Origin of the sequence: Hassallia byssoidea VB512170 (assembly GCF_000817785.2) — a bacterium.
GTDB classification, from domain to species: Bacteria; Cyanobacteriota; Cyanobacteriia; order Cyanobacteriales; family Nostocaceae; genus Hassallia; species Hassallia carrinoi.
This window is the reverse complement of sequence record NZ_JTCM02000023.1, coordinates 1-57,671: the sequence shown is the minus strand read 5'-3', so window position 1 is coordinate 57,671 and position 57,671 is coordinate 1. Positions and strand designations below refer to the sequence as shown.

At 40.9% G+C, this 57,671-nt stretch carries 54 protein-coding genes and 3 pseudogenes (1 of these 57 running past the window's edge); 27 read left to right on the top strand and 30 right to left on the bottom strand.

Features of this window, described 5'->3' with window-relative positions; genetic code table 11:
• On the top strand, positions 1-631 hold the 3' portion of the coding sequence (locus PI95_RS12995) for a (Fe-S)-binding protein (protein WP_039742889.1). Its footprint begins 737 nt before the window's first position; the window shows 631 of its 1,368 coding nt (coding positions 738-1,368); the start codon falls outside the window, past its left edge; it ends in the stop codon at positions 629-631.
• 169 nt (positions 632-800) lie between these two features.
• Here PI95_RS12995 and PI95_RS12990 read toward each other — a convergent pair whose 3' ends face one another.
• Complete coding sequence (locus PI95_RS12990; RefSeq protein ID WP_163518853.1) at positions 801-2,327, bottom strand: pentapeptide repeat-containing protein; 1,527 nt, start codon at positions 2,325-2,327, stop codon at positions 801-803.
• A gap of 112 nt (positions 2,328-2,439) precedes the next feature.
• Entirely contained in the window at positions 2,440-2,604 is a 165-nt protein-coding gene (locus PI95_RS12985) for a hypothetical protein (RefSeq protein WP_163518852.1), read from the bottom strand.
• Between the two features lie 206 nt (positions 2,605-2,810).
• On the opposite strand from PI95_RS12985, the gene PI95_RS12980 reads away from it, so the two are divergent.
• Positions 2,811-4,109, top strand: a complete 1,299-nt coding sequence (locus PI95_RS12980; protein ID WP_039742892.1) for a cation:proton antiporter — start codon at positions 2,811-2,813, stop codon at positions 4,107-4,109.
• A 190-nt stretch (positions 4,110-4,299) separates the two neighbouring features.
• Here PI95_RS12980 and PI95_RS12975 read toward each other — a convergent pair whose 3' ends face one another.
• The 10 genes and pseudogenes from PI95_RS12975 to PI95_RS12930 form a co-directional block, all read right to left on the bottom strand.
• Positions 4,300-4,689, bottom strand: coding sequence for a hypothetical protein (locus PI95_RS12975; RefSeq protein ID WP_039742896.1), 390 nt, complete (start codon positions 4,687-4,689; stop codon positions 4,300-4,302).
• Between the two features lie 116 nt (positions 4,690-4,805).
• Entirely contained in the window at positions 4,806-5,897 is a 1,092-nt protein-coding gene (locus tag PI95_RS12970) for a saccharopine dehydrogenase family protein (RefSeq protein ID WP_039742898.1), read from the bottom strand.
• 268 nt (positions 5,898-6,165) lie between these two features.
• Positions 6,166-7,860 carry a beta-carotene ketolase CrtO gene (gene crtO / locus PI95_RS12965; RefSeq protein WP_039742899.1) on the bottom strand — a complete coding sequence of 565 codons (1,695 nt, stop codon included), beginning with the start codon at positions 7,858-7,860 and terminating at the stop codon, positions 6,166-6,168.
• A 168-nt stretch (positions 7,861-8,028) separates the two neighbouring features.
• Positions 8,029-8,736 carry a class I SAM-dependent methyltransferase gene (locus PI95_RS12960; protein ID WP_039742902.1) on the bottom strand — a complete coding sequence of 236 codons (708 nt, stop codon included), beginning with the start codon at positions 8,734-8,736 and terminating at the stop codon, positions 8,029-8,031.
• Positions 8,737-9,173: 437 nt separating this feature from the next.
• Positions 9,174-11,105: an Hsp70 family protein gene (locus PI95_RS12955; RefSeq protein ID WP_039742904.1), complete on the bottom strand. Its 1,932-nt coding sequence runs from the start codon at positions 11,103-11,105 to the stop codon at positions 9,174-9,176.
• Between the two features lie 7 nt (positions 11,106-11,112).
• Positions 11,113-12,024, bottom strand: a complete 912-nt coding sequence (locus PI95_RS12950) for a hypothetical protein (protein WP_039742906.1) — start codon at positions 12,022-12,024, stop codon at positions 11,113-11,115.
• A gap of 238 nt (positions 12,025-12,262) precedes the next feature.
• A pseudogene (locus PI95_RS36775) lies at positions 12,263-12,391 on the bottom strand (element excision factor XisH family protein); the annotation flags it as partial.
• Between the two features lie 66 nt (positions 12,392-12,457).
• Positions 12,458-12,793 (bottom strand): XisI protein, encoded by a 336-nt coding sequence (locus PI95_RS12940; RefSeq protein ID WP_039742915.1) that lies wholly within the window; start codon positions 12,791-12,793, stop codon positions 12,458-12,460.
• Between the two features lie 77 nt (positions 12,794-12,870).
• Positions 12,871-13,197, bottom strand: coding sequence for a XisH family protein (locus PI95_RS12935; RefSeq protein WP_336507210.1), 327 nt, complete (start codon positions 13,195-13,197; stop codon positions 12,871-12,873).
• Between the two features lie 51 nt (positions 13,198-13,248).
• Positions 13,249-13,428: a hypothetical protein gene (locus tag PI95_RS12930; RefSeq protein ID WP_039742918.1), complete on the bottom strand. Its 180-nt coding sequence runs from the start codon at positions 13,426-13,428 to the stop codon at positions 13,249-13,251.
• 132 nt (positions 13,429-13,560) lie between these two features.
• On the opposite strand from PI95_RS12930, the gene PI95_RS12925 reads away from it, so the two are divergent.
• The gene (locus PI95_RS12925) at positions 13,561-13,806 is read left to right on the top strand and encodes a ribbon-helix-helix domain-containing protein (protein WP_336507209.1); all 246 of its coding nucleotides are present in this window, start codon (positions 13,561-13,563) and stop codon (positions 13,804-13,806) included.
• A 185-nt stretch (positions 13,807-13,991) separates the two neighbouring features.
• Here PI95_RS12925 and PI95_RS12920 read toward each other — a convergent pair whose 3' ends face one another.
• The 6 genes from PI95_RS12920 to PI95_RS12895 all read right to left on the bottom strand — a co-directional run bounded on the left by PI95_RS12920 (position 13,992) and on the right by PI95_RS12895 (position 20,770).
• Positions 13,992-14,390, bottom strand: coding sequence for a hypothetical protein (locus PI95_RS12920; protein ID WP_163518851.1), 399 nt, complete (start codon positions 14,388-14,390; stop codon positions 13,992-13,994).
• A gap of 132 nt (positions 14,391-14,522) precedes the next feature.
• The gene (locus PI95_RS12915) at positions 14,523-14,861 is read right to left on the bottom strand and encodes a GIY-YIG nuclease family protein (RefSeq protein WP_052324871.1); all 339 of its coding nucleotides are present in this window, start codon (positions 14,859-14,861) and stop codon (positions 14,523-14,525) included.
• A 143-nt stretch (positions 14,862-15,004) separates the two neighbouring features.
• Positions 15,005-16,684, bottom strand: coding sequence for a beta-carotene ketolase CrtO (gene crtO, locus PI95_RS12910; protein ID WP_039742922.1), 1,680 nt, complete (start codon positions 16,682-16,684; stop codon positions 15,005-15,007).
• Between the two features lie 192 nt (positions 16,685-16,876).
• Positions 16,877-17,617 carry an LmeA family phospholipid-binding protein gene (locus PI95_RS12905; RefSeq protein ID WP_039742925.1) on the bottom strand — a complete coding sequence of 247 codons (741 nt, stop codon included), beginning with the start codon at positions 17,615-17,617 and terminating at the stop codon, positions 16,877-16,879.
• 174 nt (positions 17,618-17,791) lie between these two features.
• Entirely contained in the window at positions 17,792-19,123 is a 1,332-nt protein-coding gene (locus tag PI95_RS12900) for a cytochrome P450 (protein ID WP_039742928.1), read from the bottom strand.
• A 270-nt stretch (positions 19,124-19,393) separates the two neighbouring features.
• Positions 19,394-20,770, bottom strand: coding sequence for a cytochrome P450 (locus tag PI95_RS12895; RefSeq protein ID WP_039742931.1), 1,377 nt, complete (start codon positions 20,768-20,770; stop codon positions 19,394-19,396).
• 196 nt (positions 20,771-20,966) lie between these two features.
• Between PI95_RS12895 and PI95_RS12890 the strand changes: the two genes are divergently transcribed.
• From PI95_RS12890 to PI95_RS12860, 7 genes and pseudogenes are all read left to right on the top strand, one after another.
• Complete coding sequence (locus tag PI95_RS12890) at positions 20,967-23,192, top strand: phosphoketolase family protein (RefSeq protein ID WP_039742933.1); 2,226 nt, start codon at positions 20,967-20,969, stop codon at positions 23,190-23,192.
• A gap of 159 nt (positions 23,193-23,351) precedes the next feature.
• On the top strand, positions 23,352-24,206 hold the full coding sequence (locus PI95_RS12885; protein WP_052324872.1) for a pentapeptide repeat-containing protein: 855 nt from the start codon (positions 23,352-23,354) through the stop codon (positions 24,204-24,206).
• A gap of 191 nt (positions 24,207-24,397) precedes the next feature.
• Entirely contained in the window at positions 24,398-24,916 is a 519-nt protein-coding gene (locus tag PI95_RS12880) for a YlcI/YnfO family protein (protein WP_201280427.1), read from the top strand.
• A gap of 153 nt (positions 24,917-25,069) precedes the next feature.
• Positions 25,070-25,660 (top strand): annotated as a pseudogene (locus PI95_RS12875) (Uma2 family endonuclease).
• A gap of 444 nt (positions 25,661-26,104) precedes the next feature.
• Entirely contained in the window at positions 26,105-26,824 is a 720-nt protein-coding gene (locus PI95_RS12870; protein ID WP_039742935.1) for a hypothetical protein, read from the top strand.
• Between the two features lie 200 nt (positions 26,825-27,024).
• Positions 27,025-27,792: a DUF1350 family protein gene (locus tag PI95_RS12865; RefSeq protein WP_039742939.1), complete on the top strand. Its 768-nt coding sequence runs from the start codon at positions 27,025-27,027 to the stop codon at positions 27,790-27,792.
• A 186-nt stretch (positions 27,793-27,978) separates the two neighbouring features.
• On the top strand, positions 27,979-29,115 hold the full coding sequence (locus PI95_RS12860; RefSeq protein ID WP_039742941.1) for a PP2C family protein-serine/threonine phosphatase: 1,137 nt from the start codon (positions 27,979-27,981) through the stop codon (positions 29,113-29,115).
• On the opposite strand, the gene PI95_RS12855 is transcribed toward PI95_RS12860, so the two are convergent.
• Positions 29,116-29,442, bottom strand: a complete 327-nt coding sequence (locus tag PI95_RS12855; protein ID WP_039742943.1) for an STAS domain-containing protein — start codon at positions 29,440-29,442, stop codon at positions 29,116-29,118. It lies immediately after the preceding gene.
• A gap of 535 nt (positions 29,443-29,977) precedes the next feature.
• Complete coding sequence (locus tag PI95_RS12850) at positions 29,978-33,853, bottom strand: PAS domain-containing sensor histidine kinase (RefSeq protein WP_052324873.1); 3,876 nt, start codon at positions 33,851-33,853, stop codon at positions 29,978-29,980.
• A 300-nt stretch (positions 33,854-34,153) separates the two neighbouring features.
• Between PI95_RS12850 and PI95_RS35905 the strand changes: the two genes are divergently transcribed.
• Both PI95_RS35905 and PI95_RS37660 read left to right on the top strand, forming a co-directional pair.
• Entirely contained in the window at positions 34,154-34,468 is a 315-nt protein-coding gene (locus PI95_RS35905) for a transposase (protein WP_236117047.1), read from the top strand.
• A gap of 25 nt (positions 34,469-34,493) precedes the next feature.
• Positions 34,494-34,607 (top strand): annotated as a pseudogene (locus PI95_RS37660) (IS5/IS1182 family transposase); the annotation flags it as partial.
• 260 nt (positions 34,608-34,867) lie between these two features.
• Here the strand turns inward: PI95_RS37660 and PI95_RS12840 are convergent.
• The 4 genes from PI95_RS12840 to PI95_RS12825 form a co-directional block, all read right to left on the bottom strand.
• Positions 34,868-36,073 (bottom strand): ScyD/ScyE family protein, encoded by a 1,206-nt coding sequence (locus tag PI95_RS12840; RefSeq protein WP_039742945.1) that lies wholly within the window; start codon positions 36,071-36,073, stop codon positions 34,868-34,870.
• A 288-nt stretch (positions 36,074-36,361) separates the two neighbouring features.
• Positions 36,362-37,021, bottom strand: a complete 660-nt coding sequence (grpE, locus tag PI95_RS12835) for a nucleotide exchange factor GrpE (RefSeq protein WP_039742948.1) — start codon at positions 37,019-37,021, stop codon at positions 36,362-36,364.
• Positions 37,022-37,097: 76 nt separating this feature from the next.
• On the bottom strand, positions 37,098-37,589 hold the full coding sequence (locus PI95_RS12830; RefSeq protein WP_039742951.1) for a Dps family protein: 492 nt from the start codon (positions 37,587-37,589) through the stop codon (positions 37,098-37,100).
• Positions 37,590-37,696: 107 nt separating this feature from the next.
• Positions 37,697-37,960 carry a ParB N-terminal domain-containing protein gene (locus PI95_RS12825; protein ID WP_039742953.1) on the bottom strand — a complete coding sequence of 88 codons (264 nt, stop codon included), beginning with the start codon at positions 37,958-37,960 and terminating at the stop codon, positions 37,697-37,699.
• 113 nt (positions 37,961-38,073) lie between these two features.
• Between PI95_RS12825 and PI95_RS12820 the strand changes: the two genes are divergently transcribed.
• Entirely contained in the window at positions 38,074-39,747 is a 1,674-nt protein-coding gene (locus PI95_RS12820; protein ID WP_163518850.1) for a SpoIID/LytB domain-containing protein, read from the top strand.
• 274 nt (positions 39,748-40,021) lie between these two features.
• On the opposite strand, the gene PI95_RS12815 is transcribed toward PI95_RS12820, so the two are convergent.
• Complete coding sequence (locus PI95_RS12815; RefSeq protein WP_039742955.1) at positions 40,022-40,324, bottom strand: ferredoxin; 303 nt, start codon at positions 40,322-40,324, stop codon at positions 40,022-40,024.
• A 401-nt stretch (positions 40,325-40,725) separates the two neighbouring features.
• On the opposite strand from PI95_RS12815, the gene PI95_RS12810 reads away from it, so the two are divergent.
• Both PI95_RS12810 and map read left to right on the top strand, forming a co-directional pair.
• Complete coding sequence (locus PI95_RS12810) at positions 40,726-41,730, top strand: Gfo/Idh/MocA family protein (protein ID WP_201280426.1); 1,005 nt, start codon at positions 40,726-40,728, stop codon at positions 41,728-41,730.
• Positions 41,731-41,787: 57 nt separating this feature from the next.
• Positions 41,788-42,561, top strand: coding sequence for a type I methionyl aminopeptidase (map, locus tag PI95_RS12805; protein WP_039742957.1), 774 nt, complete (start codon positions 41,788-41,790; stop codon positions 42,559-42,561).
• A gap of 23 nt (positions 42,562-42,584) precedes the next feature.
• On the opposite strand, the gene PI95_RS12800 is transcribed toward map, so the two are convergent.
• Positions 42,585-43,514, bottom strand: coding sequence for a LysR family transcriptional regulator (locus PI95_RS12800; RefSeq protein ID WP_052324875.1), 930 nt, complete (start codon positions 43,512-43,514; stop codon positions 42,585-42,587).
• Positions 43,515-43,762: 248 nt separating this feature from the next.
• Here PI95_RS12800 and PI95_RS12795 point away from each other — a divergent pair, with 248 nt between their 5' ends.
• Positions 43,763-44,527, top strand: a complete 765-nt coding sequence (locus PI95_RS12795) for a class I SAM-dependent methyltransferase (protein WP_039742958.1) — start codon at positions 43,763-43,765, stop codon at positions 44,525-44,527.
• Positions 44,528-44,539: 12 nt separating this feature from the next.
• Complete coding sequence (locus PI95_RS12790) at positions 44,540-45,292, top strand: TSUP family transporter (RefSeq protein WP_039742960.1); 753 nt, start codon at positions 44,540-44,542, stop codon at positions 45,290-45,292.
• A 209-nt stretch (positions 45,293-45,501) separates the two neighbouring features.
• Here PI95_RS12790 and PI95_RS12785 read toward each other — a convergent pair whose 3' ends face one another.
• Positions 45,502-46,473, bottom strand: a complete 972-nt coding sequence (locus PI95_RS12785) for a protochlorophyllide reductase (protein ID WP_039742962.1) — start codon at positions 46,471-46,473, stop codon at positions 45,502-45,504.
• Positions 46,474-46,714: 241 nt separating this feature from the next.
• On the opposite strand from PI95_RS12785, the gene PI95_RS12780 reads away from it, so the two are divergent.
• Together PI95_RS12780 and PI95_RS36770 are read left to right on the top strand one after the other, a co-directional pair.
• Positions 46,715-47,644 carry a tetratricopeptide repeat protein gene (locus PI95_RS12780; RefSeq protein WP_039742964.1) on the top strand — a complete coding sequence of 310 codons (930 nt, stop codon included), beginning with the start codon at positions 46,715-46,717 and terminating at the stop codon, positions 47,642-47,644.
• 40 nt (positions 47,645-47,684) lie between these two features.
• On the top strand, positions 47,685-47,819 hold the full coding sequence (locus tag PI95_RS36770) for a hypothetical protein (protein ID WP_268896762.1): 135 nt from the start codon (positions 47,685-47,687) through the stop codon (positions 47,817-47,819).
• On the opposite strand, the gene PI95_RS12775 is transcribed toward PI95_RS36770, so the two are convergent.
• The gene (locus PI95_RS12775) at positions 47,805-48,542 is read right to left on the bottom strand and encodes a Nif3-like dinuclear metal center hexameric protein (protein WP_336507208.1); all 738 of its coding nucleotides are present in this window, start codon (positions 48,540-48,542) and stop codon (positions 47,805-47,807) included. The genes PI95_RS36770 and PI95_RS12775 overlap by 15 nt on opposite strands.
• Positions 48,543-48,608: 66 nt before the next feature.
• On the opposite strand from PI95_RS12775, the gene PI95_RS12770 reads away from it, so the two are divergent.
• The 8 genes from PI95_RS12770 (at position 48,609) to PI95_RS12735 (ending at position 55,412) form a co-directional block, all read left to right on the top strand.
• Positions 48,609-49,532 (top strand): helix-turn-helix domain-containing protein, encoded by a 924-nt coding sequence (locus tag PI95_RS12770; RefSeq protein ID WP_039742970.1) that lies wholly within the window; start codon positions 48,609-48,611, stop codon positions 49,530-49,532.
• Positions 49,533-49,613: 81 nt separating this feature from the next.
• Positions 49,614-49,832, top strand: a complete 219-nt coding sequence (locus PI95_RS12765) for a hypothetical protein (RefSeq protein ID WP_039742972.1) — start codon at positions 49,614-49,616, stop codon at positions 49,830-49,832.
• Between the two features lie 130 nt (positions 49,833-49,962).
• The gene (locus tag PI95_RS12760; RefSeq protein WP_163518849.1) at positions 49,963-51,759 is read left to right on the top strand and encodes an alpha/beta hydrolase; all 1,797 of its coding nucleotides are present in this window, start codon (positions 49,963-49,965) and stop codon (positions 51,757-51,759) included.
• A 71-nt stretch (positions 51,760-51,830) separates the two neighbouring features.
• Entirely contained in the window at positions 51,831-52,778 is a 948-nt protein-coding gene (locus PI95_RS12755; RefSeq protein WP_039742975.1) for a zinc-binding dehydrogenase, read from the top strand.
• 84 nt (positions 52,779-52,862) lie between these two features.
• Entirely contained in the window at positions 52,863-53,615 is a 753-nt protein-coding gene (locus tag PI95_RS12750) for an SDR family oxidoreductase (RefSeq protein ID WP_039742976.1), read from the top strand.
• 71 nt (positions 53,616-53,686) lie between these two features.
• Entirely contained in the window at positions 53,687-53,968 is a 282-nt protein-coding gene (locus tag PI95_RS37490) for a zinc-binding dehydrogenase (protein ID WP_163518855.1), read from the top strand.
• 30 nt (positions 53,969-53,998) lie between these two features.
• Complete coding sequence (locus PI95_RS12740; RefSeq protein WP_039742978.1) at positions 53,999-54,991, top strand: NADPH:quinone oxidoreductase family protein; 993 nt, start codon at positions 53,999-54,001, stop codon at positions 54,989-54,991.
• Positions 54,992-55,121: 130 nt separating this feature from the next.
• Complete coding sequence (locus tag PI95_RS12735; RefSeq protein WP_039742980.1) at positions 55,122-55,412, top strand: muconolactone Delta-isomerase family protein; 291 nt, start codon at positions 55,122-55,124, stop codon at positions 55,410-55,412.
• A gap of 230 nt (positions 55,413-55,642) precedes the next feature.
• Here PI95_RS12735 and PI95_RS12730 read toward each other — a convergent pair whose 3' ends face one another.
• Both PI95_RS12730 and PI95_RS12725 read right to left on the bottom strand, forming a co-directional pair.
• Positions 55,643-56,590 (bottom strand): tyrosinase family protein, encoded by a 948-nt coding sequence (locus PI95_RS12730; RefSeq protein WP_039742983.1) that lies wholly within the window; start codon positions 56,588-56,590, stop codon positions 55,643-55,645.
• A gap of 63 nt (positions 56,591-56,653) precedes the next feature.
• Positions 56,654-57,055 carry a hypothetical protein gene (locus PI95_RS12725; protein WP_039742986.1) on the bottom strand — a complete coding sequence of 134 codons (402 nt, stop codon included), beginning with the start codon at positions 57,053-57,055 and terminating at the stop codon, positions 56,654-56,656.
• Positions 57,056-57,671 lie beyond the last annotated feature (616 nt).

Below are 57,671 nucleotides of genomic sequence, written 5' to 3'. Positions count from 1 at the left end.
TTGTGCAGCGCTTCCGGAACATCAAGGACAAACTGAACAAGCGAAGGCTTTAGCGAGACAGATGATTGATAGTTTTGCTGACACTAATGTGGATGCGGTAATTATCAATGCGGCTGGTTGCGGTCATACTTTAAAAGAATACGGTCATATATTAGAAGATGACCCAGAATATCGCGAAAAGGCAAAGGAATTTGCTAGTAAGGTAAAGGATGCACAAGAGTTTTTGGCAACAATTGGTTTAACGGCGAAACTATTACCAATTGCTGAGAAACCATTGAATTTAGTTTATCAAGATGCTTGTCATTTATTGCACGGACAAAAGATTAGCGTGCAACCGCGTCAGTTATTACGGCAAATTCCAGGAGTGAAGTTAAGGGAACCAATAGACGCGGCTTTGTGTTGTGGTAGTGCGGGAGTTTACAATATGCTGCAACCGGATGTTGCTGATGAATTGGGCAAGCAAAAGGTGCAGAATTTATTGAATACTAATGCTGATTTAATTACTTCTGCAAATCCTGGTTGTACGTTGCAAATTACTAAGCATTTAAAGTTGCAGGGTAAGGAGATTTCGGTGATACATCCGATGGAATTGTTGGATTATTCGATAAGGGGTGAGAAGTTGCGGTTTTAATATCAAAAGCCCGCCTATGCGGGCTTATTTTTACGAAAATAAGAAAATTCGGCGTTGCTGAATCCGGGTATGAAAATTATTTTACACAATACCAAAATCCTTGTAGAGACGTTCCAGTGGAACGTCTCTACATCCGGATTCATGCATCAATTCAGCAATGCCAAAAATTCTATTCGTCAGTTTTGCCATCGGGCATGATAGCACCACTAAGCTTTGTTTCTTGAAAATTTACACCAGTTAAGTCAGCATCTTTGAGGTTAGCTTTTTCTAAGTTAGCTCTATACAAATTGGCTCCACGCAAATTAGCTGAAGTAAAGTTTGCCTCGCTTAAGTTTATGCTACTTATGTTTGCGCCACAGAGGTTGGCTTCAGTAAAATTAGCTCCACTGAATTCTCCACTCAAGCTAACACCAAGTAAATTAACTTTAGTCAGGTTAGCATCTGTAAAATTTGGCTGGGAATTCAATTGGGCATTTTTCAAATTGGCTTCACTCAAATCTGCTCCTCTTAAGTTTGCATTACTTAAGTCTGCTTGCATTAAATTTGCTTTCTTGAGGCTGGCAGCTGCTAACTTTACACTACCAAGTTTTGCTTTATTCAAGTTAACTTCATTTAAATTAGCCCCAGTTAAATCTGCCCAATGAAGTTTTGCTTCAAACAAATTAGCTTTACTCAAATTTGCTTCAAGAAGCTTTGCATGGTTCAAATCTGCTTGAGATAAATTTGCTTGACTCAAGTTGGCTTCACTTAAGTTTGCACTTACTAAATTAGTTAAGCTCAAGTCTGCTCCTTGCAAGTCAGCCCCAGCTAAGTTAACGTTATTCAGATTAGCCCCTGCCAAATTAGCATTTTGCAGTGACACACCTGGAGCAATTAAATAGGCTCCTGCTTCAGCAGCATTAAAATTTGTAGGAAAGACAGTTGCTATGTCGTAATAAGCGTGTTGCAGGTTTACTCCTTCAAGGTTTGCGCTTTCGAGATTTGCTTCAATTAGCTTTACCTTGCTGAGATTCGCATTACTTAAGTCTGCTTTCATCAGCTTTGCTCCTCTCAAGTTAGCACCACTCAAATTAGCTCTTGTTAAATTTGCACCACTTAGGTTGATTGACTCCCAAGCGACATCACAGAGATTTGCACCACTCAAGTTGGCTCTGCTCAAATTGACATTAGTACCTAAGGAACTCTTACTTAAATTGACTTTTATTAAGTTAATCCCTGTAAAATCTCTTTCACCTGCGTTACGACGCTTCCAAAACTCCTCAGCACTAACAGCTTTACCTAACTTCTCTTCCTCTTTCGCATAAGTTATATCTACCAACCATATCATTCTCTCTAGTTTGAATTCCTCATCACTTAAAGCTGTAACTATTCTCTCTTCTTGCGCTTTTGTATCAATATCTTGTTCAAAAATCGGTGTCGCTATTTCTGCATTATCAAGAATCATTTCTGTAGTTGCTGTATCCACAACATCAGTCACAGTCTCTGAATCCTGCAACTGCCTTTGTAAAGCGGAAACTTGCGACTGCAAAACTTGCAAAGAGTCAATTTCTGAATGCTGATGAAGTTGTTGTTTTAAATCTTCTAACTGGCTTTTAAAGCCTACAAAATATTTATGTAGAGCTTTATAATTTTGTTCTAACTGTTCCATTTTGGAAATTAGGGAATTTACATCTAGTTGAGAATCTGAGTAATTCATCTATCGTTAACTGTGGTGTACTTAGTAATACTGAGTTTATTTGTATGCAACTCTGTATTTAAGTTGCCCTAAATCATGCCCAAAGTAACAATATTTACTCTTTACAACTTTGTTATTTTGTGCAGTATATATTAAATACAATTACACCCCCACAGGCAACTTTACATGGGTGCGATCGCACGAGTGCCACTACAGTTTTACCCTCATAAAGTGCGATCGCACCACGACGCACTAATTTGACGAGTTGATTATCGGCAGCAACAGAGGATATCTGCACTCTTATAAATCCGGGTTATCTCTGCGTTCATAAATCTCAATGTAGAGGAGATTGTCGTTTATGATTTCACGCACCCAAATTTAATGTTCTACCAGAGGTAAAAATAAGATTTATATACTTGTCAGAAATCTACCACAAGGTATTTATAACTAAAAGCGATCGCCTCTAAACTTACAAGACGAAGCTTATTTTTTATACAAATCGTTATGGTAGATATTTATATTCTCAAACTACTTTTCATTGGTCTACTTTTGCTATTGGTGACGCTAGGTTCAGGCTTCATTTCCCGCTTACCTCTTTCCTTTGCCCTCATCTATCTAGTGGTAGGTATTTTAGTGGGACCTTATGGTTTAGGGCTAATTAAATTGCGTCAAGAGGGAGCATTTAATGCTGAGATACTAGAAAAAATAACCGAATTTGTGGTGATTGTTTCCGTATTTGGCTGCGGCTTAAAAATCGTTCGTCCGCTACGTTTAAAAGCTTGGGATATAACGACGCGGTTGATTGTATTTTTGATGCCAATTTCCATTTTTGCGCTAGCTGTGGTGGGCAAATTCTTTTTAGGTATGAATTGGGGAGAGGCAATTTTATTAGGAGCAATTTTAGCACCAACTGACCCTGTTTTAGCATCAGAAGTACAACTGACAGATACAAATGACCAAGATGAGTTGCGCTTCGGTTTAACTTCTGAAGGTGGTTTAAATGATGCTCTAGCTTTTCCCTTTGTTTATTTTGGCATTCATTCGTTAAAAGATGATAATTGGAACAACTGGTTGAAACAATGGGTTGCAGTTGATTTAATTTGGGCGATCGCTGCTGGTATCGTTATGGGAATTATCGTTGCCAAAGTAGTAGTTTGGTTCGATAAAAAAGTTCAAAAACGCCGTCGTGTTGATGAGACGATGGAAGATTTTGTAGCCATCAGCACGATTTTGCTAACTTATTCATTGACAGAAATTGTTAATGGCTATGGATTTTTGGCAGTCTTTGTTGCTGGACTAGTTGTAGAGCGTAGTTACAGAAATCCGGAAAAACCATTGCAAGAATTAAAATTTGTAGAGCGAATTGAAAAGCTATCGGAAGTCGGAACAATTTTAATATTGGGGTCGATATTATTATTTAAGCCGATGCTTGATTATGCTGGTCAATCTTTGTTAGTGATAGTAGTTTTGTTCTTTGTGATTCGACCTGTGGGAGCTTGGATTAGTACAATTGGTAAGCGATCGCCAGAGTCGCGTCACCGGAAAATGGACTCACGAACTCGCTGGCTATTTGGTTGGTTTGGTATTCGCGGTGTTGGCTCTTTATATTATTTGGCTTACGCATTTGGTAATGGTTTAAAAGACAAACTTGGCGAGCAAATTGGCTGGATTACCTACACAACTATTGTTGTTTCAGTAATTGTACATGGAATTAGTTCAACTCCATTAATGAATTGGTACGAGCGCAGAATTGCCAACCACGAAAATGCAACTCCCCCCGCTACAGTTGATGAATTTGAGTGAGGGGGAGGGGGAGAGGGGGGGATGGGGAGAGGGGGGAGACAAGGGAGACAAGGGAGAGGGGGGAGACAAGGAAGACAAGGGAGATGGGGGAGACAAGGGAGAGGGGGGAGACAAGGAAGACGAAAAGACAAACTCCCCCTTGTCCCCCCTGTCCCCCTTGTCCCCCCTGTCCCCCTTCTCCCTTACACCTCTACTTCCCTGTCACCTTTTCAATCACTTCTTTAGCTTTTTCACCGAAACTCTCTGGGGGATTTTGTGCTTTTTCAGCTTTTACATTTCTTTCGTAAGCCTTCTCCATTGTATTAAGGCTTTTACCGTCTTTTATTGCTTGTTCGTAAGCCTCTTCTCGCTGTTCTTCGCGAAAACCTGCGGCTTCGTTGCGTTCGTAAGCGCGGTCAATCTTTTCTTGTGGCGTTGGTTTATACTCTGGAGGTATCAGCTTCAATTCTTCAAGTGTGGTTGCATAACTAGGCTGCTGAACCACCATGAATAAACCGGACAGGCTAATAAAAATCATCAAACCAAAAACTAAAATGCTTGAAAGTAGTGCTTGCTTTAAAGTTAATAAAATTCTTCGCATGAAAAAACCCTCCTAATTTTCTGTTTTGAGCCTTTGTTTTGCGTAAATAAGGCTCACAGGCATCCTAAATGTTTCATGACAATTCTTCTTCTATCGGAGGATACATTAATTTTTGGCTATAACCAATTGTGATATATCTTAATTCCTCGGCTTTGCACTATATATTCAAATAAATCTGTTGGTAGTGCTTCTTCTACAGGAAAAACGCCTGGTTTATTAAGTTTGCCTTCTAATAATAATTGAGCAATACTACCTGTCCCAGAACCCGAAGCCATTGCCGTATTTTGATGCAATAAGTCTGAGCAAAAAATACTTGTCTCACCGTTTTTTTGCCCTGTAACTTCTGCGCGAACTGCTACCCCAATACCAGTAAAGTTATTAGTCACATCCGTCAGAAAATGACTTACATGAGCCAAAAATTCGATAGTTCCACGCTTGTGCATCAACCATTTAGGAAACACATGAGCAGTGATCCAAGTCATGTGATTGTAAAAATCGGGAACTGAGCCAAACTTAGTTATTACAGTTTTGATTGATGGGAAAGCGTGGGGTAATGTGAAGGTTTCTGGCATATCAAACCAGTAAACTCCAGTGCGTCCGTAGGGGGGGAGAAAGTTAACAGCTTCCCGTTGGCTATAAGGCTTAACTGTTTGCCATTTGCCGTCTATCCAAGCATCAAAAGGATGTTGCAACCCTAGAAATGTTGTCCGCATCACAGTGACACCAGCACCACCAGAACCAGATACTAAATAACTCAAATGTATTTTTTCGGCTGTATCGAATTGCTCGACACCTTGACGTACCATGCTGTTAGAAATGCCGGGAAAAATACCAGTATTAACAATTGCCGTGACACCAGCGGCAGCGGCTTGTTCATGATATTTTAAAGCCTTGCTGGTATATGAACGGTGATCGCTAACATCTACATAGTTGACACCTTGTTCGATGCAAATTTTCAGAACATTAGCATCGCGGTAGTGAAATGGACCGGCACAGTGGACGACTAAATCGGCAGAGGCGATCGCACTTTGCAATTTGTCAACCTCCGCTAAGTCTAAAACCAGAAATTTCCATCGCGGATCGCTAATTTGAATCTCAGGCGATCGCCCGGTAATGGTAATTTCCGCCTGCGTGTGGGTGGCTAAATCCTGGGCAACACTACTGCCGATCCGCCCCCGTCCTCCAAGAATTAAAACCCTTTGTGTCATCGATCTAGCATTGGCAACACTGTTTTTATTACATCAATTTTCACTTATCTTTGTCATCAGCAACAAGTATGGATATCGCCTACTCAAGAAGGAAGATATTTAAATCTCACACCAAGACACCAAAATACTAAATCTTTCTTTGCTACGAGTGCGACGGACACATTCCTCAAGTCGAGCCAGCGCCTTGCGGGGGTTCCCCCCGTTGTGGCGACTGGCGTGGCAGAGCCGCCCACGGAAGTGTCCTCGTCTTGGCGTGAGATTTAAAAAATTATCCCCGCCCCAAGACAGATGCAACAGTAGACTTGAGAGAATCTCCTGCATCTTTGAGAGACTGTGACACAGGTTGGCGATCGTGCAAAAACATCCGCGCACAGTTGCGTCCCGGTAAACCAGAAATCGAACCCCCTGGATGAGTTCCCGCACCAGTCAGATATAAATTATCAATCGGTGTTTTATAATTAGCTATTTCCGGCAGCGGACGGAAGCACAGCATCTGTTCTAAAGTCATGTCGATGTGGTAATAGTTTCCTCCGTAAGTCCCCAGACGTTGCGCCAATTCAGCAGGGCTTTCCACATGACGGGCAATAATTGAATGTTTCAAATTGGGCGAATACTGCGCCAGTTTATCCAACACTTTGTCTGCAACTTTGTTTTTCAATTCATCCGTCCAACCGGTACCCTTTAATCCCGTCCCTTCTGCACCGGCGATTTGATAAGGGGCAAAAAACTCAATCCACAGCGTATGTTTGCCTTCAGGTGCCATTGAAGGGTCGAGTCCTGTAGGCATCACCACATACATCGATGGATCTTCATCGGGAATTTTGCCCAGAGTAATCTCGCTATGTGCCTGTTCCACATGGTTAACCGAATCTGCAATCAAAATCGAACCAATCAGGTATTCATCTTTGTGTTGGTGATGTTCAAAGTGCAGCGGTTCAGATAAAGCACAATCAATTTTCAGGATGGTTTCATTGTTGTTGACAATGCGACGGTCTAATCTTTCTCGCAGATTTGCATCAGCAGTATCCACATCACCTGGATCAATGTGTTGCAAAAATAACCGCTTGGCATCAAGACTGGAAATTACACCTTTGTTAGCGCGATATTCCTTGCCACCAGCAACCCTTACACCGACAGCTTTACCGTTATCTACTAAGACTTTTTCCACCTTTTGGTCGGTAAGAATAACGCCGCCTTTACTTGTCACGCATTTAACCAAAGCTTTCGTGAGTGCGCCCGTACCGCCGCGAGGACGTGCCATACCTGGGTTATGACGCAACGCCATCATCATCGCCCCGAAAGACATGGCTTTTTGCGAGGGAGGGGAACTTAGTTCTGCGGATAGTCTAGCAAGGGGTGCTTTGACAAACTCAGAATCAAAGTATTCGTTGATATTATCTATCGGACTGCCGAGAAGCGTGCGAATTAAATCTAGGGTGGTGTTAGTACCGCCAAGAATTGAAAACAAATCTGGCAAATTTTTCAGACCGTAGCTACCAACAATGTCTACAATTGATTTGGGTGCTGCACTGAAAAACGGTCTAACCGCTTTTATAAATCTTTGCCAAAATTCAGTGTATTCTGCATATTTTTGAGCATCTCTCTCGCTATAACGGGCAATTTCTGCACAAGTCTTTTCTACAGATTTATGTGCTAAGAAATACTTGCCATCGGGATGAGGACAAAATGCCACCGGATCGCATTCCAAATATTCCAATCCGTATTTGTGCAATTCTAATTCTTGAATTACTGGTCCTAGGAAAATAAATAGGTGATTAATCGCGCAGGGGTTAAATTTAAAACCAGGCGCTTCTTGAGGCATAAGTTCTTCAGTTGTCGCACCACCACCGGGAATTGAACGAGATTCCAGTAGCAAAACGCTGTATCCTTCTTGAAGTAGATATGCGGCGCAAACTAAACCGTTATGTCCGGCACCAATAATTACAACATCATACGCTTCCATAATTGCAACTTGGGGAATAGGGTATATTCCCCGATATTAGAAAGCGGTTAAGAAATCTTAATCTTTCGCTAGTTATAATCACAGCTTAGACATTTTTTTAATTTAACTTTTTTTAGCTATCAGTCTGTAGGAGGATGCCACCCGCTGTTTGACGGCTGTTGATAACTTTTAACTCAGTGGTGTTCGTTTAGCATACCAGGCATGAATGAGAAGGGTCTGTAAGAACAATACAGGCGTATAAAAGCCGCTTGATGCAATGATTGACTCGACTTCAAGCGGCGGTAGCACAGCAGCATCCCGACCATAAGAAGCATGAAATTTTTCGACTTCCTCAGCGGGTATATCAGATTGCCTCAGCATTCGTAGCCAAACGTCAAGAAGACTTTGGTAAGCAGCAGTGGACATATCGGAAGCCAGATCAGCACTGACCAAATATCCATCAGGGCGAAGTCGTGAAGCGATTTCACGGAAAAAGTTACGCCGCGCTTCTAGCTGCATAAAAAAGTGAGAAACCAAAAGGCAAGTCGCTGCATCGAAAGGATCTGATGCGGGCAGTGAATCGAGATAACCTTCATGAAAAGTGCAGCGTGAGGCGATGCCACACTCTTCGGTGCGCTGTCGGCAAATGTCGAGCATAGGCTTGGCAGGCTCGACTGCGGTGAACTGCCACTGCGGAAATGCTTGGGCGAGGTCAATCAACTCCGAACCGGTTCCCACACCGACACAGAGGATGCGTGCCTCGGCAGGAAGCTCAGAAAGTATCACGCGGATGAGCAGATGAAGCGCGTCACGCATGGGAGCCAATTTAGCGAATCTTTTATCGTAGGAAGAAGCGCGTTCTTTATCAAAAACAATGGATGATTTTTGATTTTGCATAATTAAAGCGATTGAGGTTGCAACAATTATTTTACACGATTCAATGTTGTGCCGCTGTTAAAGCTGTGCGTAGCCGCAGAACTATTTATTATGTAGAAGCAGCGACAGAATATTCGCCATTAACTCTTTTAGTAGATGGTAGATCAAATCCTGTTTTAAGAGTAACAAACTCTTTCAAGAAGATTTAGTTGAGATTTATCATTAAACTATTATTTACCAAAATCTAACTCATTCTTTGCACCTTGTTTTGGCAACGCGCTCATATTTATTGTCACCGCTTCTATTATTCCACTCATCCCTAACTAAACTTTTAAATAAAGACAGAGAAATAACCGTTATATTTATCAAAATTTGAGCTTTTGTAAAATCGCCCCTTATTTATCTTCCGCATTTACTCTACACCTTGTAACAAGTTCGCTAGAGGTGAGGTATGACCGCTATTGAATCAGAATTATTGCCTCTTCAACCTTCGTGGAAAGAGCTTTTTGCAGTCCTTGCCCAACTTTCTCAATCAGTTGGTCAAAAGCCTCTTGATTAGCTGTCAGTTGTTCTCGAAAAACCTTCTCTAATTCAGGCTTTATTGAAACGCACATATCGTCAATTTTCCTGTCGCTCAAAAAAGTAGAACGCATCCAACTGGGGACATCAATATTTGTCTTAATTGCCTCTTTGACACTTTTGCGATTTAGCTCCATTCCTGCTGCCATTACTGAAGCTCCATACACCAGTGCAATAGGCAAAGTCAAGTGTCCGGTTAGTATTAGAGTGATGATGCTAGCGATAGTGCCTCCACCAATTACTACATTAACGATAAACGCCACTGTGTCGGCAAGGATAGCATCTCCAATTCGTAATTCTGGGTTGACAAAAGTTGGATCAATACTATCTTCAAATCTTAAACTGCTTCTAGGTATCTGATATTTTCGACATATTGGGTCGGTTTCTGCGGCTAAGTCGGGTTGGATTTTATTGTTAAACCAAGAAGTGCATTGATTGTTAATTATCTGCTGAACGCGATCGCTTATTAACCACTGCTCTGCCCGACTCTTCATAGATATTTCCAAATCGGCTAAAGTTCGTATTTTGTTTTTCTGCCAGTCTTTTAAATTTTGTTTAACTGCGTTTTCAATCAAATCATCTGCTAACGGTTTAGTTAACGATTGAATTAACTCCGGGATATGTTTCTCAATCAGATTTTTGAGCAAGTTTTCGTCAAATAATTTGTTGACTTCTTGTTTGAAAGCAGTGGCACGCAGATCCCATCGTCCTACTCGCGCTAAACCCAGCGCAATACACCGTTCTGGTTCCGGATCGGGTCGAAGAAGCGTTTCTGGTTCGCTAAACATTTCTTGACAAATTTGGTGCGTAAACTTCATGCGAGATGCACCCCCAGTCATCAGCACAAGTTTCGGCACGATGTCTTGTTTGTCCAGCTTTTCTTTTGCCTCGGTGACAGCTTCTTTAAATGATTGAATCCAACTTTTTTCCCTTAATTGGGGTAAAGGTTGGTTCAATATTTCCTCCATAATCAATTTATTAACTTGGGGAATAAAATAAATTTGTTCGTTAATAGATTCAAAGCCACGCGCAAAAGATTCAGGATCGCTGTATAGCTGTTCATTAGAAAAGTAATCTTCCTTAGCTTTGCGGCAAGCAAGTTCACAACGAGCTTGGTGATGTGGATATTGGGCAAATACTTTTTCTAGTAAGGATGATTGCTCGTGTTTGGCAACAGTGCGGGCAAAAATAGCCTTGTCAATTAAAGATGCTCCCAAAGCGTTACTTCCGAAATCTATCGGGACTTCATGTAAGCTCTTAACCAGGGTAAAATCTGTGGTCGAAGAGCCAATATCGACAATTAGTACTGATGATTTGAGTTTGTCATACTCCAGCTTACCGGCTTCCTTGGCTTGCATGAAAGCAGCCCGCGATTCGGGTACAACATTCAGATGGGGAATGCCAGCTTCTTGAAGTAACTTTTGGTATTCTTCTCGTTCGCTAACAGACCATCCGGAAGGGCAACCAACGTAAAAATAGTTACTTTCTCCACCTTCAATTTGTTTGCTTTCTTTCAAAAGGTGGTAGTAGGTTGCTAAAAAAGTGGTAATTGTTTCTCGATATTTTGGATCGTTGTTTGGTTTTTGCTTGAAAGAAATTTTCAAGCTTGTAACACCAGCTTGAATTAATGCTTGTTCTCCAACAAGATAACCGAGTTGGGGATGCCAACCAAGAGCGGTAATTTGGTTCTTCTTATTATTAATCTCAAGCATCTCTGGGGGTTCGATGCTTTCCACTATAGCTTTAGCTACAGCTGTTTCACCGTGTCCCAAATCAAAACCGATTATTTCTAATGTTTTTAAAATAGACATACTCTTATTATTTGTTATTCTCGGTTATTGGCGTGGACGCTGGCTCAATTACCCGTCCGCGTCTGAGCAAGCGATCGCCTTTCAATAAAGCGGGAGTTATAGTCACGTAATCTTTGCTGTCAGGGTCGATACTTGGCTCGAAGTCAAAATACTCGCGATCGCTATCGGGTTCGTTTGGTCGGTAAATCTGAGCAAAAATTCCCTGCTCCATTAAAATTTGTGGCAGAAGTTTCGTTAGTGCGATCGTCATTTCTGGTTTATCAAGTTTTGATGCACCCATTAGCCTTTGAATAAAATTCAATAACTCTGGCAGTTCTTCTATGCTGCGATCGTCTTCATTTTTGTTTTCTTCTTTAACTCTAGCGACTGCTAGGTCAATCGTGTTGAGAGCATCGGCAAGGTTATCTAGAAGGACTTTGCTATCAACCCGTAGAATAGGTTGGGGTAATTTTAATAGCTCAGATGAATTATTTTCCTGGTTGTCTTTGTCGAGTTGAAGCACAACTTCCAGCCCTAGAAGCACAGAGGTTAGCAAGATAGCCATCCATGCAAAAGGGCTAATTTTAGTTAAGGAAAACAACGAACCTAAAATGCCTATATAAATTAGTCCCTTTAGCAGTTTTAGGATTAACCTGTTAGGGGAAAACTTAGTAGTTTGGTTAATAATTTGCTTTTGCTCTGTGGGAGCAACTTGAGGAAAGTTAGCCGCAGCAAGAGTGGCAATGGACTGCCGCAGCGTATCCAAAAAAAAGGAAGCCAAACGTACTTGAGCGACATTTAACTCGCTGATGTAAATTCTTTCAAAATTATCGAGTCGGTTCTGAACCAGCTTAACTACCTGCTCGACACTGATTATTTTGTCAATATCTGTCTGGAGTTGGTTGCGTTCTTCGCTAAAAAGTGTTAGTAGTGTTTTCATCGCATCAAGACTTTAAAGTTACTAATAAGTAGAATAATTTAAAGCATCCGCACTTAAAATGATTTTGTAATATCAAGTCAGGTTAATCACTTATAAAACATTCTTGCTCACACAACGAGCGTAGAGCGATCGCATGTTGCAAGCGTTGCGCGGCAATCTCCGAAGTTGATATAATTTATTCCAAGTCGTCAATATTAAAACGATCAACCAAACTTTTAATTTAAACTGCTATTTTGGGTTATGCATTTTCAGCAGCTATGAGTTGCTCTGCTTGCAGGTCAACATATAAATTTTTTTTGCCTAACTCAAGTTTAAATGGGTCGTGGGTAATCGTACATCTATCCTTGAGTAGGGCATTTTTAAAAGTATTGTGGTAAACAAAAAGGCAGTAGCCCTATTTAAAAGTATTCCCATATCAAGATCGAAAGTACCCTTATGCCACAGCGTATCCTGTATACTGCCTAAGTTCAGGTTCTCTAAAACCTAATACAATGTGGTCTTTAGGAATTCCAGCTTTTGTCAAGTCATCGGCTATACCATGTTCAGTTCCATCGCGCTGAATCCAGATTTTGCCATTGATGATGTCAATATGAACTATACAACCATGAACCCTGCGTTCTCCATCCCATCCCACATTTATCAGTAAATAACGGTTATTTGTACTATCAAAAACAACTTCACTTTTAATGTCACCGTATGCATAGGGAATAGCAGCATACTCAGCTAGTATCTTCTCGATAATTTGCCGATAACTTTCTAGGGTATCCATTTGAGAATAACCTCTGTGTGAGGGTCAAATACAATTAACTTGACACGACCTTTATTTAATAATAGTTTACCAATCGGTTATTCAAACAGATCGGTGTAAACTGAATTGCGGATAGCAAGGTATAACACTCGTTCTGGCTCTCTTTCTGAGAGAATATCATAATAAAGAATGTACTGTCCCAGTGCTTTTTCTAAGTCATCGATATCAGAACGACCAACAAAACTTTTGATTTCGACTGCTATCTTGCGTTCTGCGTTTTCGGCAGCGATGAGTTGCTCTGCACCCAAGTCTACATATAAATCTTTTTTGCCCCACTCAAGTCTTAGAGGATCGTGAGTAATCGTCCATCCATCCTTGAGTAGAGCATTTTTGACAGTGTTGTGGTAAATATCGCGTGAAGGCATTTAAATTTCTCTTATTAAGATAATTTTATCCCATGCGATCGCTTTTCCACCTTAAGCATCCTCTGTCACATCAAACACGACTTTTAACTGTATATCGGGCATGGTGCGACGAAGAAACAGAAGATGTCCGTCTGCATCAGACCGAATGCGGAATCTGGCAATAATAACCCATTGATTACTGTCCAATAGACGAGCGATCGCCCAGTTGTTCAAGCGCTTTCTGTAAGACATAATTTAGTTGTCTCCATTTTTAGTGGAGCCAGAGCCAGCACACCGGAGCCTGAGAAACTTGGAGTGCTGGCTTTGACTTTTTGGTGGTTTTTATAAAATAACACTAATATGACACTAATATGATACTAATATGTGACTAATGATAACCAAAAAGGCACACAAATGTACGATAGAATCGACCATAATGCACAAGAAACCGTGAGCAAACGACTTAATCTAACCTTGCCTGATGCAGTTTTTTATGCATTAGAGCGCTGGGCAGATGCTGAAGGAAGACCTACCGCTAACTTGGCTGCGTTTATTGTGGAGACAGGAGTTAAACAAGCCGAGGCAGAAAACAAAATCCCCCCAGCGCCAAAAAAAGCTGAGGGGAAGTGAGAAATAATGGTGCGTTAACGAAGTGTAACGCACCCTACTGGACTGTTTCAGCTAATTTGGTGCATTAGGTTTTCGGTTTTTTAGCGCTATGAAGTGCAACTACGAACTTTCTCTATTGCCCTATTTTAGCTGAAACAGTCCACTACTTTACTGATGTCTATCTCACATATAAATATATATATGCTTTACGGTAAATCCATTGTTGCTGGACCCCATTCATTGGGAATACCTAGTTCCTTTATTTTAAAGTATGCTTGTAATATAATTGTCTTAGGTATTTTATTTAATGGTGAGCCAAATGGCAATCGATACCCTTCTTTGGCAATGAGTAATTCTTCTTGCGAAGAGACTATTATTTTAGCATATTCTAGGCAATCTATTATAGATTTTACAGAATAAGATTCGTTAGGATAATTATTTAAATAAGTTTTATTTTTTTTAGCAACCCATACTAGCCTATCACCCGGATATATATCAATAATTTCAGTTAAAGAACGATTTTTCTCTAAAATATTTAAACCGAAATCAACCAAATTTTCATAGTTAATTAAATCATCATAATCATCAAACTTGCTTTTTATCATCAGCCGATCACCTTCTCTACATTGCCATACATTAACACTGGGTATTTCATTACAAAAAATTGATAATAAATTTTTATGCCTAAAACGAAGAATATAATCATTATTCTGACATGCCCATCTAAGTAACATATTTTAATTTAATCTATGTATATATTTATTAATTTTCCTTTGAGGATATATTTTACCCTGAGTTACTTCTTGAACTTTTAATATTGCCTCTTGAAGAGGTAATTTAAAAAATTCTCGTCTTTTATTATGACGATATTCATCAATATTTTTGTGTATAATTTTTTCACAGAAATGACAATCAAAAACATATTCGTAATACTCTACAATAAATCTTTCTGGCAAACCAGTGCCTGATAATTCTTTTGCTCTTTCTTCTGGAGTTCTTGTTGTCTTCCCAATTTTTAACTCATTGGGAAAAGCCGGATTGGAAAAAATATATATAAAGCCTTTGCGTCCAATCATTTTTAAATCATTGTTTATTTATTATTTAAATAATAAGATTTTAAATATAAAGTTGGCAATTATTTTGTATCAATCAATGTAAAGAAATGAAAAAGCAGCCCATAATTTTTTAGGGCTGCTTAGTGCCAAATTTTAGCGAAATCCTAATTAATCTTAAACGTTGACAGAATCGAATCCCGCGCATCCTTCAAAGTCTGAGTAATTGGATGCTTTGCCTGCAAAAATACCCGCGCACAATTGCGTCCCGGCATCCCAGAAATTGAACCACCTGGATGAGTTCCCGCACCAGTCAAAAAGAGATTATCAATTGGCGTTTTGTAATTCGCTATTTCTGGCAAGGGACGGAAAAATATCATTTGATCTAGGGTCATATCAACGTGGTAATAATTCCCTTTGTACGCGCCCAATCTTTCACCTAATTCGGCTGGACTTTCGACGCGACGGGCGATAATTGAATTTTTCACATTAGGTGAATACTGCGCCAATTTGTCAACTACTTTATCTGCGACTTTGTTTTTCAATTCATCAGTCCAACCGGTACCTTTCAAACCTGTGCCTTCTGCGCCGGCGATTTGATAGGGTGCGAAAAACTCAATCCATACTGTATGTTTGCCCGGTGGTGCTAATGATGGATCTAACGCGCTAGGCATTACTACATACATCGATGGGTCAGAATCGGGAATCTCTCCCAAGGTACATTTACTATGAGCTTGTTCAACGTGTCTCACGGAATCTGCAATTAAGATAGAACCAATCAAATATTCATCTTTGTGTTCATGGTGTTCAAAACGTAGCGGTTCATCTAAAGCCAAATCTATCTTCAGGATAGTTTCATTATTATTAACAATACGACGTTCTAATCTTTCCCATAAATCTGGATCGACTGCATCAATATCGCTTTTATCGGTCATTTGTAAAAATAACCGTTTGGCATCGATGTTAGAAATTACGCCGTGTTTAGCGCGATATTCTTTGCCACCGGCAACCCGTACACCAACAGCTTTTTTATCATCAATCATCACTTTATCAACGTGCTGATCTGTGAGGATAACGCCGCCTTTGCTGGTAACTAAATTAACCAAAGCTTGCACGAGTGCGCCAGTACCACCGCGAGGTCTAGCCATACCTGGGTCGTGACGCATTGCCATCATAATTGCACCAATGGCGATCGTTTTTTGTGATGGTGGGGCACCGAGTTCTGCCGCAAGTCTTGCTAGGGGTGCTTTGAGAAATTCTGAATCAAACCACTCGTTGAGGATATCCTCAGCGCTGGTTAGCATGGTGCGAACAAAGTCCAGCGTTTTCGATGGGGAACCAATGACAGAAAATAAATCTTTCAACTTGGCGATATCATAGTTGCCCAGAATATCTAAAACTGACTTTGGTGGTGCATTGAACATGGGAATCATTGCCCCTAGCGCGTGCTGCCAGTATTTTGTATATTCTGCGTACTTTTTGGCATCTCTTTCACTATAACGGGCAATTTCTGCACAAGTCTTTTCTAAAGACTTATGTCCTAAGAAATACTTGCCATCGGGATGGGGACAAAATGTAACTGGATCGCATTCTAAATATTCCAAGCCATATTTTTCTAATTCTAATTCTTGAACAACCGGACCGAGGTGAATAAATTCGTGATCGATCGCGCAGAGATTAAATTTAAAACCCGGTGCTTCTGGTATACATTCTTCAGTTGTCGCTGCACCACCAGGAACAGAACGCTTTTCTAGTAGCAATACGCTATAACCAGCTTTTAACAGATAAGCTGCACAAACCAGCCCATTATGTCCTGCACCGATAATAACTACATCATAAGTTTCCATAATTGCAATATTGAGTTAAGTAACTCTTTTAATATTACAAAAGGTAAAAAAAAATTACATCAATCGGCAGTTATATAAATCACATTTTATTGTAAACAAAAACAAAGTATCAATATAAAAGCATAAAAAAACGCAGAAGTAAATGTATAATACATTCTTCTGCGTTCAGTCTATGCGGATTAAGTCTCTATTTCACATTTTCGGTATTTGCTTGATATAAGTTTCTACCAAAGTTTTTATGCTTTCCTTTTGCACTTCCATATTTTTGATTTGGAACGCCATACCATCAAATTGAATATATGGTAAATTCACAAGTTCTTTTACCTTCTGCATTAATGCCGTAACTATTTCCAGTGAAATGCCATCTCCTTCAGTGCAAGTGAAACTTTCCAGCATTATTGGTTGCGTCTGCGTGCGTGGGCGAATCAACGCCGTGAAACTTAACTGATTTGTATTACCTTTTTCGTGTATTGATACCGTTCCATTAAATTTAATTTTGCCATCGCCAGGTAAAAATATTTGTATTTCTTGCGGCTTCAAACTGACAATTTCGCCATCTACATTCAAATCAAAAGTTGGGATTTTGCTGCGAATGTAGTTTGATGTCAAGGCGCGATTAATATCTGCTTCTTTTAATACAACGCGAGCTATACTTTTTACTGGTTGGTTCAGTTCAACTTCGCCAAAAATAGCACTGAAGAGATTGATATCAACTTTATCTGTTTGCAGTACTAATTCTTCTAGACGGACATCTTTTTGCACCACGAGTCCTTTACCTGAAAAAGAAACTCCATCCGCTTGTCCTTGAAGTAGTTTCCACAGATCGCTTTGCACATCTACTTCTATTTTATCTGCTTGATCCAATTGGCTAGACATCTGCATTTCTGCTGCTTTGCTAACCGCTTGTTCTTCCAAGCGTTGCTCTTGGTGCATGGCTTGCCAATCTCCTTGTATGCTGTTACTCGTTAATCTAGACGTTGGCGAGCTAAAAGCGTATCTGTAATAGGGAATATTCAACTTGGCGGATGGGGGGAGATGAGAAAGTGGGGGAGATGAGGGAGATGAGGGAGTAGTTATTCCTAACTCCTAACTCCTAACTCCTAACTCCTAATTCCTAACTTTTAACTTGTCTTTAACAACCATCCGCACACCACCACTAGGGACTATGGTAATACCTCGGCGTGTTGGATGTACCGGACGATTATTAGTGAGTGCTAGCTGAAAATTTGACAAGATTGTAGCTACTATTAACTTCATTTCATACATGGAAAATGCTGCACCTATGCAACCGCGATAACCACCGCCAAAAGGTAGATATTCATAAGCTGAAAATTTAGAATTGAGAAATCTTTCGGGTTGAAATTTCTCTGGTTCTGGGTAAGTATCACTGCGGCGATGTGCTAAATAAATGCAGGGTACTAAAATTGTTCCGGATGTATATTTTTCCCCGGCAATTTCGACTTTATCTTTTACCATTCGCGGTGTACATATTAAGGCAATAGGAAAAATTCGCAGTGTTTCTTGACAAACAGCAGTCAGGTAAGGAAGTTGCGCTAAAACTTCTGGATTTCCTGCATCAGCTACATCTAATTCCTGGATTAACTTATCTTTTACTTCTGGGTGCGCGTGAATCAAATAAAATACCCAAGCCAACACTGCTGCTGTTGTTTCATAACCTAATAGCAACAATGAAACTAATTGATCGCGTAATTCTTCATCTGTCATCTGCTGCCCGTTTTCGTCACGCGCTGACATTAGCAAACTGAGAATATCTGTACGCGAAGCATCATTTTCGATGCGTCTTTCCGAAATTTCTGCATATATGAGTTTGTCTATTTCTTCTCGCCTTCTGATATAATTTCCCCAAGGACTCCACGCGCCTAAATTATTTTGCAATGGCGGAAAGAAAAATAAGCTAGAATATAAAGGTTTCGTGACATCTTCTAATAAAGAAGTCAGTTGTTCTTTTAATTGTTGATAACGTACACCCGGACTAATACCAAATACTACTTGTAAGATAATTTGCAAGGTAATATCTGGCATAACTTTCTGCATAGATATCACTTCACCAAAAGTCCAATTTTTGATAACTTCTTCAGTAATTTGACAAATTAATTCACCGTAAGATTTTAGGCGATCGCCATGAAAAGGCGGCATCAATAACTGTCTTTGACGATTGTGCGATCGCGTCTCCTGCAAAACAATCGATTTTTCCCCAAACAGCGGCTTAAAAACATGAGTCGCTTTCTGAAAATCCAACTCCTTCGCCGGCACCGCAAAACATTCAGAAATTGCATCCGGATGACTAAAAAACACCACCGGCGGCGAATTTATCCCCAAAACCCTGACACTAAAAACATCCCCATACTTAACAGCACACTGATCCAAAAACCGCGTCGGATTAGCAATTAATTGCAGCGTTTGTAACAAAAACCTCATAATAAAACTTTACTCTCTCTTCTCTTACCTCTGTGCCCTCTGCGCCTCTGCGGTTCGTTTTCTAGAAATTCCCCTTCGTGTCCTTTGCGTCTTCGTGGTTAAATAATATATTTAAACCGCGTTCGCCCTTGGCGTCTCCGAAGGAGAAGACACGAAGAGCGCAAAGAAAGAAAAACCTTATTTTACGCTGTTAGTTTAACAGGGCTATGCAGGCACAGCCCACCCCAACAAAGCCTTAAAAATATATCAAAAATCCCCTCAACTAAAAACTCAACCAGAGATAGATGTCAAAGCAGGATATTGAACCTCACGCTTACCCTTAACAACCATTTGAATCGGGCGATCAAGACCAGTCACCAAACCACGGCGCTTAGGTCGCACATCACCATCATCAATTAGCGCCAAATCCAAATTAGAAAGAATCTTCGCCAATACCACCTTCATTTCAAACTGAGCAAAAGCCATACCAATACAGCGCCTAGCACCACCCCCAAAAGGCAGATATTCATAAGCCGAAAATTGCCTTTCCAAAAACCGCTCTGGCTTAAACTGCTTCGGTTCTGGGTACAAATCCTCGCGCTGGTGCGTCAAATAAATTGAACCCCTCACCGATGTACCAGGTTCAAGTTCCTGCCCGCACAAAGAGACGGGTGTTTTTACCTCTCGAGGAAAAGTGAATATTGCCACGGGGTAAATCCGCAAAGTTTCGCAGCAAACAGCGTTAAGATATGGTAACTTAATAATTGCATTAGTGTCCGGATTTTCACCCAAGCTATCCAGTTCTGCCAGCAATTTTTCCCGCACTGCTGGTAGCTTGTGAATCCAATACAGCGCCCAAGTTAAAGCGGTCGCCGTTGTTTCGTGACCGGCTACCAACAGCGTCATCAACTCATCGCGTAACTCTTCATTGGTCATGGGTTGTCCCGCCTCGTCCCGTGCCGCCATCAGCAAGCTAAGAACATCTGTACGCGAAGTATCTGGTTGTTCTCGCCGTTCGTTGATTTCGGCATAGAGTAGTTGGTTAACAAGCAAACGATCGCGGAGAAATTTTCCCCAATGACTAAAAGGACCCAAATCGCGTTGCAAAAACGGGAAAATCAGAAAAGCAGCATTTAGGGGGGAACTTCCTCCCGCTTCCAAAATTAAACCGAGAAGTCTTTCTACTTCGGCGGCGCGATCGCCTTCATACAATCCAAATACAGCTTGCATTATAATCCGCATGGTAATCGTTTGCATCGCCTCCCGCACACAGAAGGCTTTGCCTACTTCTTGCTGACTCATTACCTCATCAGTGATTTTACTGATGATATTGGCATAAACTCGCATTCTATCACCGTGAAACGGCGGCATCAATAATTGACGTTGACGACGGTGTGCATCACCGCTTGCCATAATTACAGAATGCTTGCCCATCAATGGTTCAAAAGGCTTGTTTCCCGTCGATGGGGCTGTAAAATCTTTTGTATCGCCAGTCAATATCTGCTGTATTGCTTGGGGATTGCTAACAATAACTACGGGAGTATTCAACCGCAATGTAAAGATATCTCCGTAGCGTTTAGCACAGGTTTCCATAAACGACATAGGATTGAGAATGAACTTAAGCGTCTGTAAAAACTTTGGGCTTTGTGGACCTTTTGGTAGTTTCATTTATTTTGTTTGCTGCTTTTATTCTGTTCTGCCACTCTAACAAACTGGAATAATTAATTTTGTTTAAGTTTATATTGAATCTGATTATATTTGTGTTGCGAAATAGCAATAAACTGTGACAACACGAAAGTTGTAAAATTCTTGTTAACTTGGACGTGGATTTACAGCGTCTCCTTTTATTTATAGGGTACTCAGCATGACTGCAACAACACCAAAGGCAACTTCAGCGTCTCCAGATTTTTGCGAGGGAATTCAATATTTTGGGGAAGCGTTGCCAGATTTTGAAACTTATGGGGGAACACCTGCTGTAGAGTCTGGTAAAGTAGCGATCGCCAATCCTGAAGATGCAGCAGCAGTATATCAAACTTTGCTTGCAGCTGATGCCTTACGTTATTTAACGTTACAAATTACTGGTTCTAAAGCTTCCGGACACCCAGGTGGATTTGCTTCGCAAGCGGAAGCTTATGCAGCGTTGGTCATGCTGGGTCATAAGAACATTATCACGGAAGTGGGACACCACGCCCCTGGATTTTATAGTGCCATGTTCTTGGATCGGTCGTTAGAGGACATGGGGATTTATACGGTGCAGGAATTGCGCGATCGCTTCCGCGAAAAGCACGGACTCTTAGGACATCTTTCCGGCTACATTCCCGGTATTCTCGCACCCGCCGGTCCTTTGGGACAAGGACAACACTTTGCCATGTCAGCTGCAAAGCTGCATCAAGATAAGCTGTTTCCCTTCACTGTTGGTGACGGTGGATTGGGTGAACCCTACATCATCAGTTCGATGGGACACTTCAATACTGCTTTTCCCAGCGTCACCAACTTCTTGCCAGTGTTGGTATGGAACGGTTACAGCCAGGAGCATCATAGCATGGTTTCCCTGAAAACCAACGAACAGATGATCGCATACTGGCAAGGTAACGGTTTTGCCGAAGTTGTATTAGTCGATGCCAAAGACTTTGACGACCAAAATCAAACAGGCGATTATGTTGATAGTACCGCCTTTTCCTTTGAACAAAGATTAGCTTTTACCAAAGCCGTATTAACTGGTATAGATAAAGCTGCTAAATCTGCACTTGGCGGAAAACTTACCGTGTTTATTATTAAACAATTGAAAGGTGCAGGAGTTCACGCTAGAGGTGCAAAATCACACAATTTATATCCTAAAGATACGCTAGACGCTCCTCATATTATAAGTGCATTGCAAGGGCGTGCATTATCAGCAGAAGCTTGGCAATTAGTGCGAACAAATGCGGAACGCGCAGGTGGTGGACCCGCTGCGAAAACAGTTGTCACAGAATTTGAATTAGAATTGCCAGAATTAGGCGAATTGCCTTTAGAAGAATATGCAGTAGGTGGCGAATCAAAAATTTCCACAACTGCGATGGGAAGATTAGTAGGAATAGTTGGACAGAAAGATAAAAATTTCCTCGTCACCAACGCAGATGGAAATGAAGCATCAGGAATTGCCAACATAAATCAAGCATTAAAGATTATCCACCCGACAACAGATGACTTATACAACCAAGCACCAAACGGACAAGTTTATGAACCTTTAAGTGAAGATGCTTGTGCAGGTTTAGCGGTTGGTTTATCGTTGATGGGTGCGAGAACTTTGTGGTGTTCTTATGAATCTTTTGCCATCAACGGATTACCAATTTTCCAAACAGTAACTCAAGCAATGGCAGAATTGCGCCGTCCTACTCCCTCAACAATTACTTTATATACAGCAGGTGCTTTAGAGCAAGGACGCAACGGTTGGACTCACCAACGTCCAGAAATTGAAGCTTATTTTGCTTCGATGATGCGAAATGGCAATGTATTCCCAGTTTTTCCACCCGATGCTAACAGTATCCAAGTTTGTTATGACTGGGCATTGAAAACGAAAAATAAGGGAATTGTAATTACTGCAAGTAAGTCACCTTTACCAATTAGAACCACATTTGAACAAACTCACAAAGGGTTACGCGATGGTGCGGTAGTGTTGCATGAAGTTGAATCTAATCAAGGTGGAAGTAAGAAAATTGTCTTTGCTGTGATTGGTGATATGACATTAATGCCAGTATTTGAAGCCGCTGCTTTCTTAGAAACTGAAGGTCTTGGTGTGAAGATAATTTCTGTTATTAACCCCCGTCGTTTATATCGTCCTGATGATACAGCTTGGGATACTTGTTCTGAAGCTGATGGTGGGTTTTTGGATGATGAAAAATTTGCGGAATTATTTGCAGGTGATGCGTTAATTGGTGTTACTGGTGGTGCGAGTGCGATGCTGGAACCAATTATGTTAAGAAGTACCTGCAAGCGCGATACTTTCGCATGGAAGCGTGGGGAAACTACTGCGAGTGCTGGTGAGTTGATGGCGTTTAATGGATTGACAGCGCAAGCTTTAGCGAAGCGGGGAATTGAGTTAGTGCATTAAAGCTAAAATTATTTCTGCATTTTATTGCATTTATACGTATACAAACGCTAAAAAATTGCGTTGATGTCCGTACATTTGCGTTTGACGCAGATACACGCAATTAGTTAGATTTGAAACTTGTGTATCTGCGTTTTTTATGTCATTTTCAGTAGGATAAATATGAATGTTGAAGAACTTTTAAAACGGTATGCTGCTGGCGAGAGGGATTTTAACGGTCTTAAAGATGACGTTGACCTGAGTAGAGCTAACTTGCAAGGAGTTGACCTAAGTTGCGTTAACTTAAGTTGCGTTAACTTAAGTGGTGCTAATTTGTCCCAAGTAAATCTGAGTCAATGTGATTTGAGTGATACTGACTTTACGGGTGCTAATCTTTTTGCCGCAAATCTTTTTGCGGCAAATCTTAATAATGCTTATTGCGATGAGGCTAATTTAAACTCAGCAAATCTTAGTCAAGCTAACTTAGAATATGCCCAATTGACAGGAGCTAATCTCTATCAAGCAAATTTACGTAATGCTAACTTGTCTAGTGCTTATTTAGAGTCAGCCGATTTCCGAAATGCGGACTTACGAGGAGCTAACTTAGAATATGCTCATTATAACAGTTCTACTATTTGGACTGAAGATTTTGATCCTGAATTCTATATGGGTTTTTGGTATGACGATCAAACTTTTGTTAGGTGTGACCATATTCAATATCTAAAAATAGCAAGGAGTTTTGATTCATTTTGTGATGCTATCATTGATATTGGTTATGAGTCGTTTTATGATGCTCTCAAATGTAGCGATGATGAAGATGAAGATAAATATTATAGTCAGGGAGACTCTTATCGATTCCACGAGTTTAAAATTAGTTTATCAGATTTAACTGGCTTAGACTGGGACTACCTTGAAATGAAAAGTTCCGTCATCAATTTAAAGTTAAGGCTTAGATGCGATATTATTAATATTCTCAATCGATTAAAAGATGCTATTTACGATGACAAAGTAAACCTTTTATTATTTTTATATACTTGAAATATTCAGTATTACAATAATGTCGGTACGTTACTTCGTTAACTCATTTTACAAATTTATACAAAACTTCTACCCCTCAGACTGGAAGTCTGGGGCTACACAAATTTATGATTTAACGAAGCGCGATCGCCCTAAATATTGCCGCGCCTGCGAACTATAATGTATTTAATATTTTAGATAAAGATGGAACCATGAATGAAGCTGAAGATATGGTTCGCTTAAACTTAGATTTGTCACCTGAACTTAACGAGATATTAGAAGAACTAGCGAATAAGATTGGCGGAAGTAAAAGCGATGTTCTGCGTCAAGCTATAACCTTAATGCAAGTCATGGTGATAGCTAAAGAGCAAACTAAGAAATTAGGGATTGCTGAAGCAGATCAATTGATTGCAAATGAAATAATAATGCCTTCTGAAGCATCACCAAAAATACATCCTCTGGAAACATTGATAGAAAAATTTGGCACTTGGGAAGACAAACGCACTACAGAAAATATCATCAAAGATATATATGACAGCCGTAGTATTGCAAACTCCCAGTCACAAGAAGATGTAGTGCTTGAGCGAAAGCTGCGGGAACTCAAGTCTAAACAGGAACTAAGAAAAGATTGGATTTTATTTATTTTAAGGGATGTAGTAATCTTTTCTGCCGCTTCCGTTTTTATTTTTGCTGTCGGTGGCTATTCTCTATTCACCCTGATTAAGAGGTAGTTCATCTGAAGTTGCGCTATTCGCTATTTTAGGCGATCGCTTTAATCACGTCAAAGCTGTGGATGCAGCAGAAACTATAAATCAGTTGCTTTATCAGGCACAATAAAAACAGTAGCAATAGAAAGTGCATAGTTTACCGCCGCAGGCATCGCTATGACTCCACAACTCGCAGATAAAGCCACCACACTCAAAGAACAGCAGTTTCTCCTACCTGGTTATTATACTTGGCAAGAACTTGAGAAAATAGAAGCCTTAATGACATCGCCTAGTTTAAGCATAACTTACGTGGATGGATATATACAGTTTATGACTTTGGGTGAAGAACATGAAATGCTGAAAACCATTATTGGTTTTTTGCTAGAACTCTATTTGTGCGAAATGGGTATAAATTTTATCCCTGTAGGTAGCGCTATTCGTCGTTCTCAAGAAAAAGGTGCTTCATTTGAACCTGATGAATCTTATTATTTAGGACAAAAGAAAGAAAATCCCGATTTAGCAATTGAAATTAATATTACCAGTGGCAGCATAGATAAACTAGAAAAATACAAACGCTTTCAAATCACCGAAGTTTGGTTTTGGGAAAATAACCAGTTATCTTTCTATCGACTCCGCGATGATAATTATGAACAGATTTCCGGTAGTTAATTGCTACCAGAATTAAATGTAAATTTATTCGCAACTTGTGTTTTAATGCCCTCAATACTTGAAGCAAGAACTGAGTTTATTAAAGAAATTCGTCAGTAGTACTAACTCAGCTTCTCTATCAACCCAGACGTGTCAATTAAATATCTAACAGCGTAGCTCTTGCTTCATAAGTCTGGCTACAATAGTAACGAGTTAATCTGGAGGACTTGTCTAGTCATGCTTCTAAGCTAAGAAAATGGGCAATAAAGTAAGTCTATTTAACGAAATCTCATATTTTTGTCTATTTTTTCACGGCGCAGCCTTTAAAGCTATATGACATCACACTAGTTAGGTATACTTTTTACCATTATCTCTTCAATCAGATAAGCTGTTTGTCCAAACAAGAATATTTCCTGTTTCATTTTATTACAAAATGAATGTATACTAATTGACATAAAATAAGTTTTATTGATAAAGCTTGACAAAATGCAAAATTAGCGGATTTTACATAATGACGATTGTTATATAATACTAAACAACTCTTTTCGCGAGGATAGGAAAGCTGTGAGGGATGATTTACAAGGCTTGGAGATTAGCCAAAAGCAACTACAAAAATTAACAAATCTACCTGTGAAAGACGAACTAAGGATAATTGTTAACCCTATCAAAAGATTGGGAGAGATATTTATAGAAAAAATCAAAGGTTCTGAAGGTGCTACTGTAGTATTTATTGGATTTTCTATATTTGTTTTTAGCTATCTGATATTGGATGTAATGCTTAAGGTATTTGCTACATGGGTAACAATTCCCTCATGGATATTGTTAATAATATTAAGTTTAATTGGAGGTGGGATAACGCAAAGTATATTATACTTTTGGTGGAAAAGACAAATTAAAATCCTCAAAAAACATATTACACCATCTTTGGAAATTCTTTTAAATGATGTTGAAAGATATAATGCTGTAATTAAAGCAATAGATATCAACGATCAAATAGAAGAAGCTGGCAATCCGGGAGTAACTTTAAAGGAAAGAGAAAAAGTACTTGACGCACTTAAATTAACAAAAAATGATTTAATTCGCGCTTTGAAAACAGAAAGAATTTTAAGAGAGAATAAAAATTTTATTATCAAAAATACAGATTTATTTGCAAACAATTTACCGACTCTATCGGCAATGCAAGTTAGCGAACAAGCTACTGAACATGGAAGGTTACTAAATGAAGCATTGGAAATTGCGTTAGACGTGCAGCTTGAAATGAGAAGGTTGCAGAGTCAGGGGTAAGATTAGGAGACAAGGGGCAGGGGGCAGGGGGCAGGGGGCAGGGGGCAGGGGAGTTTGTCTTTTCGTCTTCCTTGTCTCCCTTGTCTTCCTTGTCCCCCCATCCCCCCCTCTCCCCATCTCCCCATCCCCCCCTCTCCCCCACTCCAGTCGCGCACAGTCTAATATAAAGAAACATTAAATTAGAGCGATCGCTCATCGGTATGGACTGGAAAGAAATTCAAGGCAATTGGGTGTTAATTCCCCGAAATCCCATCGGTATCATCCATTTCCTGGGTGGTGCATTCGTCGCTACAGCACCTCACCTGACTTACCGTTGGTTGTTAGAACAGCTGGCGGAAAAAGGCTATGTTATCATTGCCACGCCATTTGTCAACACGCTGGATCATATAGCGATCGCTAAATCTGTACAGTTAAACTTCGATCGCGTTATCGAACGTCTACACGATTCCTCAGCATTACGCAAGCGCTACCTCCCCATCTACGGATTGGGACACAGCATGGGTTGCAAACTCCACTTACTCATCGGCAGTACCTTGAGTGTAGAACGCGCAGGTAATATTCTTATATCCTTTAACAACTACGCTGCACGGGATGCTATCCCTTTAGTCGAACAATTTAACACAACCTTTGCGATCGAGTTTACTCCTTCACCGTTGGAAACTAACAAACTTGTGCAAGAGCGCTACAACGTCCGTCGCAACTTGTTAATAAAATTTAGTAACGACACTCTTGACCAATCAGCAGCTTTAAAGGAAATATTACAACAACGCTTTCCGGAGATGGTGACAGCACAAACCCTGCCTGGAAGTCATGTTACACCCTTGGGTCAAGATGTTAAATGGCAACCTGGAGCATCATTCACTCCCATTGATGCTTTGGGACAGTGGTTTAAACAAGAAGTTTACCGCGACTTAAATCAACTAAAACGCGCAATGCTCTTGTGGCTGAATCCCCTTTCACCGCCATAATGTTTTATGACTGGAAAAAATTGGGAATTGGGAATTGGGAATTGAGAATTGGTAATTGGTAATTGGTGATTGACGAAAACTAATTCCCCATTACCCATTCTCCATTACCCCATTCCCCATTCCCCATTCCCCATTACCACATTTTATTTTACAAAAATTATTATTTATTCTTACCCGTCATTTCCCATGTTTCAAATCGTAGTAATTGATGATGACCGTTCAGTACAAATCCTGCTGAAAAGGATGTTGGAAAAACAGGGTTATGAGGTAATCGCTGCCAGCAATGGTTCTGAAGGAATCGCAAAAGTACTTGCTTGCCAGCCGGCATTAATTATTTGTGATTGGATTATGCCAGGATTAAATGGGCTGGAAGTCTGCCATTACATCAAGACAGATCCGAATTTATCGACAACATTCTTTATTTTATTAACATCTTTAGATTCCGTAGCCGATCGCGTCAAGGGATTAGATGCAGGTGCTGATGATTTTATCACCAAACCCATCGAGCAGAATGAATTGCAAGCGCGAGTAAGAGCAGGATTGCGTCTGCATCAATTAAGTCGAGATTTGCAATCTCAAAAGCTACTTTTAGAAGCGGAAATGGCAGAAGCTGCCGAATATGTGCGTTCTCTTTTGCCTCAGCCGATGTCAGAACTCCTCACCATCAATTCTCGCTTTATTCCCTCACGACAACTCGGCGGCGATTGTTTCGATTACTACTGGCTCGATCCTGATTATATGGCAATTTATCTACTTGATACCGCCGGACATGGACTTAAAGCCACTCTTCCCTCTATATCTGTGCTGAATTTGCTTCGTTCCCGCGCTCTCAAAAGTCTCAATTACTATCAACCTAGTGAGGTACTTAGAGCGTTAAACGACACTTTTCAGATGAATTATCAAAATGACAAATATTTCACAATCTGGTATGGAGTTTACAACCGCATCAAGCGTCAGTTAATTTACTCTAGTGCTGGTCATCCTCCAGCAATCTTAATAACGAGCAAATCTCTTAACGTTACCGAAGTCAAACAATTAAGAACTCCCGGAATGCCAGTTGGAATGTTTCCGGAAGCAAAATATGTTGATGGATTTTGCAATATTGAAGAGTGCAGCACTCTTTATATCTTTAGTGATGGCGTTTACGAAATCACTAAATCAGATGGAACACTTTGGAGTTTAGACGCTTTCATTCAGATGCTGATCGAGTTAGAACATGCCGGTGAAAGGCAACTCGACGAGGTACTAAATTACCTAACCGATTTAAACTCCAAAGAGGCTTTTGATGATGATTTATCTATCCTCCAGATAAAATTTGACTAATTAAATTATCGAGAGTACATTCTGATTAAATTCTTCTTGGCTGGGAAATATTTCAAATACCTTATCCATACCAGTCAGTTCAAATAATATCCTGACTTGTTCATTAATCGAGCAGATAACAAGTTTAATGTCCGCAGCTCGTAAAGCTTTGAAAGCTAACACTAAAGCCCCCAGTCCGGAACTATCCATAAAAGTCACATTTTGAAAATCAACTAAGACAATTTTCGCACCGCTGTCTGCAATTTCAGTAATTTCTTGGCGAAATTCTTGGGATTCACTGGCGTCTAAAATTCCACTGGGTTGAAAAACTTTGATTAAAGGACTCATAATATCTCAGGCAGTTGTTGGTATAAATGATACAGCTTTTGGATCGGCATGTATGTACCAATCATAATTCATTTGAAGAAATGTTGCCAAATAAAAATAATTAATGATTAATTAACGGAAAGGAATTTTAGATAATAAATAATCAAGTTGCCCTCGTGAAGTGCGTTTTCTCAGCACGCATGAAAATCTCATTTTTCCGAGCTGTTATTTTGAAGTCAGGTTGGATGACTTAATAATAGGCAATAGAAAACAACTCAACTCTAAGCCTAAATATTTCATTACATTCATCTAATTAAAAATGAGAAAATATTAACTGATAACTACTACCTGCTAGGTATGATATTTTTAATTTCAAGTCCTACATTGAAATTTCTTAACATAGCTTGACATATTAGCGCCGACTTACTTAACTTGCTAGGTATGATATTTTTAATTTAAAGTTATGTCACGGTTAAGGAACTTCATAGAGAAGCTTGATGTTATTAGCGCAATGTTATCTTCAGATTAAGTAATTTGGCAAGATAATGGTAATAATTTATCGTTGGCATAAAGGAATTGCGATCGCGAACTCAGCACCGGCTCGTGGCTGTGAAATACATTCCAAAGAGCCGCCGTGCCGATCGCTGATAATTTGGTAGCTAATCGAAAGCCCCATACCAGTGCCTTTACCAATCGCTTTGGTGGTAAAGAAAGGGTCAAATAATCGCGGTTTTATGGCTGATGATATTCCCAATCCATTATCGGCAATGCTAATTTTGACGCGATCGCCGGAAATAAGTTCCGTACAAATACGAATCTGCGGAGTTGTCAATTTTTCCGACTCATTTACTAATGACTCTTCCAAAGCATCGATCGCATTCGCCAAAATATTCATAAATACTTGGTTGAGTTGTCCGGCATAACATTCCACCAAAGGCAAGTTACCATATTCTTTGATCACTTCAATAGCTATACGGTCAGGTTTAGCTTTGATGCGATGTTCTAAAATCATCAGCGTGCTATCAAGACCTTCATGGATATCTACTTCTTTCATCTCCGCTTCATCCATGCGGGAAAAGGTGCGTAGAGATAAGACAATTTCCCGAATGCGCTCTGCACCAACTTTCATTGATTTGAGAAGTTTGCGTAAGTCATCTATCAAGAAATTTAAGTCTATATCTTCAGCTAATTCTTGAATTGACAAAACCGGATCGGGATAATGTTGCTCATATAACTGTACTAATCTTAATAAATCTTCGATGTAGTCGTTAGCATAAGTAAGGTTGCCGTAAATAAAATTTACAGGGTTATTGATTTCGTGAGCAACACCTGCTACAAGTTGACCTAAACCAGACATTTTCTCGCTCTGAATAAGTTGCATTTGTGTGCGTTGGAGTTCAGTGAGAGTTTTTTCTAAATCTTCTGCTTGTTGCTTTAACTGAGTTTCTGCTAGTTTGCGCTCGGTGATATCAAAGACTGTTCCCACCAATCGGTAAATTCTACCTTCGCTATTTTTTAAGGGATTGACTGTTACTAGCGACCAAAATTGTTTACCTAAAAAAGTGTGACATTCTTCAGAGGTATAAGGTGCATTTGCTTGCAAACATTTTAGGTATTGCTGACGAGCTTGTACACCTTGAACTTCACCAAGCGATTCTTCTGGAGTTTTACCGACTATTTCTGCACTCAACAAACCAGTGTTACGCTCTGTAGCTGCATTCCAACCAGCATAGCGGAAATCACCGTCAAAGAGAACATCCACTACAAACAGGGAATTTTCCGACCCATCATAGACGCAGCGAAGAAATTGCTCTTGCTCTAGTAAAGTTGCTTCGGCTCGTTTGCGATCGCTTATATTTAATGTTGTCCCCACCAATCGGTAAATTCTCCCTTCACTGTCTTGAAGGGGATTAATCGTAGTCAACCAAAAAGTTTCTTCACCCTGAAGAGTCAAGCATTCTTCATAGCTTATTGGTATACCTGCTTTTAAGCAATTTGTATATCGCTGACGCACTGCTGCACCTTCAATTGCACCATGTACATACTCAGGTGTTTTACCAATTACAAGAGCGCTACTTAGACCAGTCACACGTTCTGTAGCTGTGTTCCAACCAACATAGCGGAAGTCACCGTCAAAGAGAACGTCTATCACAAATATGGGATTTTCCGATCCCTGGAAGACACTGCGGAGGAATTGCTCTTGCTCTAATAAAGTTGCTTCGGCTCGTTTGCGCTCGCTTATATTAAATGTTGTCCCCACCAATCGGTAAATTTTACCTTCGCTGTGTTGAAGCGGATTAATCGTAGTCAACCACCAAGTTTCTTCACCGTAGAAAGTCAAGCATTCTTCGTAGGTAATAGACTTACGTGTTTCTTGGCAGCTTGCGAAATTCCGACGCACTGCTGCACCTGGAACTGCACCATGCAATTGTTCTGGAGTTTTACCGATTACTTCTGCACTGCTCAAACCCGTGGCACGCTCTGCGGCGCTATTATAAGCTACATGGCAAAATTCACCGTCTTCTTGAACATCCACTACAAATATAGGATTTTCCGAGCCATCGAAGACTGTGCGAAGGAATTCTTCTTGCTGTTGCAGTTGAGTTTCTGCTCTTTTGCGATCGCTTATATTAAATGTTGTCCCCACCAATCGGTAAATTCTCCCTTCGCTATCTTGAAGGGGATTAATCGTAGTCAACCACCAAGTTTCTTTACCTTCAAAAGTTAGGCATTCTTCATAGCTAATTGACACCTTGATTTCCAGACATTTAGTATAGCGCTGGCGCACTTTTGCACCTTCAACTGCACCATGTACATACTCTAGTGTTTTACCGGCTATTTCTGCACTGCTCATACCCGTGACGTTTTCTGCGGCTGTGTTCCAACCTGCATAATAGAAGTCATTATTTTCCAGAACGTCAACTAAAAAAATTACATGTTCAACGCCATCATACATACTACGCAAAAACTGTTCTTGCTCTCGTAGGGCTGATAAAGCTCGTTTGCGCTCTGTAATGTCGGTAATAGCGCCAACGAAACCGATGTTTTTGCCTGTAAAATCTTTAATCGGATATGACTTTAACAAAGTCTGCATCATCCGACCACTAACAGATTTTTGCTGAACCTCACCAATCCAAGATTCACCAGAAATGATGGTTTGCTGTATCTCCTCAACAATTTTTGGATCTGTAATTACACTCGGAATGCCACCAAATTCAATGAATGCTTGCGGTGTTTCGCATTCGTAAAGTTTGCTAAATGCCGGATTCTGGTAAATATGATTGCCATTTGCATCCGCTATACCAATAGCATCATAAGAGCTTTCTACTGCTTGCTTGTAAAGCATCAAGGCTGCTTCTATTTGTTGGCGATCGGCAATTTCTGCTTGTAGCGCTTGGTTGCTTTGTACTAATTCTTGAGTTCGCTCTTCTACACGTCTTTCCAGTTCTGCATAAGCTTGCTGAAGTGCCTCTTCTGTCTGTTTAATATGGGTAACATCCATCACCAAGCCATCCCAGATAATTGATCGATCCGCTTGCAATTCGGGACGGGATGCAGCTTGTAGCCATTTTACTTGTCCTCTGGGCATGACAATTTGTCCTTCCCAGTGCCAAGGTTGCAAAGTCTGAGCAGAAACGGTGATAGATTGCTCATACTTCTCACGTTGAATTAAATCGAACAGAGACAATATTCTGTTTGGATCTGCTTGAATTTCTTCTGGTGTCAACCCGTACACTTGATAAGAACCAGAACTAATAAAAGGAAAAGAAAAAGAGCCATCAGGATCTAGCATAAATTGATACAACATTCCGGGAACATTTGCTGATAGCTTTTGCAATTTAGCTTCACTTTGGCGTAAAGCTTCCTCAATTTGTTTGCGCTCGCTGATGTCTTCGGCAGTACCAAGGATACCTACCACATTACCGTCAGCATCCCGCAGAGGAATTTTATTAGTATCTACCCAAGTCTGCTTGCCATCAGCCGTCTTTTGTGGCTCAATGATATGTAATTCTGGGATGTCAGATTCCATAACACGCCCATCGCACTCTCGAAACCACTCAGTTTCTTCTTTTTTCCAAGGCAAATCATAGTCAGTCTTGCCAATAATATTTTCTGGCAAACCTACACCCGCTTTTCTGGCAAATTTCTGGTTGCAGCCAAGATATACAGAATTTCTGTCTTTCCAAAAAATTAACTGGGGGATGCTATCGATGACCAACTGCAAAAACTGTTCTGACGATCGCAGTTTATTTTCTATCTCGATGCGTTTCTTAACTTCTTCCTGCAACTGAACAACCACGCGGTTGAGTTCGGCAGTGCGTTCTTCTACTCTGGCTTCTAATTCCTCATTTAATTGTTGTCTCGGTGGACAATTATCGCTGAGTACCTCTAGTTGAGACACAGACTCATTTCTGTTGTTGTCCTTTTGCATACCCGAAGTCCCTTGTGTTAGCGTTTCATCCACCGATAGAAGAAAATTAGATACACCATTGTTGTAACGATGACAAGGCGATCGCCTTTACATTTTTTAGTATTCCCAATATTTTCGATTTATCAACATTGTGGGAGCGTTGTTGGTGGGAGCGTTGTTGGTGGGAGCGTTGTTAGTTGATGGTTGTTAGTTGATGGTTGTTAGTTGATGGTTGTGAGAGGATGTTTTAAAAGTGGGGGTCTATTGTAAGAAAGCCCACAAAGCTGATGCTGAAATTTGTTGAAACCAGCATGTGGGCAAATGACTAAAACATATCCTCGCAACTTGACGTGGGAGCAGTGGGAACTGATGGCGGAACTCTTTCTTGAAGCAAAAACTGGTGGACGCCCCCGTACTGTAGTGATGTATGCCGTTATTAACGCAATTATGTATGTATTATGCTTTGGGTGTACGTGGCGGGCATTGCCAGGGGATTTTCCAGCTTGGTCTACAGTTTATGGTTATTTCCGTAGATGGCGTAAAGATGGCACTTGGTTGAAGGTACACGATAAGCTTTACCAATGGGTTCTTTGTTGCTGCTCGGCGAGACCTAAGTCCGTCGGAAGCCGCAGTTGACAGCCAATTAGTTGAGACGCCAACGATGATTTCGATTGATGTTGGTTACGATGCTCTTAAGCAAACGCACGGGCGTAAACGTTTTATGACCGTGGACTTGTTAGGACTAGTTTTACGTGTTTTTGTGACTGCTGCAAGTGTACCAGAGCGTGCCGGTGCTAAACAAGTACTTAAACGGGTTCACCGTATGAAAAATAAGGTTCGGCGCCTACATACGATGCTATTGATTGAGGTGAAAAACGAAGTTTATGCTCATTTGACCGCTCTTTCACCTTTACAGCAGCGTATTCTTGTTCTACTTGGCTTTCCCTCCACTATTTATACTCAACTTGGTGGTTAGTCTTTGACTCCTGAGTAGCCTTTCTTTTAACTCCTGAAAAAATGAGCGAACCGGGAGAATTAAGGCATCTTAGCTTTACCCTGACGCAACAAAATGACGCTCACAGTGCCAAGCACTAATAAGCTGAAAGTAGAAGTAGATTCAGGAACAGACTTGGGATTCTCAATTTTAATAACTTGTCCAAGTCCAGGGCGATCGCCTCGATTTGTCACGTAGATAGCACCATCAGCACCAATAGTCAAAGCAGTAGGCGACTCTAATCCATTACCACTGAGGATAGTTGTGCGAGTGCCATCAGGTGCTATTTTAATTACCGAACCATCTAGATTACCTTTCCAGAGTGACTGATTAGCGTACTGCAAAGCATACAAATTACCCTCAGTATCAAAAGCTAAGTCAGTAAGTTGGGTAAAGCCATCGGCATAGACTGTTGGTTGACCATCAGAACCAACTCGATAGATTTTTGCTTCACCTTCGGGAAAAGGAAAACCAGTTAATTGGCTGATATAGTAAGCACCATCCAGTCCTAATGCAACATTTGTAGGTACTGCTTGGATTTCAAATGGTGATGACGATATACCAGAGGGGAAGACTGGATTAGTTAATGTCTGGCGCTTAATTGTGGCGATCGCGTTTAAATTACTTCCATCAGTACCTGCGCTGAGTAACTCATTCGCACCCGCATCAACTACAACAATTTTATTTCCTTCTACGAGCAGAGAAAAAGGATTGCTGATTACATCACCTTTGTCTGGATTATTTGCAAGTTCATAATTAGCTAAATCAGCTACACTAGTCCACGAATTTGTATTGAAATTAGCGGTGATAATTTTTCCTAAGTCAGTGTTACCCAATGTGGTGCGAAATGTGGGATTAGAACCATACCCAACTGCAATATAAGGTTTGCCACTGGCATCAAATTTGATATCTTGAGGCCCAGATGTATCAGTACCATCTGGTAATGCTAAAGAAGGGAGTCCTGTAAGTATACGCTCCTGCGTACCATTTCCGATTTTTGTCACAGCACCAGTTGTGCCATAACATAAAGATTGCCCTTGGGCACTCGGTGAAGGAACGCAAGCTCCACTTCCCCCCGTTCCTGCTTCTGTAACGTAGAGGCTGCCGTCAGGACTAAAAGTTAGACCCCGTGCATTATCAAGACCATCGGCAATTACCGAAAACGATGCCGCCTCTGCTGCTTTCGTTCCTGTAAAAGCAGCAATACAAACACTCAAAAATGTAATACCAAATTGCTTTAGTTTCATCAAACCTGTCCAAAAATTAAATTTAATCTTTGCAACACATGAATCAGATGCAAGTGTACCAGAGCGTGCCGATGCTAAACAAGTACTTAAACGGGTTCACCGTATGAAAAATATGCTCAAGAACAGCCCCCCCTGCCCTAAGTCCGATGCTGGACAAAAATGGCACTCATAGTTCGTTTACTAGATCCTCAACACCCCACGACATTTTCGGATGTTCGCGCTAGCGTCTCCGAAGGAGAAGGCTGTCCATTTTTGTCAATTGTTTGTGAAACCCCCCCTCCCCCTCTCTCAAACTGGGCTGACTTTCGCTCGATAAAGCAGCTTATCACCTTGACGGTAGCCTGTATAACGTATCTTGACTTTTTCGCCGATTTGTGCTGTGCCTTCGATCAATTGATGTATCTGCGGATCGTAGGATAATTCAGCTCCCACGGGTGCGATCGCTTCCACTTTCCATTGTTGTAATAATTTTTCTAAAGGTTTTTGTACTAAAGGCAATATTTTTACCGCTGCAAGCTGCGGATTCTCTTGCGCTTTCTGTGCTGCGGTGGGAAATTGCAATAACAAAGACTCTAGCAATTGCAAACTTGTTTGCTGAAACTCTTGCTGCAATACTTCGCGCTGTTGTTCTAATTGCAGAAGCGATCGCTGATACTCTGTTTTTAAATTCGTTATTTGTTGTAACAATTCTTGATTTGATGCATTCTCTTTCACCAACTCCACCTGAGAAAAAGTTGCGATCAATTCACTCAACGGCATCTGTAACACTTGCGATAGTTTGAGCAGTACATCTACTCGCATCTGCTGAACTTCTCCCCGTCGCAACCGCAAAATTTGCCGCTCTGAAACACCAGCAGCTTGACTCAAAGCTTTAAAACTAGAAACACCCACACGTTGCATTAAGTTTTGCAACGCATGGGTGAAGTTTAACGAAAATGCCTCATTCATGGTTCGTAGTAAGCGCTACCCTACGGGAAAGCTCCGCTAACAGCGCTTAATATTAACCCATTCCCCATTACCATTCTTACTCTTCCAGCAAACTTCTCAACATCCAAGCAGTCTTTTCATGTACTTGCATCCGCTGAGTCAATAAATCCGCTGTAGGTTCATCATTCACTTCTTCCACCACAGGAAAAATAGAACGTGCAGTTCGCACTACAGCTTCTTGTCCTTCCACTAACAACTGAATCATGTCGGTAGCTTTAGGAACTCCGGGAGTTTCTGCGATCGAACTCAGTTTGGCATATTCGCTATAAGTTCCTGGTGCAGGATAACCCAGCGCTCTAATGCGTTCGGCAATTAAATCTACTGCTAGAGCTAACTCTGTATACTGTGTCTCAAACATGATATGCAAAGTTTGAAACATCGGCCCTTTGACATTCCAATGGAAATTGTGAGTTTTCAAATACAGCGTATAAGTGTCAGCTAATAGGTGCGATAATCCATCAGCAATTTTAGCCCGACTGGTATCATCAATGCCGATATTTACGTTTTTGGCTGTTTCTTGCGTTTGCATAAAATTCTCCGGATTATTAGTTGGTTGTTAGGGGTTAGTAGGGGTGGGGTTTCCCCGTCGGTACTAATTGAAATGTGTCTTTTTTGACAAGCATTAATTGACAAACTTTATGCCAAATGCATCTTCAAAACACTCTTGGGTGCTTTGCGGACTCTAGCTAAGACTGTTTCTTTGCCTAAGCGCTGGCAAGCTTCGTAACGATGGCAACCTGAAAAGCCATAATACTGTCCATCTACTTCTAGGACATCTATCGGTTCTTGCTGCCCGATCGCACCAATTGATTCCATTAAGGCTTGCACTTTTTGCGGATCGTTGGCACGGGGTAAAGGACGTTTTATCTGATTTAGTGGAATTTCTTGTACCCTAACCATAAGGGATATCCTTGTCTAGTTCTTTTTTTGTGTTTCTACATAAATCATAATCGTTATGACTTCGTTTTGCAAGTTTTTCATGCAAAACAAGCAATGATATCATTAGGTAGCTCATGCGACAAAACCACTACGCTGTAAAGCAAATCGATCATCCATCCCAAAGTCAGACTGGGGGCACAATCAAGTCAGTAACGATGAAAATCAGCTTATGGCGTTTTTCTTACGCAGTACTGACGACATTTTGCTTATTGGGGCTGACCGGCGCATCAAGTCCTGGGAGCAAAGCAAAAGATGTAGAACTAAGAATTGGGATTGTGCAGCGATTTGGGGATAAACCCACAGAGCAGCTGCAACTAGAGCCGACAAAAGGCGATCGCTTAAAACTGAAATTTACGACAAACAAAACAGAGCAAACTCTAGTTACCACTAACCCGGTAAAACTGGAAACAGTTATGCAACCTTTACCTCAACCGATAGTTGAGGAGAAAGTAGTTTTAGGCACTTTCCGTACCTTTGAAACTGCGGAAGACAACGCCCAAAGCTGGCGTAAAAAGGGAATACAAGTGGAAATAGCCCAGCCAGAACGCTGGCAAGTTTGGGCGAAACGTGATGTATACAAGACTCCGTTATTGCGGCGCTTGCTATTGCAAAGCGTACAAAAAAATACAAAGACAACAACTGTATTTATTGACACCCAAATTATCAAACAAGTGCCGCGAGTGAGTTGGGTAGTAAATGGCAACCGCTACAGTCCAACTAAGCTGGAAATTAGCACTGAGAAAAACTTGATTCGGGTGAATGAAGGTAAAAAACCAGACAATGCTCGTCTTTATCCAGGTCGGTTGGAGTTACAGTCAAACGCCTATGGTACTTACACTTTAGTCAATGAAGTGCCTTTAGAAACTTATTTGCGCGGGGTTGTGCCTTATGAAATTGGCAATTCGGCGCCTGTAGCCTCGCTAGAAGCACAAGCGATTTTGGCGCGGACTTACGTTTTGCGGAATGTACGCAGATTTGAAGTAGATGGGTATCAATTATGTGCGGACACTCACTGCCAAGTTTATTATGGGCTGAATGACGTTTCTCCCGCCACAGATAAAGCGATCGCTTCCACAAGGGGGATGGTACTAACTTATAATAATCAGCTAGTGGATGCATTATATTCTTCCACCACAGGCGGTGTGACAGCTTCGTTTAGCGATGTTTGGAATGGTGACGATCGCCCATATTTACGACCGGTGCTGGATGCGGCAGTTAATTTTTGGAGTTTATCGGATGAGAGTTTAGCTTCAGAAGAGAACTTTCAGCGGTTTATCAATCGCAAAGAAGGATTTAACGAAAGCGATCGCGAACTGTTTCGCTGGCGTAAAGAAAGCAGCCTCCAAGACATTACCAAAGGCTTGCAGAAATTTCTCACAGTGAAAAAGAGTCCCTTTGCCAAGTTTAAAACCATTAAAGAGATGACGGTAGTAGAGCGCAGTAAAAGCGGACGCATACTCAAACTAAACGTCAAAACAGATATTGGCACTTTTAGTTTATATAAAGATGAAGTTCGCAGCGCCTTTGCCGCACCCAGAAGTACACTTTTTTATCTGCAACCCTTGAGTAAAGGCGAATCTAAACTGTGGGGATATGCTTTTATTGGCGGTGGTTTAGGACATGGAGTTGGTTTGAGTCAAACTGGCGCTCAAAGTTTAGCTAAACTCGGTTGGGCAAGTGCAAAAATTCTCCAGTTCTACTATCCCGACACGCAAATTCAAATTCTGAGCAACAACATTAAGCCGTAAGTTCGAGTTTGCGTCAGCGCAGAGAGCGCTCTCTACGCTGACTACGCAAAAAAAGCAGACACAATAGAGGAATTATTTTTCCTCTAATGTGTCTGCTTCTTTTATTTACCAGTCTTTACAGCGTGTGCGATCGATGAATGTTTTTATCTAGGACTTACGCACTCATGTCGTCGTCAAAGCTTGAATTTACGTAGGGGCAATTCATGAATTGCCCCTACAAGACTTTAGTGGGTGCGTAAGTCCTATTATCGTTGATTACTGAAGCGCCAAACTCTTAGTAAAGGTCTTCTTCTTTGTGGGTTTGGATTGTGCAGTCTCCGGTTGGGTAAGCCACACAAGTCAAAATATATCCAGCTTCAATTTGCTCGTCGTCTAAGAAAGACTGGTCAGACTGGTCTGGAGCTGAACCTGATGTCAGTTGACCTGCACAGGTAGAACAAGCACCAGCGCGACAAGAATAAGGTAGGTCAAGACCAGCTTCTTCAGCAGCGTCTAGAATATAGGTATCATCATCAACGTCGATGGTTTGGTTAAGACCTTCAGCTTCGCTGACTAGTGTCACTTTATAAGTTGGCATTTTTTAATCCTCTCTTTTGCAGACCGTATAAGTTATCCTAAAGCAAATTATCGGCTGAACTAATAAGTTCAGCCGTTTATTCAAATTTGCTTCAATTCTGATACTACGAGAAAAACTAAACGATGTAACTGGAATTTGAACGCGATTAGTAATGAAATTTAGTTAGTTAATCCTGATGAGTTTTACTTATATATATTTATCCTTATATGGATGCTACCAGAAAGGACTATAATCTGGAAAAATCCGGAATTTATGAACAAATCACTTTGGTTTTGTGCAAATTCCCATTCGCGGTTCAGCCTAGCTGGAGGTTTACAAGTTCACTAAAGCGTTATAAACGGCTGAAGCAATTAACTCAGTCCTATAGAGAAAGATAAACAGAATTGGTGAGGATATGTACGATGAGAGCGGCTTTTGTGGAAAAAGCAAGTGTGGGCGTGGGTTTGATTGGTACTGGGTATGTGGCAAAATTAAGGGCTGAGACATTTCTTCATGACGAGCGATCGCACTTACTTGCGATTGTCGGTAACACCCCAGAAAAAACAGCATCTTTAGCTTCAAACTACCAAGCAGAAGCGATGAGTTCTTGGCAACAGCTAATAGAGCGCGATGATATAGATTTGGTGGTAATTTGTAATGTAAATCGAGATCATGGAGCGATCGCACGAAAAGCACTGCAAGCTGGCAAACACGTAATTGTCGAATATCCCCTTTCTTTAGATGTAGTCGAAGCAGAAGAACTTGTTGCCTTAGCCAAAGCACAAAATAAACTTCTCCATGTCGAACATATCGAACTTTTAGGCGGTTTGCATTTAGCTTTAAAGCAATACTTACCGCAGCTTGGGGGATTGTTTTATGTGCGCTACAGCACCATAAAGCCGGAACACCCCGCACCGCGTAAATGGACTTTTAACCATAATTTATTCGGTTTTCCCTTAATGGGTGCGTTGTCTAGATTACATCGATTAACCGATTTGTTTGGTGAAGTGAACTTAGTTAACTGCCATCAACGATTTTGGGAAATAGAAACAGAATATTACCAAAGCTGTTTTTGCATTAGTCAACTGTCGTTCAACAGCGGACTTTTAGCGCAAGTAGTTTATGGCAAAGGTGAAACTCTATGGCAAGCAGAACGCAAGTTTGAAGTTCACGGTGAAAATGGCGGATTAATTTTTGAGGGCGATAAAGGAGTTTTAATAGAGAAGGGGAAAACAACGCCGATAGAGGTTGGTACGAAGCGGGGTTTATTTGCCAAAGACACAAACATGGTCTTAGATCGTCTTTTTAACGGCACTCCTTTGTACCTTCGTCCAGAGGCAAGCTTGTACAGTTTAAAGGTTGCTGATGCCGCAAGGCAAGCAGCCGAGACTGGTTTAACTATGTATATGGGAGATAAAAATCTCTAATCCCCACTCCCCACTCCCCACTCCCCACTCCCCACTCCCCAGTTAGATTAAATTTATATGAAAAGCGAAACCATCGTTCTTTTATCTCACAGAGAAATAGACAAAATGCGTCAAGCCGGACGTTTGGCAGCTGAATTACTACACCATCTTGAACCAATGGTCAAGCCGGGAGTTAGCACTTTGCAACTCAATGATGAAGCGGAACGTTGGACGCAGGCACATAAAGCAAAAAGCGCACCTTTGGGTTACAGAGGTTTTCCCAAGTCAATTTGCACCAGTGTAAATGAAGTAGTTTGTCACGGCATACCTAACGCCAAACAAATCCTCAAAGAAGGCGACATTATTAATATTGATGTCACACCACTAGTAGAAGGCTACCACGGCGATACATCGAAAACATTCTTTGTCGGTAGACCATCACCAAAAGCGAAAAAGCTGGTTGAGGTAACACAAGAGTGCCTGAGACTAGGTATTGCTGAGGTTAAGCCAGGGGCACGAGTTGGCGATATTGGTGCGGCAATTCAAGAATATGCGGAAGCGCAAGGCTTTTCTGTAGTGCGAGATTTTGCCGGACATGGTGTAAGTAATGTTTTCCACACTGCACCGGAAATTCTTCATTATGGCACGCGGGGCAAAGGCAAGCGTCTTAGAGCGGGAATGGTTTTTACTATCGAGCCAATGATTAACGAAGGCACTTGGGAAGTTGAGGTTCTCAGCGATAAATGGACAGCTGTCACACGCGATCGCAAACTATCCGCTCAATTTGAGCATACCCTAGCTGTGACTGAAGACGGCGTAGAAATCCTCACTCTACGCGAAGGCGAAACCTAATCTTTCTAACCGTAGTGAGGACTTCAGTCCTCCTCTGGACACAAAAGGACTGAAGTCCTTACTACAAACTCTAAGGTAACTGCAAGTCTAGCTATCTCCAAAAACTTTTGCACTGTGGCAGATGTATCGTTTTGTCGCCAAATTATGGCGATCGCTGTTTTCAAAGTCGCTTCTTGCACAGCTTTATATACTACCCCAGTTCGTTGCAAATTTTGCAGAGATTCTGGGACAATCGCAATACCCAAACCACCTGCGACTAAGCTGACAATTGTTTGCATTTGAATCGCTTCTTGAGTGACGTTGGGACTAAAACCCGCTTGCTGACAAAGACTGATAATTAAATCGTAGAGTCCAGGTGCTAACAAACGCGGAAATAAAATGAAAGGTTCATTTTTAACCGATCGCAAACAAACATTACTATGATTTGCTAACTCATGTGTATCAGGTAATGCTATTATCAACGACTCTTGAAAAATTATTTCAAAGTTCAATGTGTCATCTTCTATAGGTGGACGCACAAACCCCACATCAATTCGACTTTCCCGCAACCATCGTAACTGTTCATTTGTCGTTAATTCGTGCAACTCTAGCCTCACTTCTGGAACGCTGCTACGAAATGTCCGTAAAATATTTGGTAATATATTATACGGTGCAGAGCTAACAAAGCCAATAACCAGTTGTCCCATTTCCCCCCTACTGGTTTGCCTTCCAACTTGAATTGCCTGTTCTAATTGCTTGAATATTTGCTGCACTTCGTCAAGAAAAACTTGTCCAGCTTCAGTTAACTGCACTTTTCGTTTGCTGCGGTGAAATAGTTCAAAGCCTAACTCTGTCTCAAGCTGGCGAATTTGTTGGCTTAAAGGTGGTTGGGCAATATGCAACCTTTCTGCTGCGCGTCCAAAGTGGAGTTCTTCCGCTAAAGTCATAAAGTACCGTAGATGCCGTAGTTCCATTGCACACCATAACTCATATCTTTTAAATATTAATTAAAGCTTAAAAATATATTGGACATAATTAAAAATTTTTTCTATCGTAATGATTAAGCTGTCATCAACCTAGTCAGGACTTAGGCAAAAACTCTCTCAAACTCTCTCAAACTCGGCGTACTCTGCGGTAGCCTTCGGCAACGCCAAGGGCGAACGTTTTTTCCTCATTGTGCGTAGCATACTCTGTAATTTCACTACTTAAAAAGTATCTTTTGATGATAAAAAATAATTGGAATGCTGCCCTTTATGAAGATAAACACGCATTTGTGTGGCAGTATGGCGAAGACTTGCTGCAACTATTAAATCCCAAGCAAAAAGAACGCATTTTAGATTTAGGTTGTGGTACTGGGCAATTAACAGAAAAAATTGCTACATCTGGCTCTGTTGTTATGGGAATTGATAATGCGCCGGCGATGATTTCAAAGGCAAAACAAAACTATCCCCATCTGAGATTTGATGTTGCTGATGCAAGAAACTTTCAAGTAGAACAGCCTTTGGATGCAGTTTTTTCTAACGCAGCGCTGCACTGGATTAAAGAACCAGATGCGGTAATTCGTAGTGTTCATCAAGCCCTGAAACCGGGGGGACGTTTTGTAGCTGAATTTGGTGGTAAGGGAAATGTGCAAGCAATTACCACAGCTTTAGAAACTGCTTTACAAGAGATAGGAATTTCCCAACCTCAAGCACTGAATCCTTGGTATTATCCTAGTATTGGTGAGTATGCGACTCGCTTAGAAAAGCATGGTTTTGATGTCAATTATGCTGTTTTATTTGCGCGTCCTACACCTTTAGCAGATGCAGACGCAGGGATGGCGAATTGGATACAAATGTTTGCAACTGCCTACTTTACAGAACTTTCTCATCAACAACAAATGCAAGTAATTAGTAAAGTTGAAGAAAGCTTAAAATCAACACTTTATCAAGATAAAACTTGGATGGCAGATTACCGCAGAATTCGCATTGTTGCTTTTAAACTTTAGGCTTTGTAACTTGTGGAAATATTATTTTTGTGTACTGCGGCTTTACTCGCTGGAGTTATGAATGGTGTTGCCGGCGGAGGTGGTTTAATCGTCTTTCCGGCACTTTTGTTAGTTGGAGTAGAACCCATTCATGCAAACGCGACAAGTACAGCCGCACTCTGGTTTGGAACAGTTGCAAGTAGCATAGCTTATCGTCGCGAACTTTCAACTAAACGCCAAGAATTATTTTTACTCAGTAGCACCAGCGTTGTTGGCGGAATTTTAGGCTCATATTTATTGTTACATACATCTAGTAAGAATTTTACCGCTTTAATTCCATATTTAATGTTAGTTGCAACACTGTTGTTTGCAGTCAATCGACCAGTGATGAAGTGGTTAAAAGGTAGCAGCAATTTAAAAAGTATTCGCTTGCCAATAATTGTAATTATGTTGTTGCAGTTGGTTATAGCAACTTATGGCGGTTATTTCGGGGGTGGTGCCGGTATTTTGATGTTAGCAGTTTTAAATATTATGGGTATTGAAAATATCCATAAAATGAATGCCTTTAAAAGTTGGTTAGCGACTTGTATAAATGCTGTAGCGATCGCTTATTTTATTTTCGCTGATAAAATTGTTTGGTTTGAGGCGATTCTGATGGCAATTGCGGCTGTAATTGGTGGTTATGCAAGTGCTGATATTGCCCGCAAACTTCCTCCCTCTTTAGTGCAGTATTTTATTACTGGTGTAGGTTTGAGTATGACTGTGTACTTTTTTATGAATAAATAAAACTCGGCAAATTTGAGATAAATTACATAAATATTTATTTGATATTATCTCTGTTGAATTAATAGTAATAAAAACATTAAAATAGTCGTAGAGACGTGACGCCGGAACGTCTCTACAATATGTGAATATTATTCTCTCGTTACTGGGCAAAGCAATGATTTTCTCCATTACCCATTACCCATTACCAATTACCAATTACCAACTATATATTATGCAATTCCAACTAACTTTGCGCTTAAATCCCACAGCTTTTTAGCTTTGTTATCATCGCTAGCTTCGTTAGAAACTTCTTGCACAAAAGATTTACGACCTTCTTTCTGTCTATTTCCCCAACTCCAATACATACCGGATTTATTGTATTCCGGATTGGCGACAACTTCGGCAACGCGATCGCCTGCCAACTCTTCAGACACAAATCCCCCAGTAATATTCTTCTGAAAGAGTGGAAAGATTTTCTGAAACAGCGGATAGTGATTGCGAAACAAAGCCGTAGTTGCCACACACCCCGGATACAAAGAACTGAAAACAATATTAGTTGACTCGTGGTAACGCCGATGCAATTCCCGCATAGTCAAGACATTGCAAAGTTTGCTATCTTTGTAAGCTTTGCCCGGTTTGAACTTCTTGCCGTTAATCATGGAAATCGGCGCTTTAAAGCCTGCCTCAAAGCCTTGAAGTTCTCCCAAATCTGGAGGTGCTGGAATCGGAATCTTGCCTCCTAATTCTTTCGGATTTGCCGTCACAGTTCCTAAAATAATTAATCTTGGCTGTGAAGCTGAAGATTTTTTCAAATCCTCAAGCATCAAATTACACAAGAGAAAATGTCCTAAATGATTTGTGGCAACGCTCAACTCATATCCATCTTCGCTGTACAACGGCTCTTTTAATAAAGGCATATACACAGCAGCGTTGCACACCAAAGCATCCAAAGACTTGCCGCTTTCTCTGAAGTTTTTCACAAACTGTCGTACACTTTCTAAGCTGGCTAAGTCGAGATGCATGATTGTGTAGCTGTCTTGCGGCATTCCTAAGGTTTGGGCAGCTTTTTGGGTCTTCGGGATATCCCGACATGCCATGACCACATGCCATTGCCCAGTTTGAGCAAGCGCTCTTGCAGCTTGCAAACCAACTCCTGAGGATGCACCGGTAATTACAACCGTTGACTGCCCATGTTGTTGCATTCTCTTTAGACTCCCTTGACCGTCCTTAACTATCTTCAGGATCTCACATTTGGAACGTTAGTAGAGACGTTCCACTCCTTACGTCTCTACATCTGGAAATGGCGGAACGTCTCTACATCTGGGGCGGAACGATGCGTTTTTGGCAATTTGCTGAGTGCTTTTACAAACATATTTTTTCTACTTATGCTATCTTGATTGGAAATCTCAAAGAAATATCATACTAAGGGAAGATGCCAGGTCTATGAAAATAATCCTCAACCTAGAAGCGGAATTATATTTTCAGCAAGGATTGCGCCAAAACAAAGCAGAAAAGTTTTCTGAGGCGATCGCTAATTTCGACAAAGCGCTTAAATGTAAGTCAGATTATCCGGAAGCTTTATCGCAAAAAGGCTTTGCCCTAGGTTGCTTGGGTCGTCACATGGATGCGATCGCTTGTTTTGACTTAACGCTCTTATTACGCGCAGACGCTTGCTGGGTTTGGCACAACCGCGCTATTGCTTTAGGAAAGTTAGAACGTCACGATGAAGCTCTCAATAGCTTCGACCGCGCTCTTGAGTTTAACTTCAATTCCCCCACTATTTGGCACAATCGCGGTATTACCTTGTGCGATTTGGGACATTATGAAAAGGCAATTATCAGCTTTGAGCGCACTATAAACTTGCAACCAGATGCTTATTGGGCATGGAACAATAAAGGTAATGCCCTTAAACAGCTAGGACGCTATGAAGAAGCTGTTAACAGCTACGATCGCGCTATTGAATTTGACCCCAACAACGTCATGGCTTGGCATAATCGAGGCGCAAGTTTGAGCAACTGGGGACGTTATGAAAAAGCGATCGTCAGCTTTGACCGCGCCTTAGCAATTCAACCAGATTATTATAAAGCTTGGTTACACAAAGGCATAACTTGGGAAAAATTACAGCATTACTCTGAGGCGATCGCTTCTTACAATCGCGCCCTACAATTGCAACCAAACGATCACGTCATCTTATATAACAAAGCCCGCTGTTATGCCTTACAAAACAACATTGAAGCAGCTATTGAGAACTTACAACAAGCAATTATTCTTTGTCCAGAACAATATCTGCAAATGATTCCAACTCACTCAGATTTTGACAAAATCCGTGAAGATGGACGCTTTCAGGCTTTGATTCAACAACCAAATCATTAAGGAAAAGGGGAAAGGGGAAAGGGGAAAGGGAAAAGGGTTTTTGAAGAGGGGAAAAGGGGAAAGGGAAAAGGGGAAATTACCGCGTTCCCAATTACCGCGTTCCCAATTACCGCGTTCCCAATTACCAATTACCCATTACCAATGCCCAATGCCCAACCCATCAGGGAGCAACTAAAACCTCTAAACTAGCCCAACGTTCACGCAGTATTCCTGCGAGTACACGTAAACCCCAAACTTCACTACGACGGTGCCCAATAGCGATCGCTGCAATTTTAGTTTCCTGCATCGCTTCTTCGGCTGGCTGTCGCAATTGTCCTGTTATATAAACTTCAGCACCTCTATCTGCTGCTTCACGTACCAGCAAGTCTGTCATTGCGCCAACAACAGCAATTCGTGATACTTCACTCTGTTCTGCCGCCAGTATTTGCTCGTATCCTCCAAAGACTTGATTGATACAATTACATAGATTATTAAAATTTTGCTTCGGTATCTCTCCAATCATGCCGATCGCTCGCGAATCTTTTTTTCCCAAAACTTCTAGAGAAGAAATTCCCAAAACTTCCGCCAAGCGAGAATTGTAACTCAACGTCAAATACTCATCAAATGGTAGATGATAAGCAATTACCCCGACATCTGGTGTAAGTTGTTGTGGTTGAAGTTTCCAGGGTCGATGTAAGAATAGCGCATCTAGAGAGTGCGCGATCGCCCATTTCGATAAATCTGTCTTAGGTTCTAACGCCAAACCCAAACGTTTAATACTACGGGATGATGGCAAATATACACCACCTCTTTCAGCTTCGGTGTAACGTTCAACCGCAAACAAGCGATCGAGAAATTCTGCTATTTCTGATAAATAAATCAACTGTTGCATAATCCTGGTATTGTAGAGACGTTCCACACCGAACGTCTCTACGATATGTTAATTTATCGATGTTAATTGTCAAATCATCTTGCTAGTAGAAAAATGGCGCAGCAACAGCAAATTACCATCATCGATTATCGTCAAGCAGATGCATCGAATCTAATTTTGCCCAAATCGCCAATTGTTTCTAGCAAAAACGCTCAGTGGAGTGATATTCATTTTGAACTGCAACAACAGCCGACACACGATACTACAGAACATCTTCACTGCTTGCATATTTTGACATACATTTGCTCGCCAACGCCTTTGGAACAGTGGATTGATGGAAAGTTACAGCAGTTAGTGCATGGTAATACCTTCATTTTGCCAGCTGGAGTGCTGCACCGCTGTCAATGGTTAAAGGATATTGAGTTTATGTTTGTGGGAATTGAACCAAGCTTGTTTAACAAGGTGGGACAAGAGTTGGTGAAAAGCGATCACATTGAACTTAAGCCTCATTTTGCCACATTGCAAGACCCACTAATTCAAGGCATTCTTTCAGCATTTAAAGATGAGCTAGTTTCTGGTGGTATCGCTGGTAACTTATTTATCGAGCAACTAAAAACAACATTGATAACGCATTTGCTGAGAAAATATTCTGTTTTCACTCCTCAGATTTCTACTTCTTCAGATGGATTGCCAAAATACAAATTACAGAAAGTAATTGAATATATCAACGCTCATCTTCAGTATAATTTGAGACTAGCAGAAATTGCCGCGATCGCTCAATTAAGTGAATTTTACTTTTGTCGTCTTTTCAAGCAATCAATGAATATGTCTGTACATCAATATGTGATTCAGCAGCGAGTTGAGCGAGCTAAACAACTGCTATTACAAGGACAAATGCCAATAATTGATATTGCTTTAGCTTGCGGCTTTGCGAACCAAAGTCATCTTAACCTACATTTTAAACGCCTTACCGGTGTCACCCCAAAAACCGTTCTAGAAAATCGCTACAAGCCAGACAACACTTTACACACAACTTAATAATTTTTAAAGGTAGCTAAAAGAGTATAGGATTAATAATTAACAATATTCCTATCAACTAGCAACGAATTTGCACCAAACATGAATAACTCTGAGTTTCATGACGAAATTACTTTAGCAGAACAAGCAGAAGCTTTAGGAAAAAAAGCTTTGAAATTGAGACTAATCTCTAGCTTTGTTGTGCATCACTTTCCTGATAGTTGGGAATTTTACATTCCCGACGAGAGTAAGTCTCAAGCACTAAGCCCAGAAGAAGCGTATTTACAATTAAAGAATCTACTGGAAAAATCTAGTGGATAGCTATCCAAATCTACTATTGTGAAAAACAATATCCCCGACAAGTTCTGCGAAGTCGGGGATATGAAACTAGATATTTTCACCAAACAAAAAGTTATATCATACTGTGGCAGACACTCTTGCAGTAGTGGCAATGACACAGCACAATATAGATTATTTTAGTAAGATACTTCACAAAAAGCAGCATTGGATAGGAAAAGCGATTCTCCGTTCTTTTTTCGGAGTTATATCCAGTGTAGCAATTACAACACCTGCACTAGGAGCCGATCGCATTGATTTTTATTACCCTCCATTTGGTGACTTTTCCATCTCCACCAATGATTTAGAACTGTTTGCTAAACAAGGTAAAATTACTTCCGACTTTGCCTTTTATACTCGACGTGCTAAACCAGAACAATTAGCACAACTACGAGAATTTCTCCAAACCAAATTTAATACTAGCCCCACCTTAGTATCACAGTTTACCTATTCCCCCATAGGCGAAAAAATACTGCAACGTTTGGGAGAATTAGTGCAAGTGGAAACTAGACAAAATGGTTTTTACGCTTTACGTTCTGCACTTATTTTATCTGCTGCTGACTCAGAAGGTTTAACATTAGTTAATATCATACGTCGATATCCTAGCCCTAGTATTCGTTTGAACTTTTCGGAAACGGTAAATACATTTGGGCAATTATCAGATTTACTGAAAAAAAGAGATGCAGTAGTTGCGGCATTACAACAAATAGCAGATAAAGATACAACACAAGCGCAAATTGATTTTTCGCAACAACCAGATATTCGACTTCCAGGTGATTTTAATTACCAAAAATTCACTTTAAATTTGCGCGAGCGATCGCGTGATGGACAATCTGGATCTATCTTAGAACGCAAGTATGACGCAGATTTATATTTACCTCAATCACGGCAGAATAAAACAGCTAGCTTTTCTTCACCTTTCCCCGTAATTGTAATTTCTCACGGCTTGGCAGAAGACCGCAATACATTTGTCTATTTAGCTAAACATTTAGTATCCTATGGCTTTGCAATTGCGGTCATTGAACACCCAGAAACTAACTCTAAGGAGTTTCAACAATTCTTATCAGGATTTGCAGGTCCCCCACAAGCAACAGAATTAATTAACCGTCCGTTAGATGTAAAATACTTATTAGATGAACTTCAACGCCTTAACGATTCTGATGTTAATCTCAAAAGTAAATTAAATCTTCAAAAAGTAGGAGTAATCGGACATTCTTTAGGCGGATATACTGCTTTAGCATTAGCAGGTGCAACAATAAATTTTCCGCAAGTCCGTAAAGATTGTAGTCCCAACCGTTCGTTAAATTTATCAGTTTTCTTACAGTGTGCAGCGTTGGAAGTACAACCAGCTATTTATCCGATTAAAGATGAGCGGGTAAAAGCAATTTTGGCATTTAATCCTTTGGGTAGTACAATTTTTGGATCTAAAGGAGTAAGTCAAATTAAAATTCCCACAATGTTATTAGCTGGTAGTCAAGATATTTTTACCCCAGCCGTACCAGAACAGATTTTTCCTTTTACCAGGCTACCAAATCCAGATAAATATTTAGCATTAATTGAAAATGGTACTCACTTCACAGTGGAAACAGATCCACCTCCCAGTCAAAGAGTGATACCTGTACCAAATGGATTACTTGGTCCTAATCGCACACCAGCTTACTCTTATGTCAAAGCTCTCAGTGTGGCTTTTTTTGAAACTCATCTTGTCAACAAAGCGAATTATCGTCCTTATTTAAGTGAATCTTATGCCAAGTTTATCAGTAAAGCGCCTTTAAACCTGAGTTTAATCAACTCTTCTAGCTCTGAAGAGATAGCACAGTTATTAAGTAAGCTTTATCCGCAGTTTGCCACTTCCAAAGAATTAAAAATAAAAGAAAATAGCAAGAACTTACAAAAACCAGCAAGAATCTGAAATACTATAGCCTTCAGCACATTTTATTCTGAAGGTGAAAATCTTTCTTCTTCCCCATTCCCTATATAAAAATGAACAAAATGCGTGCCGTTGTTGTCGATCCAAATGTTACAGGACGCTTGACAATTAGTGAAGTTGATGCACCTGTACCCACCCCATCTCAAGCACTAATAAAAGTTGCTGCAATTTCTCTCAACCGAGGTGAGGTTAAACGTAGCACCACGGCAGAAGCTGGTTGGCAGCCGGGTTGGGACTTAGCAGGGACAGTTGAAGTAGCGGCAGCGGATGGTTCTAGTCCTCCGTCTGGAACTCGTGTAGTTGGGTTCGTAAAAGAAGGTGCTTGGGCGGAATTCGTAGCAGTTCCTACTAACTCTCTAGCAGAATTACCGTCATCAGTCTCATTTGCTCAAGCAGCGACTTTACCCGTCGCCGGTTTGACAGCAATGCACGCTTTAGCGCGTGGTGGTTCTTTGTTAGGACGCTCGGTTTTAATTACAGGGGCATCCGGTGGAGTCGGTATGATCGCGTGTCAATTGGCAAACCACTCAGGAGCGCACGTAGTTGCACACATTCGTAAAGCAGAATTAGAAAAGCTGGTGAAAGAATCGGGAGCGCAAGATGTAGTTATTGGTGAAGACCTGACATCCGCAACTCAGTATGCACCCTACGATTTAATTTTAGAATCCGTTGGCGGAAAGATACTTTCAGCCGCTCTAGGTTTATTAGCACCTGATGGAACATGCGTTCTATTTGGCACATCCGAACAGCATGAAATTACATTTGACGCTAGGCGCTTTTACGGTACAGGTGGCGCTAGTTTGTACGGTCTGATTTTATTCCACGAGTTAAAAAGCGAACCTGCATCAATTGGTTTAGCACGGCTGGCGCGACTAGTAGCAGATAATCACTTGCGTCCCCCCATCGATTTAGAAGCATCTTGGATGCAAGTAGCAGATTTAGCACAACAACTCTTAGATAGGCGCTTTACTGGCAAAGCAGTTTTGCACATTTCGGATTGAACAAACATTTGGGGAAAAGACTGTATAAATTAAATATAACCTCTATGTACCTTGGCGTTTCCATATTCAATTTCAGGAGAATTTATGGCTGGTAAATTAGACGGTAAAGTTGCAATTGTCACTGGTGGTAGTTCCGGGATTGGTCGAGCAACAGCAGTTACTTTTGCCAAAGAAGGCGCGAAAGTTGTCATTGCAGCTCGTCGCACCGAAGAAGGTGAAGAAACTGTGCGCTTAGTCAAAGAAGCCGGAAGTGAAGCTTTATTTATACAAACAGATGTCACTAACGCAGCACAAATTGAAGCATTAGTCAAGAAAACAGTAGAAATTTATGGTCGTTTGGATTGTGCTTTTAACAACGCAGGTTTTGGGAAACCGATTCCGTTAACTGAAAGAACCGAAGAAGACTGGGATTCTGAGATTGATGTCAATTTGAAAGGGGTTTGGCTTTGTTTAAAGTATGAAATTCCGGCGATGCTGAAAACAGGTGGGGGAGCGATCGTTAATATGGCATCTATGGGCGGTACTGTTATCGCTGCACCCGGTCTTTCTGCCTACAGTGCAGCCAAAGGCGGAGTTGTTGGGCTAACTCGTTCAGCTGCACTAGAATATGCTAGCCAGGGAATTCGTATTAATGCAGTAAGTCCCGGTCTTATTTCGACTGATATTTTGGCAAATTTTCGAGAAGAAGTCCTTCAGGAAATGACAGCAACTATTCCCCTCAAGCGGTTAGGGGAAGCTGAAGAAGTTGCAGAAGCCGTTGTCTTTTTATGTTCAAACGCAGCTTCTTACATTACAGGACAAAACTTAGTAATTGATGGCGGCTATACCGTACAGTAGCAAGTAACACTGTTGGGTAGGCGTAATTTGTAGTGAGGACTGAAGTCCTCAACTAAGCTGACTGCGAACCAATCAAAACTGATGTTAGAAATTCTGGCAAACGCTGCCGCCAAAAATGCAACTATCTTCGAGTATGGCTGCAAATCGGCAAGCTCAAACCTGTAATTGATCGTATTTTCTCCTTGGATAATATTACTGAAGCTCATCGCTACATAAAGTCCAATCAGCAGAACGGCACGGCAGATGCCTCAACGGAACGGCAGTCGCAGATAGCGCGCTTAACCCGCGCAACGCGCTGCCGTATGTGTACCTCCGCACGGCACTGGCTCAAGATTGTTGTAAACGTTCAATAAAATTAGGGCAATTCACAGCATAGTATAGTTATGAAAGCAGCATTGTGCAAATCTTGGGGAGAACCAGCAAGCCTTGTGCTAGAAGACGTGCCAAATGTTCCCCTGACAGAAGGTGAAGTGCGAATTGCAGTACACGCAGCAGGTATCAATCCTGCCGATATCCTTGCAATTGCAGGTAAATTCCAACTTCCGCCAACATTACCTTTTAGTCCGGGATTTGAGGCAGCAGGTGAGGTGATAGAAAGTAATAGCAGCGATGTGAAAGTGGGTAGCCGCGTACTTGCCGTATTGCCTTATTTCAAGGATGGTAATCCTCATTTTGGTGCTTTTGCCCAAGAGCTTGTCGCTTTGGCTACCAACGTTTTAGCGATTCCCGACAATATTGATTTTTCGGAAGCAGCGGCGTTACCTGTTATCTATGGCACAGCACACATAGCATTGGGGTATCGCGCCCAATTACAACCAGGAGAGACATTGTTAGTTACCGGTGGCACCGGCGGTACTGGTTCTGCTGCTATCCAAGTAGGTAAAAAGATGGGTGCAACAGTTATCGCCACGACTAGCGGTGCCCAAAAGCTGAAAGTGCTTCAGGATATGGGGGCACATGCGATAGATTACAAAACTGAAAACGTCGCCGAAAAAGTCCTAGAAATTACTGATGGCAAGGGAGCAAATGTAATATTTGAAACCGTTGGCGGTGATTTATTTGCGGCAACGACGCAGTGCATTGCCTTTGAAGGGCGGATTTTGCCGATTGGTGCAGCTAGCGGCAAAATACCGGAAGTCAGTATCCTCGTGCCACTGGTGAAAAACTGCTCGATTGTGGGTACAGACTTTGCAGCATATACGCTCCGCGATATTGAAAGGGTGCGGAATTCACTGAGAGAAATTTTGAGTTGGTATAACGAAGGTTTTATCAAGCCAGTTCCACCGCGAACAATGCCTTTAGAAAAAGCTGCTGAGGCATTGGCGGCAGTTGCTAACGCTCAAGCAGGTGGTAAGTTAGTGCTGAATATGAAGTGATAAAAAAGATTGGGAATAGGTAATAGGTAATTGGGAATAGGTAATAGGTAATTGGTAATTATTTTTATTCCCCATTACCCATTCCCCATTACCCATTCCCCATTCCCCATTCCCCAAAAAGGAGATTGTCATGCAGTTTTTAGTCATAGCGCGGGTAGCTGAAGGTACACCAATGGAGAAGGTATTACCTCTAGTAAAAGATGAAGCGGCGAAGGTTTGGGAGTACTACGCCGCAGGTTTAGTACGTTCTATATATTACATTGCTGATATGAGTGGCGCCGTCTTACTTTGTGAGGCAAACAGCTTAGAAGAACTAACAGAGGCTGTTAACAAGTTCCCAATGAAGCAAGCAAAAGCTTTGAACTTTGAAATTTTGCCGTTGCAGCCATATACGGGAATTGGGGAATTATTTGCTCACTGACAGCGCATCCTTGACAGATGTTGGACAACAGATGCCATTCAAAGATGCAGCGCGATCGCGCTTCTTTCTGCTTTAATAATCTGTAGGAATGAGTGCAAAACTAAAGTCTTGTAGGGGCAATTCATGAATTGCCCCTAGGTCAATTCAATGGTGACGACGAAGGAAGTGCGTAAGTCCTAAATCTGGTAGAAAACAGAAAAATTGTTTTGATTTTCTATTGCGCCGATCCACTAATCGTAGTAGATGCCGAGTCTTCTAGAATTTAGAACTTCTACGGGTCTAGCCTTTAGCCTGGTAGTTTTCCCATCCCAAGGATACATTAGGTCGTAGAGATTGTGTCCCTCTGGTCCGTCACCAGTGGGTAGATATCCTTGGCTTGGGTTCTTTTCTTGCCATATTGCCCAGAGCCGATCTACGTTGCAATGATGCAGCCAAAAAACTGGATCGTTTGGCGAAATATTCACATTTGACATATCTCCCCCGATCCATGTATGAGCTTGGTTGTGTAATTCAACAGCTAATGTTCCGTCTGGATTAATAATAAGCGATCCGTCTGGATTAATTGATCCGCCCGGAGGGAGGAAGCCTTCAAGCCGATTGCGATGGCTGGGACTGCTATCTATGTTCCATGGTTCTTGATCGTAAGGAGTTTCCTCAATCGCAGTCTGCACATTTGTTCGAGTTGGTAGTCCTTTACTGAATTTACCAAACTCGCGTTGTAAGCCTCCCTTAGGATTGCCATCCACATTAATGGTTATCCATTGATCGGTTGCAAATGGACCAGTCTTAACTAAGTTATTATCCTCAGGGTCACCATTACCTCCCATAAAGTCATCATCCCAAAGTGGTGAATTGAAAGGATCGTCAGCATCTTGCGTCCAGTCCCAGTAGGGAATTGTCACACCAGGCACTCTTTTTTGTAGTTGCCGTTCAAATCTGTAAAGATAATAGCGATGCCAAGGAAGAAACGCCGGACCCACGTGAGCAGCATTACGGAAATGCCTGGGATCGCTTGGGTCTTCGTGTGCGGTTGCTAAAGTATGCCAAAGCACATACTCATCGTAAATGCTACGGTCCGTAGTACGACTAATACTAGCTTTGACTGCTTTGACTGCCGAAATGTAGTTTTGTTTTTCAGTGCTACTCAGATACCTGAAATTTTTTCTAATATTCTTCATCTTCCACCTCAATTTTTTGCTGGCGAGTTTTTTCAATTCCTTAAATGCTTACGCCAATAATTTTCAATCAACATTAGGATCTAGCTTTACCTCACCAATAGGAAACTTTATTCCCTGGTCTATTAACCTTCTCGCTATTTCATGGGGCGAGTTAAACTCCCCAAATAAAACAGGTGTCATATATTTGTCTGTTTTCTTATTTCTGATAATTCTAATTTGTTTGTCATCAAGAAATAGCTGTTTTGATGTGTCAAATGTATTATCTATATTTCCAGTCGGATCTTGCGTTTGATTGGTGACGATCCTATATTTTCTACCTTTGTATACTTCCTCAGAAATCTCTTGAGCTTCAGCTTTACTAACGAATAAGTTGCCAAGGAATGGAACACTTCCCGCTACTACGGTTCCAATACCCACGAAGCTGATTAGGTTTAAAAATTGACGACGAGAAAAACTAGAAAACATGATTTTTACTGAATACAACTCACTAATTTTTTATTGACATCAAGTGAAAATTTAGTTGTCTAAAGGCAACTGTAATTTTCAACTGCTAGTAGTTAAGTGGAGTTTAGTCAAATTTATTTAGATACGCGATCGCACTCTTTTTGTTTAGAAACTCCACATCAGTGGTATCAATCCTCATAAATCTATAGTATCCATACCGAAAATTCCTGGTGATGTCAATGACAACCGAATACAAACATAAATTTGATATCGATATTTCTCAATTCACCAAGGCAACGCATTTTTCAATGCGCTGGAATTATCTTTTGTTAGCGCTTTTTTTGAAAAGCCACTTTTAACAATACAGTTATTTAATTGATAAAGCAAGACTCTTTAAGTAGGTTTACGTATTGATTTATAGAGAATTAATACTAATATCAGAAGTGCCAAAAAAAGTGTAATTTTATTTTTAGGACTTTTTGAGATTTTTTTCGGAATTTTAACCGACATTCCGCAGGTGCGATCGCGCTGCATCGCAGTACCCCTACACTAAAACGCCGACATTACCGGACAGCCTTGTATTAAAGATCCTCAAAACTCCACGACTATTTCAGCTATATGGCTGTCCGGTTTTGTC

Excerpts from the sequence above, each read along its gene's own strand:
- PI95_RS12990 (WP_163518853.1), bottom strand. The coding sequence starts at position 2,327 with ATGAATTACTCAGATTCTCAACTAGATGTAAATTCCCTAATTTCCAAA.
- PI95_RS12980 (WP_039742892.1), top strand. The coding sequence starts at position 2,811 with ATGGTAGATATTTATATTCTCAAACTACTTTTCATTGGTCTACTTTTG.
- PI95_RS12975 (WP_039742896.1), bottom strand. The coding sequence starts at position 4,689 with ATGCGAAGAATTTTATTAACTTTAAAGCAAGCACTACTTTCAAGCATT.
- PI95_RS12970 (WP_039742898.1), bottom strand. The coding sequence starts at position 5,897 with ATGACACAAAGGGTTTTAATTCTTGGAGGACGGGGGCGGATCGGCAGT.
- crtO (WP_039742899.1), bottom strand. The coding sequence starts at position 7,860 with ATGGAAGCGTATGATGTTGTAATTATTGGTGCCGGACATAACGGTTTA.
- PI95_RS12960 (WP_039742902.1), bottom strand. The coding sequence starts at position 8,736 with ATGCAAAATCAAAAATCATCCATTGTTTTTGATAAAGAACGCGCTTCT.
- PI95_RS12955 (WP_039742904.1), bottom strand. The coding sequence starts at position 11,105 with ATGTCTATTTTAAAAACATTAGAAATAATCGGTTTTGATTTGGGACAC.
- PI95_RS12950 (WP_039742906.1), bottom strand. The coding sequence starts at position 12,024 with ATGAAAACACTACTAACACTTTTTAGCGAAGAACGCAACCAACTCCAG.
- PI95_RS12940 (WP_039742915.1), bottom strand. The coding sequence starts at position 12,793 with ATGGATACCCTAGAAAGTTATCGGCAAATTATCGAGAAGATACTAGCT.
- PI95_RS12935 (WP_336507210.1), bottom strand. The coding sequence starts at position 13,197 with ATGCCTTCACGCGATATTTACCACAACACTGTCAAAAATGCTCTACTC.
- PI95_RS12930 (WP_039742918.1), bottom strand. The coding sequence starts at position 13,428 with ATGTCTTACAGAAAGCGCTTGAACAACTGGGCGATCGCTCGTCTATTG.
- PI95_RS12920 (WP_163518851.1), bottom strand. The coding sequence starts at position 14,390 with ATGATAAAAAGCAAGTTTGATGATTATGATGATTTAATTAACTATGAA.
- PI95_RS12915 (WP_052324871.1), bottom strand. The coding sequence starts at position 14,861 with ATGATTGGACGCAAAGGCTTTATATATATTTTTTCCAATCCGGCTTTT.
- crtO (WP_039742922.1), bottom strand. The coding sequence starts at position 16,684 with ATGGAAACTTATGATGTAGTTATTATCGGTGCAGGACATAATGGGCTG.
- PI95_RS12905 (WP_039742925.1), bottom strand. The coding sequence starts at position 17,617 with ATGCACCAAGAGCAACGCTTGGAAGAACAAGCGGTTAGCAAAGCAGCA.
- PI95_RS12900 (WP_039742928.1), bottom strand. The coding sequence starts at position 19,123 with ATGAGGTTTTTGTTACAAACGCTGCAATTAATTGCTAATCCGACGCGG.
- PI95_RS12895 (WP_039742931.1), bottom strand. The coding sequence starts at position 20,770 with ATGAAACTACCAAAAGGTCCACAAAGCCCAAAGTTTTTACAGACGCTT.
- PI95_RS12890 (WP_039742933.1), top strand. The coding sequence starts at position 20,967 with ATGACTGCAACAACACCAAAGGCAACTTCAGCGTCTCCAGATTTTTGC.
- PI95_RS12885 (WP_052324872.1), top strand. The coding sequence starts at position 23,352 with ATGAATGTTGAAGAACTTTTAAAACGGTATGCTGCTGGCGAGAGGGAT.
- PI95_RS12880 (WP_201280427.1), top strand. The coding sequence starts at position 24,398 with ATGAATGAAGCTGAAGATATGGTTCGCTTAAACTTAGATTTGTCACCT.
- PI95_RS12865 (WP_039742939.1), top strand. The coding sequence starts at position 27,025 with ATGGACTGGAAAGAAATTCAAGGCAATTGGGTGTTAATTCCCCGAAAT.
- PI95_RS12860 (WP_039742941.1), top strand. The coding sequence starts at position 27,979 with ATGTTTCAAATCGTAGTAATTGATGATGACCGTTCAGTACAAATCCTG.
- PI95_RS12855 (WP_039742943.1), bottom strand. The coding sequence starts at position 29,442 with ATGAGTCCTTTAATCAAAGTTTTTCAACCCAGTGGAATTTTAGACGCC.
- PI95_RS12850 (WP_052324873.1), bottom strand. The coding sequence starts at position 33,853 with ATGCAAAAGGACAACAACAGAAATGAGTCTGTGTCTCAACTAGAGGTA.
- PI95_RS35905 (WP_236117047.1), top strand. The coding sequence starts at position 34,154 with ATGACTAAAACATATCCTCGCAACTTGACGTGGGAGCAGTGGGAACTG.
- PI95_RS12840 (WP_039742945.1), bottom strand. The coding sequence starts at position 36,073 with ATGAAACTAAAGCAATTTGGTATTACATTTTTGAGTGTTTGTATTGCT.
- grpE (WP_039742948.1), bottom strand. The coding sequence starts at position 37,021 with ATGAATGAGGCATTTTCGTTAAACTTCACCCATGCGTTGCAAAACTTA.
- PI95_RS12830 (WP_039742951.1), bottom strand. The coding sequence starts at position 37,589 with ATGCAAACGCAAGAAACAGCCAAAAACGTAAATATCGGCATTGATGAT.
- PI95_RS12825 (WP_039742953.1), bottom strand. The coding sequence starts at position 37,960 with ATGGTTAGGGTACAAGAAATTCCACTAAATCAGATAAAACGTCCTTTA.
- PI95_RS12820 (WP_163518850.1), top strand. The coding sequence starts at position 38,074 with ATGCGACAAAACCACTACGCTGTAAAGCAAATCGATCATCCATCCCAA.
- PI95_RS12815 (WP_039742955.1), bottom strand. The coding sequence starts at position 40,324 with ATGCCAACTTATAAAGTGACACTAGTCAGCGAAGCTGAAGGTCTTAAC.
- PI95_RS12810 (WP_201280426.1), top strand. The coding sequence starts at position 40,726 with ATGAGAGCGGCTTTTGTGGAAAAAGCAAGTGTGGGCGTGGGTTTGATT.
- map (WP_039742957.1), top strand. The coding sequence starts at position 41,788 with ATGAAAAGCGAAACCATCGTTCTTTTATCTCACAGAGAAATAGACAAA.
- PI95_RS12800 (WP_052324875.1), bottom strand. The coding sequence starts at position 43,514 with ATGGAACTACGGCATCTACGGTACTTTATGACTTTAGCGGAAGAACTC.
- PI95_RS12795 (WP_039742958.1), top strand. The coding sequence starts at position 43,763 with ATGATAAAAAATAATTGGAATGCTGCCCTTTATGAAGATAAACACGCA.
- PI95_RS12785 (WP_039742962.1), bottom strand. The coding sequence starts at position 46,473 with ATGCAACAACATGGGCAGTCAACGGTTGTAATTACCGGTGCATCCTCA.
- PI95_RS12780 (WP_039742964.1), top strand. The coding sequence starts at position 46,715 with ATGAAAATAATCCTCAACCTAGAAGCGGAATTATATTTTCAGCAAGGA.
- PI95_RS12770 (WP_039742970.1), top strand. The coding sequence starts at position 48,609 with ATGGCGCAGCAACAGCAAATTACCATCATCGATTATCGTCAAGCAGAT.
- PI95_RS12765 (WP_039742972.1), top strand. The coding sequence starts at position 49,614 with ATGAATAACTCTGAGTTTCATGACGAAATTACTTTAGCAGAACAAGCA.
- PI95_RS12760 (WP_163518849.1), top strand. The coding sequence starts at position 49,963 with ATGACACAGCACAATATAGATTATTTTAGTAAGATACTTCACAAAAAG.
- PI95_RS12755 (WP_039742975.1), top strand. The coding sequence starts at position 51,831 with ATGAACAAAATGCGTGCCGTTGTTGTCGATCCAAATGTTACAGGACGC.
- PI95_RS12750 (WP_039742976.1), top strand. The coding sequence starts at position 52,863 with ATGGCTGGTAAATTAGACGGTAAAGTTGCAATTGTCACTGGTGGTAGT.
- PI95_RS12740 (WP_039742978.1), top strand. The coding sequence starts at position 53,999 with ATGAAAGCAGCATTGTGCAAATCTTGGGGAGAACCAGCAAGCCTTGTG.
- PI95_RS12735 (WP_039742980.1), top strand. The coding sequence starts at position 55,122 with ATGCAGTTTTTAGTCATAGCGCGGGTAGCTGAAGGTACACCAATGGAG.
- PI95_RS12730 (WP_039742983.1), bottom strand. The coding sequence starts at position 56,590 with ATGAAGAATATTAGAAAAAATTTCAGGTATCTGAGTAGCACTGAAAAA.
- PI95_RS12725 (WP_039742986.1), bottom strand. The coding sequence starts at position 57,055 with ATGTTTTCTAGTTTTTCTCGTCGTCAATTTTTAAACCTAATCAGCTTC.